The organism is Pantoea hericii (genome assembly GCF_014155795.1).
Lineage (GTDB): Bacteria > Pseudomonadota > Gammaproteobacteria > Enterobacterales > Enterobacteriaceae > Pantoea > Pantoea eucalypti.
Map to the genome: position 1 here is coordinate 370170 of NZ_SCKV01000004.1, position 56264 is coordinate 426433.

Consider the following 56264-nt stretch of genomic DNA (forward strand, 5'->3'; position numbering starts at 1 on the left):
CGGTTTAAAAACCTCAATGCTCTGCGCGGTGAATGGTTTATCGACTTCCGCGCCGAGCCTTTTGCCAGTAATGGCCTGTTTGCCATAACCGGCGCGACCGGCGCGGGTAAAACCACCCTGCTGGACGCCATTTGTCTGGCGCTCTATCACCAGACGCCGCGCCTGGGCGCGATTTCCCAGAGCCAGAATGCGCTGATGACGCGCGACAGTGCCGAATGTCTGGCTGAAGTAGAGTTTGAGATCAAAGGCGAAGCCTGGCGCGCCTTCTGGAGCCAGAACCGTGCGCGCGGCACCGCTGACGGTAAGCTGCAGGCCCCGCGCGTTGAGCTGGCGCGCTGCGCCGACAACACCATTGTTGCCGATAAAGTCGGTGACAAGCTGAAGATGATCGAAACCCTCTCCGGGCTTGATTTCGAACGTTTTACCCGCTCAATGATGCTGTCGCAGGGCCAGTTTGCCGCCTTCCTCAACGCTAAAGCCAGTGAGCGTGCCGAACTGCTGGAGGAGCTGACCGGCACCGAAATTTACGGCCTGATCTCCGCCGCTATCTACGAGCGTCACAAAGAGGCGAAAACGCAGCTGGATATGCTGCGCAGTCAGGCGGGTGCGATGGCACTGCTGGATAGTGACGCGCGTGACGCCCTGCAACTGCAGCTCACCGATCTGACCGACGCGGAACAGCGGCTCAGCGCGCACTATCAACAGGCGCAGCAGCAGCAGCAGTGGCAGCAGCAGGCGCAGCAGTTACAGCAGGAGAGTGAGCAGGCTGATGCCGCGTTGCAGCAGGCCCAGTCCGCATCCCAGGCGGCAGAGACGGACCGCCAGCGGCTGGCTCGCAGCGAACCGGCTGAAAAGCTGCGGATAAAACTGCAGCAGCGCGATGCATTACGCACCGAACAGCAGCAGGTCGAGAGCCACTGCCAGCAACTGACCGCATCGGCGCAGCAGGCGCATAATCAACAGCAGCAGCATCAGCAAAATTACACTGCTGCTCAGACGGCGCGCCAGCAGGCGCTTCAGGAACAGCAGCAGCAGGAGAACCTGCTGACGGAACAGGTATTACCGCTGGATCAGCGAATCACCACGCTGCAGCAGCACTTTGCAGAGCAACAGCAGGAAAATGCCCGCCAGCAACAGCAGGCTGACCAGACGCAGACCAGACTGGTGGAGCAGAAGCGTCAGGTCATGTCAGTGCAGCAGGCGATCACTGAACAGCATCAGTTACGTGAGCAGCTTGCCGATCTGGCGCATTGGGGCGCTTCACTGCCGGTATGGCAGGAGAACTTTGCCCTGCTGGCACAGCGTGAAGCGACGCTGGCCGAACTGCAGCAGCAGTGCGAACAGCAACAAAAACAGATTGACGCGCAGCAGGCGAAACAGCAACAGCAGGCACAGCAGGCCCTGCCGCGCCAGCAGGCGGAGCAACAGGCACACCAGGCGTTGTTGCAGGCGGAGCGGGCACTCACTTCGCTTCATGAACAGCATCCGCCCGCTGCACTGCGGCAGGCATTAAGCCAGTTGCAGACCAGCCGTCCGGCTCGTCAGCAACTGTTGCTGCTCTCCACGCAGTGGCAGCCACTGCATCAGCAGCTGAATCAGCGCCAGCAGCGGCTGACCGCGCTTGAAAAAGCGCATCAGCAGAGTGAAGCGGAACTTCAGACTCTGCGTGAAACGTGGAAACGCGAAAAACAGCAGCTGGATGACGTTGAAAAAATTTGTGCGCTGGAGCAGCAGATTATCGATCTCAGCGATTACCGCGCCCGGCTCACCCCCGATCAGCCGTGCCCGCTGTGCGGCTCCTGCACCCATCCGGCTGTTGAAACCTACAGCACGCTGGAAGTGAGTGCTAACCAGCAGCGCCGGGCTGCGCTGCAGCAGCAAACTGAGGCATTGCGTGAAGCAGGAACGGCAAAAAGCGAACAGCTAAAACAATCTGCCGTTCAGCAGCAGACCCTGCGTGACGAAATCGCGGAAATGCAGCGTCAGCTTGACCAGCTTGAGCAGCAATGGCAGGCACTAAGCGGTGAGCTGGCACTTACCTTCACCCTTGCCGACCGCGAAGCGTTAGCCGCGTGGCAGCAGCAGCAAAGCGAACACGAAAACCAGCTTGAGCAACAGCGACTGGCACAGGAAGCCGCAGAACAGGCACGTCAGGCCGCGAAAGATCACCATCTTCAGCAGTTGCAGGCCTGGCAGCAACATCTGCAGGCAGAGCAACTGGCGCAGCAGTCGCTGATCAGCCTGCAGCAGGCGCTGGATGCGCTGCAACAGCGGAAGCAGCAGGAACAGCAGGCCATGGCGCAGTTGCAATCCCGTTTAACCCAACAGTTCAGCGCCCACAACCTTGCCCTTCCCGATGCCGTGAATCGCGACACATGGCTGGCGGAACAGCAGAGGCGCTGGCAGCGCTGGCAGGAGAGTGAGCAGTTGCTCGCTAACCTGCAGCCGCAACTGTTAAAAGGCGAAACCCAGCTCACCGCCCTGCAACAGCAGGCAGAGCAGGAACAGCAGCAACTGGCCATCCGTCAACAGCAACAACAGCAGAGCCAGAGACAGTTAGGTGAAATGCGTCAGCAGCGTCAGGCGCTGTTTGGCGATCGCGAGGTCACCCTCGCCCGTCAGCAGATGCAGGCCCGTATTCAGCAGTCTGATGAACAGCTGACGCAGCAGCTCGCTGCCCTGCAGCAGGCGCAGGCTGAGGTCAGTCGACTGCAGGGTGAGCTGTCGGGACTGGAAAATCAGCGTCAGACGCTCAGCGGCAAACTGACAGAAGCGGAAAGTGCATTGCAGCAGTCACTGGAGAGCGCCGGATTCGCGGATGAAGCCAGCCTGCGCGCGGCGCTATTGGATGAGCAGACCGCGCTGCAACTGCGCCAGCAGCTGCAGCAGCTCGATCAGCAATGCCAGCAGCAGCAGGCGCGACGGGCAGATCTGCGCCAGCGGCTCAGCGTCCATCAGCAGGCGAAGCCTGACGCGATGCCGGAATCCGCCGAAGCGCTGGCACAGCAGCTCGAGCAGTTACGGCTGGCACTGCGCGACAACGCCAGCCTGCAGGGCCAGGTTCAGCAGCAGCTGCACAGCGATGCCAGCCTTCGCGCCCGTCAGCAGAGCCTGATGACGCAGATTGAACAGGATGGTGTGGTGCTGGCGCAGTGGAGCCGGCTCAACGATCTGATCGGTTCCGCGACCGGCGACAAGTTCCGGCGCTTCGCCCAGGGCCTAACGCTGGATCATCTGGTGTCGCTCGCTAACAGGCAGCTTGATCGGCTGCATGGCCGCTATCTGCTGCAACGCCGGGCGCAGGATTTGCTGGAGCTGGATGTGGTCGATACCTGGCAGGCTGATGCGGCACGCGACACCCGCACGCTGTCGGGAGGCGAGAGCTTTCTGGTGAGTCTGGCACTGGCGCTGGCGTTATCGGATCTGGTCAGTCATAAAACGCGTATCGAATCGCTGTTTCTGGATGAGGGATTCGGCACGCTGGATGCTCAGACGCTGGATACCGCGCTGGATGCGCTGGACGCGCTTAACGCCAGCGGTAAAACCATTGGGGTGATCAGCCACGTGGAAGCGATGAAAGAGCGTATTCCGGTGCAGATTAAAGTGCGTAAGATGAATGGGTTAGGCTACAGCCAGTTGGAACTTCCGCAGGGATAACGGGCGCCAGCGCGCCCGTCTGAGTCTGATCAGCGGGCGCTAACCAGCGTGTAGCGTGGGCCGGTAAGTAACCCGCCCTGCTCGTTCTGGGACAGCAGTCGATTGCTGGTCAGTCCGGCCACGGTGTGCGCTTTATCAGTGACGTTGCTGGCAATCTGTTTGATCGCCGCGTTCACCAGCATCCCCACCAGTCCGCCATTGTTATTGTTGTTATCTTCACTGTCGCTGGCAGTGGCCTTACCCTGCCAGATCTCTTTGCCGCTGCGCAGATCCACCAGCCGTGCCTGGGCCGTCACGGTCGTCACGCTATCAATGACCCGATAGCTACTGCCATATTCGCTGATCGAGACATAGAGCGCGCTGTCGGCATGGAAAATCTCATTCAGACGCTTCGCGCTGACCGCCTGGGCATCAGTGGCGCTGGTCACGCCATTCTGCTGAAAGGTCTCTTCAACAACCGCCACCGGGAAGACGTAGTAACCGGCTTCGGCCAGCGGACGCGTCACCAGCGAGTTCAGGCTGTGAGCAGCGTTGATATCCGGTGATTTATTATCCGCAGGCAACACCAGAATTGAGGCGGGCTTGCTGGCACGAAACGCGCTGTAATCATAAGGTTTTTTCGGGTGCGCACAGCCGGTCAGCAACAACACCATCAGCGCGCCGCTCAGGGCAATCAGTTTTTTCACTGAACCACTCCTTGTTTTTTACTCATCAGAAAATCCATGTAAGGTGCCGATTCGGGAAACAGCTGCTTCTCGATGGCAAACTGCTCAAAGGCTTTATTGGTGTCGCCGGTTTTGGCAAAGAGCAGACCCAGCTGGGCATGCAGGCCAGGCGCAACCGGCTGGTTAACAGCACGGGCTTTTTCGATATCCAGATTCAGCGCATCAATCTGCTTCAGCGGATCGCTGCCCGGCTGATAGTAGCTGTAGACCTGCTGCTGATAATCGCCCCAGTAGTAGATCGTCTTCGGCGCTTTTGGCGCACAGCCGGCCAGCAGCGCTGCGGCAATCAGCAGGCTGCTCAGTGTCATCATCTTCATTTACTGCTTCCTTATTTAGCCGGACGCCATGCGCCGTTGTTGATTCCATCCACTAAATGATCGACCGCTTCACGAATCGCCAGATCCATAACTTTGCCGTTCAGCGTTGAGTCATAGCTGCTGGTGCCGCCAAAGCCGATGACTTCACGCGCCGAAAGCTGGTACTCGCCTGCGCCCTGGGAGCTGTAGACCACTTCAGAAGTGGTGACATCCACCACGTTCAGATTCACTTTGGCATAGGCGACCTGCGTTTTGCCGCGGCCCAGAATGCCCCACAGCTGCTGATCGCCCACTTCTTTGCGGCCAAATTCGGTGATATCACCGGTGATGATGTAGTTCGCGCCTTTGATATTCTGCTGGCTGCGTTTGAAATCCGACTCCTGCTGCAGCTCTTTCAGGTTACTGCGATCCAGCACGCTGAAACGGTTGGTCTGCTGCAGATGGGTAATCAGAATAGTTTTCGACTGATTGCCCAGCCTGTCGACGCCATCAGAAAAGATGCCGTTCATGTAGGAGGAGCGATTATCAAACTGGCCTACCGCAATCGGGCTGCGCACGCCCTGGTAAACCGGCTGACTGGCTGCGCGAACCTGCGGGGCCTGAATAGCGCGGGAAGATTCGGTGGCACAGCCGCTGATCAGTGAGGCCATTAACAGGGAGAGTGCCGCAAAGGCATAATTTTTCTGCATTTCTAATCCATGAAGTAAAAGAGACGTAATCCGCGCCAGGGCGGTAAATTCTGGTTCTGTCGACAGTCGGAGTAATGCCATAGCATTCATGATGCCGGTCTGTAGACTGTCGGCAGCAGACAGGAAGATCTTTAAGGAAAATTGGCCAGTTAAATGAATTTAATTAATATGAAGATGAGAATATTGCTGGGGATGATTATTGCAGTGTCGCTCAGCGCCTGTCAGCAACCTGTGACAAAGCAACAGGATAGTGTGGCAAATCTTTGTCAGCCTGCGAAAGATCCGGACAGCAAATCCTGTCACTGGACTAATCAAATGCAGCCGGTGCTCAACAGGCAGTTCACGGATGCGGCGCGTTATGCCGGTCAGCAATGTCTGGTACGGATGGAGTGGCAGGCGCACAGCAGACATTATGCGGTGACCCAGACTCAGGGTGATGAAGCGCTCTGCCTGCGTGCCTGGCAGCTGGTGGCGCAGACCCGCGATCTGCCGCCGCCACCGGAGCCCGGGCAACCGGCGTGGTTCGGCTTTGCGCCGCGCGGTTAGCTGGCCAGACCTTCCTGACGCCACTGGCGCGGACTGATGCCAAACCAGCGGCGAAACGCGCGTGAGAACGCACTGACTTCCGAATAGCCCAGCAGCAGCGCCATCTCTGAGATCGGCAGCTGCTTTTGCTGCAGATAATATGTCGCCATTTCGCAGCGCACCTGATCCACCAGCGCGGTAAAGCTACTGCCCTCTTCGCGCAGCCGCCGCTGCAGTGACCAGCTCGACAGCCCGAGTTTATCCGCCACCTCTTCCAGCACAGGCTCACCCTGCATCAGCGATAAATTAACCTGCGATCGCGCCTGTTCAATCATGCTTTGCTGTGACGTACCACGATTAAGCCGCCGGATCGCATCCTGCATCACCATTAACAGGATCGGATCGCTCTCTGGCATTGCGCGTAGCAGATCGCGCTTCGGGATCACCAGCGAATTAAACGGCTGATCGAACCAGACCGGCGCATCAAACACTTTACAGTGATCGTGCCACTGGCCGGGACGCGGATGTTCAAAGTGAACTTCACGAGGTGCCCAGTGCCTGCCTGCCACGTGACGGATCAGATTCATAAACATGCCAAGTGTAAGCTCGGCATCCTGACGGCGCGACAGGATTGCGCCGTGTCGCACCTGGTAGTCGAGCCGCCAGCACTCCCCCTTATCCACCAGCCGGGTTAAGGTGTCGTGCTGATGCCAGGGAAACGCATTGACCACATTGTGCAGCGCCTGCTCCAGCGTGTCGGAGCACAAGCCGATGTAGCCAATCAGGCCTAATGACTGCGGTTTAAACTGCCTGCCGTAGTGCAAACCGAAGTTATCAAAACCAGAGTGACGCGCCGCCTCTTCCAGTACCCGACAGTAGTTAACCAGTCCCAGACTCAGCGTCGGGCTGGCCAGGCGCTCGGGATCAATGCCGCTGATGCCGAAGATGCGATCAACATCGCCGCCCTGGGTATGAATAAAGTCGCTTAAGCCGGTCGCCGCCGCTGCCAGCACGCCGTGATTGCCTGCGCCCGCCGCTGCAGAACAGGCCGCAAAGGCATCAGGCTTTATCAGTGTCGGATTCATGGTCGCCTCTGTCAGAATTCAGGTGGATCACCCGTCACATGATCAGAGCAAATTCCATACCAGGTCCCCGATGCCTGCCACGCCGCCTGTGGGGGCGTCAGGCTGCGCGTGAGCATAGCATCGGGCACTGCGGCGGCGCAGTCACGCCCGCCGCTGGTGCATCAGACGCCAACCGGCAGCTGCTGACCGTCCAGATAGCGGCGGCAAAGACGAACCGAATGGCTGGCCCACTCCGGACCCAGACTGTGCGCCATTTCAGTCTCGGCATGGGATCCCACCCATGCAGTGAGCTGGATGCGACGCTGGATCAGCAGCGCAGGTAACATGGCCATCTCCGCGTCGCTGATATGCGCCACCTGCTCGTAACCGCGAATCCAGTGATCGATCCACTCTGGCGCGCGCGGATGATGCTCAACAAAACTGATCGCCGCCGCCAGATCGTGCAGATACCAGCCAAGTCCGCAGTCATCGAAGTCGATCACCCGCGTTTCACCCTTGTGCAGCAACAGATTGGTGAGTCGCAGATCGGCGTGGATCAGGCCATAACGATCAGATCCTTTGCCAAACTGCGCCATCGACGCACCCACCTGACTTATCGCCTGCTCGACCACGCCGTGATCGGCGGGATTCAGATTAGGCGCATCCTGCCAGCGTCCCCAGTGACTCTCGCTACTCGTCATGGTGTGGTGATCCCAGATAATCCGCTGGAAACCCGCAGGCGGCTGCCACTGTTTACTGTGCTGATGCAGCCGCGCGGTAATCGTGCCCAGCTGCTGAAAAGCGCGGGGATCGACGTCGGTGGTTGGCATCTCGCCATCAATCCAGTGAAACAACACTACGTACCGCTCACCGCCATCCGGCAGTCGCAGCGTCAGTACGGTTTCACCCTCTTTGTCCGGCACCGCTTCCGGCACCATAATGCCGGTTTCACGCAGCGCATCGAGCCACAGCAGCTCACTGACAATGTCCGCTTTTTGATGGTAATCGCCGCGATGCAGCCGCAGTGCATAACGCCGGCCTGCTGCCTGCAAGAGGAATGTGGCATTCTCTGAGCGGCACAGCAGGCTGAGATCTCCCTGTAGCGCGGCGGGATAGCAGGCCAGCGCCTGCTGCGCCATCAGGGTGAGTTGGGAATCAGTCAGGTTGTCATATTGTTTAGCGCTCATCAGTCCGGCTCCTTTTCACTTGCGTTATCTCAGCATGCGTTGCCAGAAGGTGAGCTGCTTGACCTCAGAAGAGACAAAGTTGACCGCAGCGTGCATCCGGCCCGGTTGTTGCCTGTGAGTTGACCGTGGAGGACAGAAGTCACTGCGCCCGCGTCAAGTCGTGGTGAGTAATGCAACGGCATTATCACCTTACTTTAGTCGTAATGGCGGTGTAACGCCGCGTGCGACCAACAACGACGGGGATAACAGTATGACAAACAGACTCAAGCCCACGCTGGGCACCCTGCACCTGTGGGGGATTGCGGTTGGCCTGGTGATCTCAGGCGAATATTTCGGCTGGAGTTACGGCTGGGCTGTGGCAGGCACGCTGGGATTTCTGGTCACTACCGCGCTGATCGCCACACTCTATACCTGCTTTATCTTTAGCTTCACCGAACTGACCACTGCGATCCCTCATGCGGGCGGGCCGTTTGCCTACAGTCGTCGCGCCTTTGGCGAAACCGGCGGACTGATTGCCGGTCTGGCGACGCTGATTGAGTTTGTCTTTGCGCCACCGGCGATCGCCATGGCGATTGGGGCTTATCTCAATGTGCAGTATCCCCAGCTCAACCCAAAAACCGCAGCGGTCGGGGCTTACCTGGTGTTCATGACGCTGAATATTCTGGGTGTAAAACTGGCGGCGATGTTCGAACTGGTTGTCACCGTGCTGGCTGTCATTGAGCTGCTGGTGTTTATGGGCGTGGTCTCACCCGGCTTTAGCCTGGCGAATTTTGCCGCGCACGGCTGGGCAGGCAGCGACACCTTCGGCATGCCCGCCTTCTCCGGTATTTTCGCCGCCATTCCCTTCGCCATCTGGTTCTTCCTTGCCATTGAAGGTGCAGCGATGGCCGCCGAAGAGGCAAAAGATCCCACCCGAACCATTCCCCGCGCCTACATTAGCGGGATTCTGACGCTGGTGGTGCTGGCGATTGGCGTGATGCTGATGGCAGGCGGCGCGGGCGACTGGCGCAAACTCTCGGACATAAACGATCCGCTGCCGCAGGCGATGAAAATGATTGTCGGCGAACACTCTAACTGGATGCATATGCTGGTGTGGATTGGCCTGTTTGGTCTGATTGCCAGCTTCCACGGCATTATTCTCGGCTATTCACGGCAGTTTTTTGCTCTGGCACGCGCGGGCTATCTGCCGCCTTCTCTGGCAAAACTGTCACGTTTCCAGACCCCGCATCGGGCGATTATTCTCGGTGGCGTACTGGGCATCGCGGCGATTTACAGCGATGGCGTGATTAATCTGCAGGGAATGACGCTGACGGCGGCGATGATCACCATGGCGGTGTTTGGCGCGATTGTGATGTACATCATGAGCATGCTGAGCCTGTTTAAACTCCGCCGCAGCGCGCCGGAAATGCCCCGCAGTTTCCGCGCACCGGGCTATCCGATTGTTCCGGGCATCGCCCTGCTGCTGTCGGTGGTCTGTCTGCTGGCGATGCTGTGGTTTAACCCGGTGATTGGCGCGCTGTTCTTTGCCATCATGCTGGTCGGCTATATTTACTTCCTCGCCACCAAAGCGCAGCGCGACCGGGCGCCACAGGACACGATGCTGGTGGGCGAATAAACGCGGCGCGGCAAGGTGCCGCGCTGTGGGTTACGTTCAGCGCCTGCAATCCAGGCGCTGAACGTCAGCGGATGTGCGGGACACTCAGCCGTTAAGCGGCCAGAGCCACGCCGCACCGCGTACGCCGCTGGAGTCGCCATGCTGCGCCTTCAGCACGGGCGTTTCACACTCTCCGCCAAACACCCACTGCTTCATCAGCACCGGCACGGTCTGATAGAGCCGATCCACATTACTCATCCCGCCGCCCAGCACGATCACGTCAGGATCGATCAGGTTCACCACCTGCGCCAGCGATTTTGCCAGACGCAGTTCATAGCGGCTCATTGCCAGTTCGGCGATCGGATCCTGCTGTGCCAGCAGTGAGACGATCTCCGCGCCCTTGCGATGTACGCCGCTCAGCCGCTGATAGTCGATACCAAAACCGGTGCCTGAAACAAAGGTTTCGATACAGCCCTGCTGCCCGCAATAACAGGGCACTTCCTGACGATAATGCAGCTCATCCTCATCCATCCACGGCAGCGGATTGTGGCCCCACTCACCGGCATTACCGTTACCACCGATGCGCGATTCACCGTTAATCGCGACACCTGCACCCGATCCGGTACCGATAATCACGGCAAACACCAGCGACTGTCCGGCACCGGCACCGTCGACCGCTTCCGATACGGCCAGGCAATTCGCGTCGTTGGCGATGCGCACTTCCCGGTTCAGCGCCTGAGCCAGATCTTTATCCAGCGGCTGGCCGTTAAGCCAGGTGGAGTTCGCATTCTTCACCCGCTTACTGAAAGGCGAAAGCGAGCCGGGAATGCCCAGGCCGACCGTGCCGGTCTCGCCAGTTTTCTGCTCCGCCAGCGTGACCAGATCAACAATTGCCTGCACCGTTGCCTGATAGTCGTCACGCGGGGTATTCACGCGGTGACGGAACAGCTCCTGTCCCTTATCTGACAATGCAATCACTTCTGTCTTGGTGCCACCCAGATCTATGCCTATGCGCAAGGTTACTTCCTCGTTATTCGTTCAGGTGAGAGATACAGTAAAAGGCGGCTGCCTTAAAGGCAATGAAACCACTCCGATGTTTCGCTATCATGCGCGCTGACTCTCGCAGACTTGTGCGCCCGATCGCGCCACGGTAAGGAATCCCGATGTTGTGGTTTAAAAATATGATGGTTTATCGTCTGAATCGTGACATTCCGCTGTCCGCAGATGAGATGGAAAAACAGCTCGACGCCTTCACTTTTTCACCGTGTGGCAGTCAGGATATGAGCAAGACCGGCTGGGTCTCGCCGATGGGTAACCGCAGCGACGCGCTGACCCACGAGAATAAAGGCCAGATTGTGATTTGCGCCCGCAAAGAAGAGAAAATCCTGCCTTCGCCGGTCGTCAAACAGGCGCTGGAAGCAAAAATCGACAAGCTGGAATCTGAGCAGAGCCGCAAGCTCAAAAAGACCGAAAAAGATTCGCTGAAAGATGAAGTGCTGCATAGCCTGCTGCCGCGCGCCTTCAGCCGTTTCAGCCAGACCTATTTGTGGATCGACACGGTCAATAACCTGATTATGGTGGACTGTGCCAGCGCGAAAAAAGCGGAAGATACCCTGGCGCTGCTGCGCAAAAGCCTGGGTTCACTGCCGGTGGTGCCACTGACGCTGGAAAATCCGATTGAACTGACGCTGACCCAATGGGTGCGTTCAGGCGACCTGCCAGCCGGGTTTGCGCTGATGGATGAAGCGGAGCTGAAAGCCCTGCTGGAAGATGGCGGCGTCATCCGCTGCAAGAAGCAGGATCTGGTGTGCGATGAGATCGCCAACCATATCGAAGCCGGCAAGGTCGTGACCAAACTGGCACTCGACTGGCAGGAGCGTATTCAGTTCGTGCTGGCCGATGATGGTTCAGTGAAGCGTCTGAAGTTCAGCGACACGTTGCGCGACCAGAACGACGATATCGACCGTGAAGATTTCGCGCAGCGCTTTGATGCGGACTTTATTCTGATGACCAGCGAACTGGCGGCACTCACCAGTAATCTGGTGGAAGCGTTAGGCGGCGAAGCCCAGCGTTAAGCATTATCAGGGCGGCGCCGTTCCGCCCTGAAGTTTTGGCATACTTTGTCGATAACCGGGTCTTTGGCAAAGGAATTCCACTTATGTCCCGCTTATTTCGGCACCTGTTTTTATTTTGCACACTGTCGCTTCTTTCACTCTCTGCACGCAGTCAGCCCGCCTCGGATGATCCGCCCAGCGTCAGCCGTTTCGATGCGGTGCGCATCAACGATCGCCTGAATGTGATGGTGGCTATTCCCGGTAAAAACGGGGGCGCAATGCAGGTCTGGCAGGCTTATGATTGCCAAAAACCTTATGCCGAAGCGCTTTACCGCCACATGGTCGATGCAGAAGGCAGCCCACAAGGCCGGTTTTACGGCAATGAATATGGCCGCTACAGCGCACCTCAGCCTGGCTCAAATCAGGATCCGGCTGTTCTGAAAAAAATCTGCGGATTACCCGAAAGGTCAGTGCTATGGGAAAAAATTGAATCTGCTGATAAGTATGGTGCCACGACACTGATTGACGTTGCCAGCCTGAAGCGTGAGGCAGAGATATTGCGGGTCCGGGTCGGCACTGATTATGCGGCCAGCGATTTCGATCCACCCTATGATGCGCCCTACAGTCTAAAGGTCGAAAATTACCGTTTTAACTGCGAAACCGGTGTCAGTACACCGTTATCCGCATTTGATATTGATGACAACGGTTACGTAACCGATTCACTGGATGGAGGCCAGCTGGCGCGCCGTAAAACCGCTTTTGATCTGACGCCTCTGCTGCAAAAAACTTTTGCCCAGCTCTGTACGCTGCCAGATGTTAAGAGATTTCATGCACTGGGCCACTTCAGACCCGCTTCGCATAAATCGCCCGGTTCGATGGCACAACAGATGCTACCCGACCTGAATGGCAATCCGGCCTCGGTGCTGGCCGCCGTCCCGCTTGCCCCTGCCCTGCAGCAACAACTGAAAACCCTGGTCCATCCCTGGGCCACACCGCGTTTTCAGCAGCTCAGCTGGGTCGAAAATAGTCGGGAAGGTCGCGTCAGCGTGCATATGGTGGCGGATGACGCTGGATTTATTCGCAAGCTGGAGGATTACGGTATCTGGAAAGTGCAGCGTCTGACGATTGCCAATGATATCCAGCTCGCCTATACCATGTCGATTTCCTATTCCCCTTCGCGGTTAAAACAACTTAGTTCGACGCTGCGTTATCCGCTAACCGCCGGACAGCACTATCAGAACGACGCGGTGAGTGAGAGTAGCGTGGGCAAGGATGAGGACAGTCATCAGCGGGAAACCTGTGCCGTCTCCAGCGGTGGCGACGCGCGAGAGATTAACCTGGCATTTAGCGGACGCTATCTGAAGGTAACCTGTACCATTGCGACAGACAAACAGCCTGTCACCGTCATAGAGAGTGCCTGGCTTGAAGACCTGCGGATTTTAGCGCCACTAAGGGCAAAAACAGGTGATAAACCGATGGGCGCTATCACCCTGAGTGATGTGAAGATTATTCGCTAGAAAAAAGGGCCGCTTAGCGGCCCTTTTTTTAATCTTTATCTTTCAGGTAACGGCAGAGATAGGAACTTGGCTCGCCAACCTGCAGATGAAACTCGCTGTGACCCGGCACATTAAACACCGAACCCGCTTCAAACCATTTCCACTCGGTCTCACCTGGCAGCAACACCTTAAGCGAGCCGCTAACAACGGTCATCTCTTCCGGCTGGCCGGTACCAAATGTGTATTCACCTTCAGACATCACGCCGACGCTGGCACGACCGGTGCTCGCACTGTCAAAACCAATAGATTTAACTTTTCCGTCAAAATACTCACTAACGTTGAGCATAATAGTTCTCCAGAGCACATGTTGTGTGTCTGGCAGTGTAGAAGGGAACCCGCTGATCTGTCACGCGAAATGATGGTCGTTTGTGATCTGTTCCGGCGGGAGAAATCAGACGCGCAGAGCGAAAAAGCGTTAAGCCAGTATTCCAGGCAGCTTTGTTGTGCGTCGGCAAGGGGATGTCGGGAATAAAGAGGCGATGGGCATAACTCAGGCAACGTACTGACAAACGGCGAAATGACGCTGAATATCAGGCTGGCCTCCCTGCCAGCCGCAATGCTTTACTCTTTTTCGACGTCTTCGTAGCGCGCTTTAGCATCGTGCGCTTCTTCTTCCGTCTCATGCTCACTGATTAATGAATTCGGTTTGGGATGATCAGCACGCAATTCATAAAAGGTTACCTTATTACCTTCAGGCCCCTTTTCAACAGTCACAATTTTCGCTTCACGCGGGTACGGCGGTCTGGTAGGCATACTGTGTCCCTCTTGTCTGAACAACATTCCACAGGACAGGCTGCTGCCTGTCATAGGATAAGTATAGACAATGCCATCTGAAGCGGGATCAAAGCGGGAAAAATCTGAGGGTTAGCTGGCGCGCGCCAGAGAAAGTGACAGCAGAATCTCTTCCACCACACACTCCGGTGCCTGCATGGCATTCACCTGATGATGGGCCGCCGCCTGGTAAAGGTGCGCGCGTTCACGCAGCACATCACTCATCTCGTCAGCGATCGGACGTCCGGTTAAGGTCGGACGCTGGGCCGCTTCAGGTTCGCTTTCCAGTCGCTCTGCCAGCACCTCAGGTGATGCACTCAGCCAGATCACCTGCCCCTGCTCCTGCATAAAGCGGCAGTTCTCTTCAGCCAGGATCATGCCACCGCCCGTGGCAATGACCGTCCTGGGGGCCGTGACTGCTTTCAGCGACTCCGTTTCACGGGCGCGGAAACCTTCCCAGCCTTCCGCCTCGACAATCTCCGTCACGCTGCGTTGCGTGCTGAGTTGCAGATGGTGATCGGTATCCGTAAAGGCGTAGCCCAGCGCCTGCGATAACGCCTCGCCGACCGTGGTTTTGCCGCAACCGCGAGCGCCAATCAAAAAGATGGGTAGTGACATCAGGGCCGTTCCTCCGCCTGACCGCGCGATGCGGCTGCATGGTTAGCTGATTAATGCGACGCATCATAACTGGAAATTATTATGGCCTCCACCTGTCAGGCATGATTTACGCTTTTTCCTCACATGAACAGCGATAATCTCTCTATTTTCAAGGGGAAATGCATGCACGTTTTGTGCATCAGGTGAGTAACCGGGCGCTAAAAAACGCATAAAACGGCGGCTAAAATGGGCTGGCAATATTTGCTTACCGCCCGGATTTTACTTTTCGTGTTGACGCCCCCATATACTGATAACAATCGCCACAGGAGAGTCATCATGCAACGCGAAGAACAACAACTGATTGATGGGCTGTTCAGCCGTCTGAAACAGGCCGAAAGCCAGGCCGTGGCACGCGATGCCGCTGCCGAACAATTGATTAACCAGCATCTTCAGGCGCAGCCAGGCGCGCCTTACTACATGACGCAGGCAATCCTGATTCAGGAAGCGGCGCTGAAAAAACTCAATGAGAAAGTGTCAGCGCTGGAAAGCCAGGTGGCACAGTTGCAGCAACAACAACAGCAGCAGCCTGCACAGAGCAGCGGCGGCTTCCTGTCGGGACTGTTTGGCAGCGGTTCGCGTCAGCAGCCTTCCGTTCAGCAGCCGCAGCAACAGTCGCCGTGGAACAGTGCGCCGCAGCAACCGGCACAGCAGCAGTATGCCCCTGCCCAGGCACCCGCGCCACGCGGCACCGGTTTCCTTGGCGGCGCTCTGCAAACTGCCGTGGGCGTCGCGGGTGGTGTCGTGATGGCCGACATGCTGACCAGCATGTTCCACCATTCACAGCCGGAAGAGATTGTGAATATCATCAATGAGCCGCCGCTGCCGGAGGTGAATGATAATCTCAACACCTTCAACGGTGGCGATGACAATGCCGATAACTTTAACGGTGGTAACGACAGCGCCTTCCTCGACCAGAACACGGGCTGGGACAGCAATTATGCCGACAACAGCGATCTCAACGATTTTGGCGGCAACGATTTCGACGACGACGACAGCTTCGTTTAAGTTGAGCGTTTCTGCTGGGTGAGCCAGCTATCCAGTTCATTCGCAAACTGCTGGCGGTCACGCGGACTCATCGTCGCGGGGCCGCCGGTCTGCACGCCGCTTGACCGCAGCGTATCCATAAAATCACGCATCGTCAGACGTTCGCGTATCGTCGCCGGTGAGTAACGCTCGCCGCGCGGATTCAGCGCCGCTGCCCCTTTCTCAATCACCTCAGCCGCCAGCGGAATATCGGCGGTGATCACCAGATCGCCGGGCTGACAACGTCTGACAATCTCATTGTCCGCCACATCAAAGCCAGCAGGCACCTGCAGCGTGCGCAGATACGGCGATGGCGGCACGCGCAAAAACTGGTTCGCCACAAAAGTGACCGTGGTCGCGGTACGATCCGCCGCACGGTAGAGCACCTCTTTGATCACATTCGGACAGGCATCGGCATCGACCCAGATAAACATCATGATTCCTTACAGTCAGAGAAGCCTGAGATCTTGCCGGGTTCCTCTTAAATGGCAAATTTAATTTGCGCCACGCTTTCCAGCGCGCTTGCAGCTGACTTGTTATTCGGGCTGGCTGAAGTAAGCTAGCTCACTGAGAAAAACGAATAATGTCCTAAGGAGATGGCGATGCTGGCAAAGAAAATCGGATTTATCGGCGGGGGAAACATGGCGAAAGCCATTATCGGCGGACTGGTCAACAGCGGCAAAATCGCCCCGTCTGATATCTTCGTTTACGATCGCAAAGCTGAGACCAACCAGGCGATGGCAGAGCAGTATGGCATCAACGCAGCAGAGAGCGCGGATGCGCTGGCGCGTGAAGTGGACATCCTGTTCGGCGCAGTAAAACCGAATGTCATTCTGAAAGTATTAAAAGAGCTGGCAGGCAGCCTGAAAAAAGAGGCGCTGGTGGTGTCGATTGCCGCTGGCGTGACGCTGGACTCGCTCTCATCCGTGCTGGGTTACGATCGCAAAATTGTCCGCGCAATGCCGAATACGCCCTCACTGGTGAGCGAAGGCATGACCTCGGTAACGCCTAACGTGCTGGTTGAGCAGGCGGAGATCGACGAAGTCGTGGCGATTTTTGAGAGCTTCGGCAAAGCGGCCGTAGTGGATGAATATCTGATTCACTCTGTGGTCGGCGTGAGCGGTTCTGCACCGGCCTACGTGTTTATGTTTATCGAGGCGATGGCGGATGCAGCCGTACTGGGTGGCATGCCGCGTGCTCAGGCCTATCAGTTTGCTGCGCAGGCGGTGAAAGGCGCGGCGCAGATGGTGCTGACCACCGGTAAACATCCGGCTGAACTCAAAGATATGGTCTGCTCTCCAGGCGGCACCACCATTGAAGCGGTGAAAGTGCTGGAAGAAAAAGGGATGCGCTCGGCAGTGATGGAAGCGATGCAGCAGTGCATGGCGAAGTCAGAGAAACTGAGTCGCAGCTAACCGGTGAGAAAGTACGCAGGGCGGCCCGTCAGCCTGGTCCGCCCTGCGTGCAGCTTAACTGATTTTCGCCTGACAGCGCGCCACCGCGTCAGAAAGCGTCATGGGGTGCTGCATCTGCTCCACCAGCTCAGCGGTCAGCGTATACATACCGCATGAGCAGATCGCCGCCAGTTGCCCCTGCTGACCATAAAACGCCATAAATTTTTTATCCTCCAGCGAACCGATTAGCTGGAATTCATCCCATTCTGCCGCGTGGCCAACATACTCATAACGAGTGCCATACTGGGTCGTCCAGAAGAACGGGACCCGATCAAAAGCGACGTTTTGATCCAGCATATTCCATGCGGCAGTCTGTCCCTGCTGATGTGCAACGCGATAGTGCTCAATACGCAGCGGCCCCTGTGCCGCCGGATAGGTGGCGATATCCCCCGCCACCCAGATATTATCAGCGACCCGCAACTGATCATCCGCCTGCAGGCTGCCATCCTCTGCCAGCGGCAGATCGTGAATAAAGTCGGTGGCCGGTTTAACCCCGGTCGCGAACAGCACAACGGTAGCATCCAGCTTGCGTCCGCCCTTCAGCTGCACGCCATTTACCTTCTGGTCACCCTGCAGCGCTTCGATCTCGCCCTGCACCCACTTCACGCCGTTTTGCTCATGAAGCTGGTAGAAATAGCGACCAATCTGCTCGCCAAACCGTTTAGCAAAAGGCAGTGCCTGGCGGGCAATGACTGTGACGTCAATATCGCGGTTACGCAGTGCCGACGCCAGTTCGGTACCGATAAAACTGTTGCCGATAATCACGATTTTATGGCTGGCATCCACCGCCTGAAGCAGCTCATCGGTCTGCGCTTTGCTGCGCAGCAGATGAACCCCGTCAAGATCGCTGCCCGGCAAATCGGGAAGAACAGGCGTCGCGCCGCTGGCGATCAACAGTTTGTCGAACGCAAGCGTACCGCCATCCTCGAAGATTAACCGCTGCTGCTGTGCATCCAGCCGGCTCACTGTAGCCTGGAGTCGTTCAACGTGCTCCATCACATCCGCTTTCAGCAGCTGCGGCACTTCGTTAATATCCATTTTTCCCGACGGCACAAATTTGGTCAGCGCGGTGCGGTCATAGGGTGCATCTGCTTCACGCTCGACCAGTATCAGGCGGCCTTTAAAACCTTCATGACGCAGACGCCATAGCGCTGCGCTACCCGCCGCGCCGCCACCCAATACCACATAGACCGGTGCATCTGCCCCGCTGCCAATGGGTGCTGCGGGTGACATCGCTTTGGGGTTTATCAGTACCCGGCCCTCTTCAATGCGAAGCGGGTACTGTTTGAGATCGGCTAACGCCAGCGGTTCACACATTTTGCCATCGGCGATATCAAACGCGGCTTTATGCCACGGGCAGACCAGCCGATCGCCGCAAATCGCGCCCTGTTCAAGCGGTGCGCCAGCGTGTGGACATTTCGCCTGAAAAGCACGGACGTTGTCACCGTCGCGAATCAATAATAGATCAACATCGCCGAGCGTCTTTTTAACCGGCTGTCGCTGCGGCAGATCGTTCAGGTCGACGGTAAATTGATAGTTCACGGCATGGCTCCTTTCACTGTTTCTGGTCTTATGCTGCACGGCAAAAAAGCCCGCTGCGCAATCCCCTACAAACAGTAAGTGTGGCAAAGGAACCGGGAAGCCTGATGAGGAATCTGTTTCAGAAAGATAACCTGCTGTTGTGGCAGGTAATTTAATCGGCGTTGAGGGGGAAGTGAATCCGCATCGGGCGGCAGATAGAAGCGGCCACCTGCGTGGCCGTGGGCATCATCAGCTCTTTTTCAGGCACTGACTCATAAAGGTTTTACGGGCATCGCCTGCCAGTTTTTTATCACCGGCTTCACCGTTACAGCTTTTCATTTTCATCTGCTGCGGTGACATCTGCGACATCTTGCTGTCCTTTTTCAGGCATTCACTCATAAAGGTTTTGCGCGCATCCCCTTTGAGATCCTGTGATTTCGCATGCTGGTTGCACATCGTCATTTTCTCCTGCTGCGGAGTTTTCTCCGCAGCACCTGCCAGCCCGCTGACCAGCAGGCCTGCCATCATCATCGCCATTAAACCGACTTTCATCTTGATAACTCCACAGTGGATTGTCCTCTATTATTCTGGCAGCGAATAAGCAAAGCAGAAAATGTTTGAGGTCAAAGTGATGGGAAGATCCCATTCCCGACCTGTTCCGGGATCAATACTGGCGGGGATGATGGAGCAGCTTTTCAATGTAATTGCGCAGCAGGCGTGCATCGTTATCATCAGCATCAGCCACGTTGTCCATAGCGCTTTCAATGCTGGTGGTGATTGCCAGATGTTGTTGCGGCTCCAGCTTGCGAACCAGCGCAGTGACAACGATCTCCAGTGCTTCAATCTGCGCCATTTGCTCTTTCGCTGTCGCCTCTTTTTCAGCCAGCTTTACCAGTAACTCAGCAATCAGGTTTTTCATGCTGTTGTCTCAGCGGTGGAGAAAAGCTGAAATTATCACCACGCTGGCTAAAAAAACAGAGGGCGACAGCCATTTTTTCAGTGGCTTAGCCCACATTTATCCCATCTGTTCAGCCATTTACGGTTATTTTGCTGGCGAAACGTTTTGCGGGGTTGCACTGCCGCGGTTAAATGTCGCTTGCCTGAAATGAAACAGAGAAGCTTAACGAGGATTTACGAATCCGTGACCCGGCCCGCCACCGTGTCCGCCCCAACCGCCGCCGGGAGGCGGGAAAATACATCCACTTAATGCAGTCACTAATCCCACAACAGCCACCAGCTTATTGATTCGTACCCTATCTACCTCAGAGTGAAAAAATCGGGCTGAGTGTATGAAGCCGCTGGCATGGCGACAAGTGAGATTCCTCTGCTTCAGGCGGCTATTCATCTTTGCTGACCAGACTTAACGTTTTACCGCCAGTATGTCGTCGTATTCTCAACATCCCGGTGAGTTTGTTAACAGGACTATTTGTGTAAATCGGGAGGGTGAACACTTTACAGACTGACGAATTTTGCGCATTGTGAGCGCATTACATTTACAGGATAAAATCATGACTCTCTCTCTGGCTACTTTCAGTGACATCCTCTCCCGGCGCGACTGGGAGAACCCGGTCGTGACCTCGCTGCATCGTCTGGATGCCCATCCGCCATTCGCCAGCTGGCGCGATGAAGCGGCGGCGCGCGATGATCATCCTTCGGCGTCACGGCAATGTCTCAACGGAGAGTGGGGATTTAGTTACTTTGCTCAGCCTGAAGCGGTGCCTGCCAGCTGGTTATTGCAGGATCTGCCGGATGCCAGCACGATTCCGGTCCCGGCTAACTGGCAGATGCACGGCTTCGATGCGCCCATTTACACCAACGTACAATATCCGATTCCCGTTAATCCTCCGCTGGTTCCCGCCGGGAATCCCACCGGATGTTACTCGCTCACATTCACGACTGACACAGCCTGGCTCGATTCGGGACAGACACGCATCATTTTTGACGGCGTAAATTCGGCTTTTCACCTGTGGTGCAATGGGCGCTGGATTGGCTACTCTCAGGACAGCCGCCTGCCCGCCGAATTTGACCTGAGTCCTCATCTGCGACCGGGCAAAAACCGGCTGGCGGTGATGGTGCTGCGCTGGAGCGACGGCAGCTATCTGGAAGATCAGGATATGTGGCGGATGAGCGGCATTTTCCGCGATGTCACATTACTGCATAAACCGCAGGTGCATCTGGCCGACGTTCAGCTGGAAACCCGGCTCAGCCCGGAGTTTACCCGTGCCGAGCTACGCGCCCAGGTCCGCGTCGCCTTACCGCCGGACGCCACCTCGCGCTATCAGCTGCGCCTGACGCTGTGGCAGGGTAAACAGCAGGTTGCGCAGTGTCAGCAGCCGCTGGGCAGCGCGATCATTGACGAACGGGGTCACTATCCTGAACGCGCCCTGCTCAGCCTGCCGGTTGAACAGCCCGCGCTGTGGAGCGCCGAAACGCCCCACCTCTATCGTGCGACGCTGGCGCTGCTGGATGGCGATCAGCAGCTGGTCGAAGTGGAAGCTTACGATGTTGGCTTCCGTCAGGTCACCATCGACAACGGCCTGCTCTGCCTCAACGGCAAACCGCTGCTGATCCGGGGCACCAACCGCCATGAGCACCATCCGGAGCACGGTCAGGTAGTGGATGAGGCGACGATGCGCCGTGACATCGAGCTGATGAAGCAGCACAATTTCAATGCGGTCCGCTGTTCGCACTACCCTAATCATCCGCTCTGGTACCGGTTGTGTGACCAGTACGGGCTTTATGTCGTGGATGAGGCCAATATCGAAACCCACGGCATGCAGCCGATGAACCGGCTCTCCGATGATCCCCGCTGGTTCGCGGCCTACAGCGAACGCGTCACGCGCATGGTGCAGCGCGATCGTAATCACTGCAGCATTATCATCTGGTCGCTGGGCAACGAGTCAGGACATGGCGCCACCCATGACGCGCTCTACCGCTGGGTGAAAAGCAGCGATCCAACCCGTCCGGTGCAGTATGAAGGCGGCGGTGCAGATACCGCCGCAACCGATATTATCTGCCCGATGTATGCCAGGGTTGATGAAGATCAGCCGTTCCCGGCAGTGCCGAAATGGTCGCTTAAGAAGTGGATCGGTCTGCCGGGCGAAACGCGTCCGTTGATCCTCTGTGAATACGCGCATGCCATGGGCAACAGTTTCGGCGGTTTTGCGAAGTACTGGGAGGCCTTCCGTCAGTTCCCGCGACTGCAGGGCGGCTTCGTCTGGGACTGGGTGGATCAGAGCCTGACCCGCTATGACGATCAGGGTAACCCCTGGCAGGCTTACGGCGGCGATTTTGGCGATAAGCCTAACGATCGTCAGTTCTGTATGAACGGGCTGGTGTTTGCCGATCGCACGCCACATCCAGCGCTTTATGAAGCGCAGCGCGCCCAGCAGTTTTATCAGTTTACCGTTGATCCCCGCGATCCGCTGAGCGTTACGATCAGCAGCGACTATCTGTTCCGCCACAGTGATAATGAAGTGCTGCGCTGGTCCATTGAGCAGGAAGGAGAGGTGGTGACAGAAGGCGAAATAGTGCTGGATATCACCGCGCAGAGTCAGCAGCGGATCACGCTGCCTACACCGCCCGCGTTATACGGCGAATGCTGGCTGAACGTCGCGATTCATCAGATCAACGCCACACCCTGGAGCGTTGCTGGCTGGCGCGTCGCCTGGCACCAGTGGGCGCTGCCCTCGGCGCTGGCGATGCCATTACAGCCAGAGGCTGCCGAAGCACCTGTGCTGCACAATGATGCCAGTGACATTGTTGTCACTCATCAGCAGCAACGCTGGCATTTTTCACGCCACAGCGGCGAACTGACGCAGTGGTTTGTCAATGAGGAGCCGACGCTGCTCTCCCCTCTTCAGGACTGCTTTATCCGCGCGCCGCTGGACAATGACATCGGCACCAGCGAAGCGGAACAGGTTGATCCTGATGCCTGGGTTGAACGCTGGAAAACGGCGGGTTATGACCAGATGAGCAGCAGTCTGGTATCGATCACGGCGAATACGTTGTCGCAGGCAGTGCAGATTGAGACGCTGCATGGCTGGCTCGCCAACGGTGAGCTCGCGTTCATCAGCCGTAAACGTTATGTGATCAACGCGCAGGGTGAGTTACAGCTGCAGCTGTCGGTTGAGCAGTCGCGCGGATTGCCACCGCCCGCACGCATCGGCTTGCGCTGTGAGCTGGCACACATCCCGCAGCAGGTTAGCTGGCTGGGCCTGGGTCCGCATGAAAACTATCCCGACCGCCAGCTGGCCGCGCAGTTTTCCCGCTGGCAGCTGCCGCTGGATCAGCTTTCAACGCCCTACGTTTTCCCCAGCGAGAATGGTCAGCGTGGCGGTACGCGTCAGCTCGACAGCGGCAGCTGGCAGGTCAGCGGCGACTTCGCTTTCTCGCTAAGCCGCTTCAGTCTGGAGCAGCTGCAGGAGACTTCACACCGCCACCTGCTGCGTCCTGAAACGGGCTGCTGGCTGCATCTGGATGCGTTTCACATGGGCGTTGGCGGCGATGACTCCTGGAGCCCCAGCGTCAGTCCTGAGTTTTTACTGACTCAGCAGCGCTGGCAGGCTGAGCTGACGATTTCTCAGCCAGGGGCAGCTCGGTCTTCGGACGCCGGTAAAAACGCTTCAGAAACAGCACATTAATCAGCACCACCACGGCGGTGGCAAAAAAGACCCAGCGGAAACCTGCCACCGCCGACACCGCAGCCCCCAGTAGCGGGCCTGCGACATTGCCGAGATACATAAACGACTGGTTATAGCCGAAGATTCGCCCGGTGATGTTGTCGCGCGAATGACGTACCAGAAGCGTCTGCACCGCAGGCATCATTGCGCCATCGGCGAAGCCCAGCAGAAACCGCAATATCCCCAGCTGTGTCGTGCTGGTCACAAACGACATCGCAACAAACAGCAGCAGCGAGATAACCATTGTCGCCAGCAGGATACGCTGCGTGCCGATGCGATCGCCGAGTCGCCCCAGCCGGGGTGCCGCCAGCAGCGCTGAGACGCCTGGCAGCGCGGCAATCACGCCACTCAGAAAAGCGATATTCTCCGCAGTCGGTGCCAGTTCACGCACAAACAACGTCAGAATCGGGTTCACCGACCCGTTGCACATCTGAATCACCATGGTGGTAAAAAAGAGGCAGAGCATCAGCTTTGGGTTATCCAGCGAGCGGAAAACCTCGCGTCCGCTGAGCTTATCTTTTTTACTGACCGGGATATAACCGGTCTCTTTAATCAGGAACAGCGTCACCAGAAAGCTGACCATCAACAGCACCGCAGTGACAATAAACACCGTACGCAAACCGACCCAGTCGGCCAGCAGCCCGCCCAGCATTGGCCCCAGAATTACCCCGCCAATCTGACCGGTTGAGACACAGCTCAGCGCCCAGCCGCTTCGTTCACGCGGAACCTGAGCCGCCACCAGCGCCATGGCGTTGGGGATATATCCGGAGGTTAGCCCCATCAGGGCACGCAGCAGCAGCAACTGCCAGGCCTCCGTGACAAAAGCCTGCAGCAGGATCACCACGCCCATGCCAAAAGCCGCACGCAGCAGCATCAGTTTACGACCTTTGCGATCGGCCAGGCTGCCCCATAGCGGCGCCACCGCCGCCGAGACCACAAAGGTGATACTGAAGGTAAGACCCGACCAGAGGCTCAGTGATTCGCCACCGGTTACGCCTAGCTGTTCAAGGTAGAGCGGCAGAAACGGGATAATCTGACTAATCGCCAGTCCGGTAAAAAAGCAGCCAAACCAGACCGAGATCAGGTTTATCTTCCAGGGTTCAATAGTGCGTGGCATGAGCAGACGATATAAAGAGAGGGTAGGCTCAGTCTAACGCGCGCATTCTCAGCGTGACCGACAAAACATGGCACAGAGAGTGAAAGAACGGATTCTGCTTTGATTCGGCTCAATTACCGGCACAAATTTCACCGACGCAGGAATTCAGAGTGCGAAGCGCGCGGATGACAGACGGCACTGAAACGCGCTTCTTAAACGCCCCCTCATCAATATGGAAAAATATGTCATTCTGTTACTGACAACCCCGCTCCCCGCTTCTATGTTTAAAAAACCGCCAGCCGTGGCGGTGTGGCGATCATTCTTATCGGTGCGACGTCCTCCGCAAAAAACGGTGCAGACCATCCGGCTACGCTGAGGCAAACCAGCTTATTTCATACAGATACGCCCTTACTCAGCAGTAAGGGGCAGTGGCGTGTTTCAGCGGAGGTGGGGAAATGAGAGTACAACCAAATAGCGCCAGCCGTGCAATCAGTGACTATTTTAAAAGCCCGGCCTGGCGGACACCGCCAGAGTCCGATCTGCTGGCGGTGATCCTGCGTGAAATAATGGAAGCGGGCGAGCCCGCCACCAGTAAAGTGCTGATTGCGCGGGTGATCGATAAACTGGAAGTAGAGGGCGACGAGATGCAGTTGCAACGTTATCGCACCTTGCTGGCTCAGTTGATCGACACGCAGCCGGAGCCGTAAATCAACCCGGCGGCTACTTCACCCAGCGTAACTTATCCGCTTCGCTGACGCTGGCACGTCCGCTGCTGCGCTGAAACAGGCAGAGCTCCCGTCCCCGCTTATTTTTCATGTGCTGCTGCGGGTAGCGTCCCTCCAGCAACAGTGCACTGTAACCTGTGTTGTCGTCATATTCGATCGGTTCGCCCAGCACCCTGACTTTGCTCAGGTGGCTGGCGTTGACGCACGCCTGAACCATCACCTCGCGGCTCTTTTTCCAGGCGTCTTCACTGGACGCATGCGCCAGTGTGCTGCTGAGTAACAACGTGGGCAGAAATGCCACTATGCGTTTCATCTTCTTCTTCGCTCCTGTTCCGGTCCGCGGACGCTAAAAAAATTCCCGCCGGGGCGGGAATAAACAAGACGAGAACTATCTATTGTGTGACGAGGAAGTTTCTCAAACGCGCAGCTATCCTCGCCTGCTGTTATGACAAGCCTATGACATTCTGGCCATTAGCCACAATAAACTGAGCTGATATTGCCATTTTTATCGGCCAGGAAATTAAGCCGGTTGAGATTAAAGTCCATGGTGACGGCTGAATTATAGGGGATCGGACGCACCTGCTGTTCGAAGTGCTGACCCTGCAGTGCGGTCAACGGTTTGCCGATATAGTGTTGAAACTGTGAGGCGCCGCAGCGGTCAGCGTCGGGATCCTGCGCCACACGGGCAGTGTCGGGTTGAGAGGCAGATTGACAGGCGGTTAATGCGAACAGACCGACTACCAGCAGCCCTTTTCCATAAAATCTCACGTTTATTCTCCTGTTGGACGTGTAACACCTTGCCCAAGAGTAGCAAAACGCGCCGGCAGACCTGAACCCTTAAAAGGTAAAGTTGTTACAGCAGGATTAAGCCAACTGCTGGGCAGGCGTCCTTTTGAGATTAATCGCATTTTCAGCCAAAAAAAGTCACCGTGAACCCCTACAATTTCTTAAGAATTTTCTTACCCAGCCCCGTGGAGGTCATAATGGAACTGATTATTTTTGTTGTCTGCGCAATGCTAATGACCGCCCTCGCGGTCAAAGTGCGTTAAGCCATCTCAGGCTGATTTTGCGCCGTTCTTTCCAGCAGCGTTCTGAATGCAGCCAGTGGCATCGGCCGGCCAAGGAAGTAACCTTGCCCTTCTTCGCATGAGAGCTGTTTTAGCTGGTTTAACTGCGCTTCTGTCTCAATGCCTTCTGCTGTGATCGTCAGGGCAAAGGCGCGAGCCAGCGCAATAATCCCCGCGACCACCGACTGTGCCTGCTGCGACTCCGGGAAATCTTTCATCCAGGAACGATCGATCTTCAGGCCATTAAACGGGAAGGTTTTCAGGTAGCCCAGCGCGGCATAGCCGGTGCCGAAATCATCAACAGTCAACCGGACACCCAGCGAACGTAATCCCTGCATGATTTCCAGCGCATGCTGTGGGTGTTCAAAGGTAACGTTCTCAGTAATTTCGAGCTCCAGCCGGGTTGCCGGCAGGCCACTTTTCTCGAGCGCGTTCGCGACTCGTTGCACCAGGTCGCTGGTGCGAAACTCCATTGGCGATATATTGACTGAAACATAGCGTTCGCCGCCCCACCCCAGAGCATCCTCACAGGCGCGCATCAGCACCCAGTCGCTGATGGTGGCGATCAGACCGCTCTCTTCCGCCAGTGGAATGAAGTGGTCGGGCGTTATCCATTGATCCGGGGCAATCTGCCAGCGAATCAGGGCCTCAGCGCCCGCCAGCTGCCCCGTCAGCAGTTGATAGCGTGGCTGATAGTGCAGGCGAAACTCATTGTTCTTCAGCGCTTTCTCAATCCGCCGCGCCATTTCACGTTTATCTTCCCGCTGGCTGGTCATCTCATTGGCATACCAGACCCACTGATTGCGTCCCGCGTCACGCGCTTCATTCAGCGCAATATCTGCCATTTCCAGCAGCGCTTCCGGGTGGCTGGCATCCTGAGGTGCACAGGCAATCCCCATGCTGATGGTAAGATAGTGGACATGCTGGCCGGTGCTGATCGGTTGCTGAACCTCATGCACCAGCTGAGCACAACGCTGAGCGACCCGCTCACGGTTCGCTTCACGTAATACCAGCACAAACTCATCGCCACTCAGCCGCGCCACCAGCTCCTGCGGACCAATACAGCGCTTCAGTCGCTGTGCTATCTGGCTCAGAACCTCGTCGCCTGCTGCATGACCCCAGGTTTCGTTAATCGGCCGGAACTGATCAAGATCGAGTGTGACCAGCGTCAGCGGCGCGGAGCCATCCGTTATTGCAAGGTGTAGCGTCAGAAACTCCAGCAGCTGCATGCGGTTCGACAGGCCGGTTAAGACGTCGTGACGCGACAGGAACTGAATGCGCGCCTCAGCTTCCATACCCTGAGTGATATCCGATACCGTACCGCGAAACCCGATGCGTTTCGCGTCGTGCCAGATGGTTTTTGCCACCAGCTGGCCGATGCGACGATTGCCGTGCGCAGACATGAACTGACAGCGCAGCGGCATCTGCTGTCCGTCCTCCTCCTGACGTCGCAGCCAGGCAACCAGCGAATGGCTGGGATGCGTCAGCAGATGATCGATGTGACGCCCCAGCCAGTGCGTAATGTCATGGCCGGTAACGGTATGAAAGCGCGCTGACAGATAGATTAGCCGGCCCTCTGCATCCGTCTCCCAGATCCAGTCTGACGCCGCCTCAGCGAGATCGCGAAACCGCGCTTCGCTGTTGGCAAGCTCCTGCTGACTGATCGCCAGCATAGCGAAACGCCGATCAGAGATAATTGCATTTGAGAGCGCATGGCGACTGACGCGACGGGTAATTATGGCGATGATGATCGCCATCAACATCAGCAGTGGCAGCAAAAACCAGATCAGGCCCATGCCAGGCATCTTTGAGGTCCAGCGCAGCACAATCGGGTCGCCCATCGGCAACGTTAACATCATCCGGGGTTCACGCAGGGCATCCTCCTCACTGGCTGGCGCGCGCAGTTCGCGTACATCCAGCGATGTTCCCAGCGCCTTTAATTTTTCAGGCGTAAACAGACTCACAAATATCATGATGGACGGAGGCCCCGCCACTGGCGTCACCGCCCTCACTTTGCCACTGGTGATAGGGGCAGCAACCACGATGGCGGGCAGATGATTGATCAGCACATCACGATGCATCGCTTTGTTGTTAAGCTGACGTGCCGCCGCAATAAATGCAGAGGTCTCTTTGCCCAGCCAGGCCTCCAGCGGCGTATCCACCAGTTTGCCGTTAATGACTGAATAACGGGTGTGGCCTTTACCATCGACCACGAAAACACCCTCGTAGTGATACTCCTCATACAGGCCTGGACCAAAGTTCTCTTCGTCAAACGCCCAGACTTTGTCCACACTGACATGGAGATTTTGCCAGGCTTCGCCCCAGAACGCATAATCCCGGATATCCGTTACCATCGCCTCCTGACGACTTTTCCACGCCTGCTGCATCAGCAGCCGGTCATGCTCAACCGATACGCTGTTTTGCCGCTGCGCAATCGTCAGCACCATCAGCATCGAGAGCGCCAGCACGCCAAACAGCAGCAGCGAAAGGACACGGAGGCTGCGCCGCGTAAAGCGGACAGTGCGATCTTCAGCAACATGTCTGAATGGCAACGCGGGTGGCGCCGGAGGATTAAAAGTCATTAAGAGTGCCCACTACACAACCAGGGGTTGAGATGAAAGGCCGGCAATACCACACAGGGTGCTGACCCGATTAGTTTCCTCAGTTATCGGCTCGGGCACTCGGGTGTTTAGTCTGCGATAAACATTTTGCGCTTAAATATTGTGTTACAGGCTGACTCGACAGCGATCGGGGGCATTGCTACTATGCGCTTACCTTCGCTGGCTGAGTCGCCTATGAACATCAATTCCGACAGAGTGACCCTGACGCTGTTCTACGTCGGCAGCTTTGTGGTCTATTACCTGGTTACCATGCTGATCACCCTGTTCCCTAATTACGGCGTGCTGCGTAATGACGGCCTGCTGGTGCCCGTGCTCTGTCTGTTTGAATTTGCTGTGATCTACCCGCTTTATCGCTTCTACTGCCAGCGCCGTACCGATTTACCGCTGGGTGAACTTTATACCCTGCAAACCCTGCTCTTTACCGGCGCGTTGTTTGTCCTGATGGCAGCACAGATGCAATTTATGCAGCCGGAAGGCTGGCTGGTGATGCAGGCGCAGCAGGGACGTAATTCGCTGCTTATCCTGCTGTTGACCGCCGTGTTGCTGGCGCCGGTTTTTGAAGAAGTGCTGTTCCGCGGTTTTCTCTTACAGGGTTTTCTGCTGTGGGCGCCACGTAGCCGCTTTGCCTGTATGCTGCTCACCTCGCTGCTGTTTGCGGTAATGCATACGCAGTATGTGCACTGGCAGACGCTTATCGCCCTGACGCTGTTTTCACTGCTGCTCTGCTATGCCCGGCTGCGGAGCAACAGTCTGGCGCTGCCCATCTTCCTCCACACCCTGAATAACCTGATTGCGCTGCTGCCCGCCTGGTATTTCGCGGGTTAATGCAGGCATCACTCCTCTTCTTACACGCTGACAGACGCCGGCATGACCCTGCGGGCGGACCATAGCTCACACTGACAATGCCGCACCGTCACGTTTGTCTATACTGGATGTTAAAAAGGGATAAAAAGCACCGCAGTCCGTACCACCAGACCGTGCAAAGGAGAGGAACTATGTTGATAGGATTTGTGTTGTTAGTGAGCGCGTGCGGCTACGATGCCTGCGAAGCGCTGCCGGTCTCGGAGCGCATCTATCCGACAAAGGTCGACTGCGAAACGATGGCGAACCGCATTCATAAAGTCAGGCCGAATGTGGTCCTGCTTTGCGGAGAGGTCCATCGCTAATTCAGGACCAGGTTCAATAAAGCGGCGCTGTAACATTGCAAGCTGGCGCTTTAGCGTACAAAATATAAGCTGTTGTTAACCATTACCGTAGTGAATCCCATGAAAACATCACGCCCCCGTCGTCCTGGTGGACGCTGGGTATACTATCTTTTGTATGATGGCATTCTGTGGCCCTGCCCCGTCCGATGGGAGTGGGAGAGCAGCTATGGCGGCTGGTTGCCATTTTACTACACGCCAACCTTTGAATTTGTGGTGGGCGATCCCCGCAAAGCGTATCGCATTGCGCGCAGTGACGTGCGGGCAAAACAACGGCGTGAAGATGCCTTTGTCTGAATAACACGATTATCCCGGCAGACATGAGGCTGTGAGCCGGCAGAGCTCCCCTTCCAGCGCAATCATCACCATCAAAACGTTGCACGGCGTGTGACGCCCGGTCCCCTTCATCGACTCATGCCCAGATCATGGCGGCCCAGCGAATCAACAGCAGACCACCGCAAATGCATAAAAGAACCAGCACCATCTTCCAGTACTTTTTGGCCGCCCGGTATCTTGTCACCTCGGTTTCCTCTCATCAGAAAGCGAAGATGCGCCAGAAGGCGCATCAGTTTCGGTCAGTAACAGGACCGAGGGGATAGCATAACGTCCGGGCCACCAAAAGGCGACCCGTCGCCGGCATCAGTTGTTCAGGGTGTAATCCAGCGTAATTTCCGCATTCAGAACCTGAGAAACCGGGCAGCCTGCTTTGGCTTTATTGATAATCTCGTCGAAAGTTGACGCATCAATGCCTGGCAGAGAGATGGTGCTGGTCAGCGCCACTTTGGTGATGGCAAAGCCGTCGCCTTTTTTGTCCAGCGACACGTCGGCCGTGGTATCAATGCTTTCCGGCGGATGACCCGCGTTACCCAGCATCAGCGACAGCGCCATAGAGAAACAGGCTGCATGCGCTGCACCAATCAGTTCTTCCGGGTTGGTGCCTTTACCGCCTTCAAAACGGGTATTGAAGCCATAAGGCTGCTGGCTCAGCACGCCGCTCTCGGTGCTGACGGTGCCTTTACCTTTGATATCGCCTTCCCAGTGCGCCGAACCTTTCTTGTGAATGGTCATGTCATTCCTCCTGTTGGTAAAGAAGCTAAGTATAGACAATGCATTCATTTTCGCAGGCTAATTCACCGCACGCGGACGTGGCGTTGTGCTTGCTGGGGCCAGCAACGCCTCCGCCTGGACCAGTGAATCGCGGGTGATTTCACTAATGGATTTTGCGCCGGTCAGTGTCATGGCAACGCGCATCTCCTTCTCAATCAGGTTCAGCAGGTTTTCAACACCGCGCTGACCGTGGGTCGCCAGAGCATAAATAAAGGCCCTTCCCAGCAGCACGCTGTCTGCGCCCAGCGCGATCATTCTCACCACATCCAGCCCGTTACGAATGCCACTGTCCGCCAGAATCGTGATGTCACCTTTGACGGCATCGGCAATCGCGGGCAGCGCCCGCGCCGAAGAGAGCACACCATCCAGCTGACGTCCGCCATGATTCGAGACCACGATGCCGTCTGCGCCAAAGCGCACCGCATCCCGCGCATCTTCCGGATCGAGAATACCTTTGATCACCATCGGTCCGTCCCAGAACTCGCGGATCCACTCCAGATCTTTCCAGCTGATCGAGGGATCAAAGTTGTTCGCCAGCCAGCCGATATAATCTTCCAGCCCGGTCGGCTTACCCAGATAGGCGGAGATATTCCCCAGATCGTGTGGACGCCCCTGCAGGCCCACATCCAGTGCCCATTGTGGATGAGTAACCGCCTGCCAGTATCGACGCAGCGCCGCATGATTACCGCTCATCCCGGAGTGCGCATCGCGATAGCGTGCACCCGGCGTCGGCATATCCACGGTAAACACCAGCGTTGAGCAACCGGCGGCTTTGGCGCGTTCCAGCGCATTGCGCATAAACCCGCGATCACGCAGCACATAGAGCTGGAACCACATTGGGCGGTTGATCTGCGGGGCCACCTCTTCAATCGGGCAAACCGAGACCGTCGACAGCGTAAACGGAATGCCTTTCAGAGCGGCGGCGCGCGCGGCCTGTACTTCGCCCCGACGGGCATACATGCCGCACAGACCGACCGGTGCGAGCGCAACCGGCATCGACAACGTTTCATTAAATAATGTTGTCTCAAGGCTCAGTTCCGACATGTTCTTCAGGATGCGCTGACGCAACGCCACGTCAGACAGGTCCTCCACGTTACGTCGCAGGGTATGCTCGGCGTAGGCACCGCCATCAAGATAGTGAAACAGGAACGGCGGCAGGATACGTTGCGCGGCGGCGCGATAATCACTGGCAGCTGAGATAATCATCAGTCAGATTCCTTAGGGTTGCGTATGTCGTTATCCGGTAAACGGGTGATGCGCGCCTGACGCGCTTCATCTTCATGCAGGCTTTTCATGGTGGTGTGCACAAAACCCAGATGGTGCATCGCCGACTGACGGGCCGCTTCGGCGTCGCCCGCAAGGATTGCATCAAGCAGCGCCTGATGCTGTTCCGTCAGGCGGCCGAAAATCGCAGGCTGGGTGTACATGCGCTGACGGGTCTGCATCACCGATGACTGCAGCAGCTCAAAAAAACCACGCATGGTCTGCAGCAGCACCACATTGTGCGACGCCTCGGCAATCGCCAGGTGGAAGCGCACATCCGCCTGCGCGGCGAGATCGGGATCGTCACTCTCCTTGAGTTTCAGGGTGGCGTCGAAAGCGAACTGCAGTTTCTCTTTGTCGCTGTCGGTGGCGCGCAGTGCGGCATGCCAGGCGGTGCTGGCCTCGATGGCATGGCGCGCCTCCAGAATGTCGTAACGGTAGTCGGGATCGTCGCGCAGTAACTGACGAATCGGCTCGACGATGCGTTGCTCCGACCAGGGTGCCAGCTGCTGACGGAGCCAGGTGCCGCCCCCACGTCGGCTGATCAGCATTCCGCTGCTGATCAACTGCTGTATCGCTTCCCGCAGCGAGGAGCGGGAGACGCCAAGCTCCGCAGAGAGCTGACGTTCGGCGGGCAGTCGCATACCCGGTTCAAGCTGATGTTCGGTGATATACGCCCGGAGGCGCATCACCAGCGGATCGACATGGCTGTTCATGGGATCATCCACGGGAAGACATAGGCCTGAAGTGTGGTAATCACACCGACCATACAGGTGAAAATCAGGCTGTGTTTAACGGTAAACCGGAACAGGTCGGACTCTTTCCCCACCAGCCCGACCGCTGCACAGGCGATGGCGATCGACTGCGGCGAGATCATCTTACCGGTCACGCCGCCGGTGGTATTCGCCGCCACCAGCAAAATATCGGAGACGCCAATCTGCTGGGCAGTGGTGGCCTGTAACGCGGCAAAAAGTGCATTCGATGAGGTATCTGATCCGGTCAGGAAGACACCCAGCCAGCCGAGGAACGGCGAGAAGAAGGTAAATGCGTGGCCGGTGTGTGCCAGCGCCAGTGCCAGCGTCGCAGAGAGGCCGGAATAGTTGGAGATAAACGCAAACGCCAGCACCATTCCGATGGAGTAGATTGGCAACGCCAGCTCTTTCAGCGTTTCACCAAAGGTCTGCAACGCCGCCTTTGGTTTCATGCGCAGGAACAGCATAGCGATGATGGCTGCGATTAAAATGGCGGTACCCGTGGCGGAAACCAGATCCAGTTTATAGATTGCCGGATAAGGCGTCGCACTGCTGACGACCGGTGGCATCCGCGCCACCAGCTCATTCAGCATCGGAACCGGCACAGCCAGCACCCAGTCATAGAGCGCACCGCCTTTGGCAAACAGCGCTTTAAACGGCGGAAGGCTCCAGAGCGTGACGGTGGCAGTAAGAAACAGGAACGGCATCCAGGCACGGATCACCTGGCCCAGCCGATACTTCTGCGGAGGCAGCAGCGGATCGCCCTGCTTCGCCTCTGCATCGGCAAACCGAAAGATACGCACCGGTTTCCAGACCCGCAGGAATAGCGTCAGCGAAACCAGCGAGGCGAGTGACGAGATAATATCGGGCAGTTCAGGCCCCAGGAAGTTGGAGCTGAGGAACTGGGCAATGGCAAAGGATCCGCCCGCGACAACCACCGCTGGCCAGGTCTCTTTCACGCCTCGCCAGCCATCCATGATCGCCATGATCCAGAACAGCACAATCAGGGTCAGCAGCGGCAGCTGGCGTCCAGCCATCTGACCGATGGCAAAACTGTCCAGCCCGGTCACCTGGCCCGCCACGATAATCGGAATGCCCATCGCACCAAAGGCGACCGGCGCGGTGTTTACAATCAGGCAGAGGCCGGCGGCGTAGAGTGGATTAAAGCCGAGTCCCACCAGCAGCGCGGCAGTAATCGCCACTGGCGCACCAAAGCCTGCAGCACCCTCCAGGAAAGCCCCGAATGAGAAGCCGACAATCAGCATCTGCAGACGCTGATCGGGCGTAATCGAGAGGATAGAGGCGCGGATAATATCGAACTGACCGGTTTTGACTGAGATCTTGTAGACAAATACCGCCGCGACAATAATCCAGGCAATCGGCCACAATCCATAGAGAAAGCCATAACCCACGGCAGCCAGCGCCTGTGCAACCGGCATCTGATAGAGAAACAACGCCACCAACAGCGCCAGCACCACTGTAGTGGTAGCCGCCAGATAGCCTTTCATCTTCAGCTTAATCAGCGCAAAGAAGAAAAAGAGAATCGGGATCAGAGCAACAAGGCTTGAGAGCCAGATATTACCCAGCGGATCGTAGTTTTGTTGCCAGATCTGCATGCCAGTATCTCCAGAGGAAGAGGTGACGAAGCATGTAGCCGCAGCGCTGCATGCCCTGCGCCCCGAATTGGTCAGACCAAAATGCTTTATCGGGGCTTGTGGCAAGAGATAGTTAATGTATTGTTAATCCGTGGCAATAGAAGTTGCGCGAATATTTCTGGAGTGTGAACCAGAGAAAATTATTGCTTTGATTGGTCCGACCAAAATCAGCTACTCACGCCGGGAAAGGCCCGCTGATAGCTGCGTGGATGGAAACGCAGAGTCAGGACGACCAGCAGCAGCGTAACCGCCGCCTGCAGAATCCAGATGCTGGCGAACTGGCCGGTGAACGCATGCAGCTGACCGGCGATAAACGGCATGCTGCCCGCAATAATAAAGCCGACGCCCTGCATAAAGGCCACCAGCCGTGCGCCAGTCTGGGGTTTATCAAGATGATCCAGCGCCAGCACCAGTGCCAGCGGAAACGCCCCGCCCAGTCCGACGCCCGCAATCCCCGCCCAGAGCCACGGCGCCCCTTGTGGCGCAAGCAGAAAGCCGAGCATGCCGCTGAGCTGCATCGCCAGCGTGAACAGCAACAGCGGACGACGATCGCGGCCCCGAGCCAGCAACGGCAACAGCAGCGCACCCGAGACCTGACAGGCGATCATCATACCAAGCAGTGAACCGCCCGCCTGTGTGCTCCAGCCGAGCTGATGATAAAAGTCAGGCAGCCAGGCAACACAGATGGCATATCCTCCGTTCACCAGTCCAAAGCTCAGCGCCAGCGTCCAGGCACGGGTTTTTCGCCACAGCGAAGGCATCTCTGCTGCCTCTGTCCGGGCTGTGGGCGGCGCGGTGGTGATAAACAGCCAGACCAGAATAGCCAGCACCACCGGCAGCGCCCAGCTACTCAGCGCGCCCTGCCAGCCAAAATGTGCGCTCAGCCACGGCGAGATAGCCGCGCCAATTCCGCCGCCACCCATCAGCGCGGCGGCCCAGAGTCCGGTCACGCCGGCGCTCCGGCTGCCAAAACGCTGACGGATCAATCCCGGCATCGCCATCTGTACAATGCCAATGCCTGCCCCACCCGGCACGGCAGTCAGCACCAGCCAGCGGCCATCAGTAACCAACAGCCGACTCACCAGCGCCAGCAACAGCAGCACCAGACCGCCGAGCAGCAGTCTGCGCACCGCAAAACGCTGCATCAGCGGGGCGCTGATTAACGCAATCGCGCCCATCATCATCATCGGCACCGCAGGTAGCAGCGATGCCGCCAGTGACGACAGACCAATGCTCTGCCGCAACTGGCCGAGTAACGGACTGACCGAAGTCATCAGTGGCCGCATATTGAGTCCTGCCAGCACCAGCGCCGCCAGCAGCAGATTGTTCTCTCTCTTCATCTGAGATCCAAGCAGTTAAAGGTTGCCAGCCTGGCAGCAGTCGCTACTATCTGGAAATGAAATATTACTCTGCCAGGTAGTGGAAAAATGAATCGTCAGCCCATGTTTACCCCGCAGCAGTTGCTTAGCTTTGTGGCGGTGTGTGAAACCTTCAGCTTTACCCGCGCCGCCGACAGAGTGCACCTGTCGCAATCCACTGTCAGCCAGCAGGTGCGACGTCTTGAAGAGATGTTAGGAAAGGAACTGCTGGTTCGCACCTCGCATCAGGTGCAGATCACCGAAGAGGGCGAAAAACTTTTAGGCTACGCCCGCCGGATTATTGCTCTGAATGGCGAAGCGCACGATGTGCTGAGTGACCAGTGGCGCGACGGCGTGTTGCGCCTTGGCGTGCCGGAGGATTTCGCTGCACCCACTGCCGGCCTGCTGGCGCACTTCAGCCGCGACCATCCGCAGTTGCGGCTGGATGTGATGAGTGGCATGCAGGTGGAGTTGCGTCGCGCCTGGCAGCGTGAAGAGCTCGACATCATGCTGATCAAGCAGCCTTACGGCGAGCGTCCGATGGCGTCGCGTCCCGAACCCCTGCTGTGGCTCGACAGCGCGGAGTGGCCCTGCTTTGAACAGACGCCGGTGCCGCTGGTGCTGTTTCCCCAGCAGGGGCTCTATCGTGATGAGGTGTGCCAGACGCTGGATGCGCTGGGTCGAAGCTGGCGCATTAGCTACAGCAGCGCCAGCCTGGTCGCGCTGGCCGCCGCCAGTGCTCAGGGACTGGGACTCACGTTACTGCCCGCCAGCTGCCGCCTGCCGCAACATCGGGTGCTGGGTCCTGAGCAGGGACTGCCGTTGATTGATACCTTTGAACTGGCACTGTTCTGCCGCCAGCCGCAGGATCCGTTGCAGCGCGAACTGGCAGAGTCACTGGCGGCCTTTGGTCAGCTGCGCTGGCAGTGAGATATCGAATAGTCGTCAGTGGAAAATAACGCAGCAGGGTGAAGCGTCGTTTGTCAGATTAATGTCTTGTTCACTTTGCAGGAGCCTCTGATGCCTATTTCCTCTTCACCGAGCCGCCGCGATTTCCTTGGACAAGGTGTTCGCTGGACCGCCGCAGGCGGCTTACTGGCCGCCGGTCTCGGGCAGGCCAGTGCCGCCACGTCCTCACCTTCACCCGCTATCAATCCCGACCAATCCACCGCCCTGCCACAGCAGGATCACTACCTGCTGCGCAATGTGAGGCTGGAAGAAGGGTTTATTCGCGAGGATGACGAAATCGTCGCGACCCGGACCGGGCGTTACGACATCAGCGTACGCGACGGTAAAATTGACCAGCTGGTGCCCGCAGGCCAGGGCGACAGCACGCTGCCGTCCTGGGACGCACAGGATGCCCTGCTGCTGCCCGCCACGCAGGATATGCACATTCACCTGGATAAAACCTTCTACGGCGGCCCGTGGCAGGCTCCGCGTCCCCGTCAGGGCAAAACCATCATGGATATGATTGCGCGCGAACAAGTCCTGATTCCGCAACTGCTGCCGCACTCTCAGGCGCGCGCTGAAGCCTTGATCGCTCTGCTCCACGCCAAAGGCACCACCAGCGCCCGCAGCCATTGCAACATTGATCCGGTCAGCGGCCTTAGGAGCCTGGAACATCTGCAGGCGGCATTAGCCCGGCACCCCGATTTTCCCTGCGAGATCGTTGCCTTCCCGCAGCACGGCCTGCTGCACTCGCAGGTTGACGGGCTGATGCGCGAAGCAATGCAGCACGGCGTTGAGTATGTCGGCGGGCTGGATCCCACCAATGTCGATGGTGCGATGGAGAGGTCGCTGGATGCGATGTTCCAGATTGCGCTCGATTACCAGCGCGGCGTGGATATTCATCTGCATGAAACCTCCCCTGCTGGCGTGGCGGCGATTCAGTACATGATTGACACCGTGGCGAAGAATCCGGTGCTAAAAGGCAAAGTGACGCTGAGCCACGGTTTCGCGCTGGCGACCCTGACCGGCAGTGCGCTGGACAGGATGATCGAAGGGCTGGCGGAGCAGCAGTTCAGCGTCGCCTCCACGCTGCCGATCGGCAAGCTCACCATGCCAGTTCCGCAGCTACAGAAAGCGGGTGTGAAAGTGATGACCGGCACAGACAGCGTCATCGATCACTGGTCACCCTTTGGCACGGGCAGCATGCTGGAAAAAGCGAATCTTTACGCACAACTCTATCGCGGCTCGGATGAATTCTCGCTGTCGCGGGCGCTGGCGATTGCCACAGGCGACCGGCTGCCACTCTCTGCTCAGGGTCAACGCCAGTGGCCCGTGACGGGCGATGACGCGAGTATGATGCTGGTGGCGGCAAGCTGTTCCGCCGAAGCCGTAGCCCGAATTTCGCCCGTCGTCGCGACCTTCTCGCGCGGTAAACCGGTGTTTGCGCTGGCCTCCGCCTGACACAGCAAAACCGCATTGGGTTAACAGACGACCACCTGACGTGAAGTGATGGGAGCCTGCGCCTGAAGCAAAGCATCGCGGGCCACCACCCGTTTCACTGAGCCAGACTCAATCGGCCGCGAGCCAGCCCTCCCCCAAAAACAACAGAGCCTCCACAAGGGAGGCTCTGCATTTACCTGAGCGAAGTGCGGGTTACGCGCTTTTGGCCCATTGATTATTCGACATTAGTTCCATTGCCAGCGCGTATAAGCGACGATCTTCCTGATCACAGGGCTCATCTTCCGCATAACACGCAATCATCGAAGCGATCTTATCAGCCGATAAGCCCTCTCCATGAATATGCAGTGTCAGTACGGCGCGGCCTACTATTTTAAGCACATTTTCATGTGGTCCCTGGATGCGTTTACTCAATGCAAATACCCTCTACCGGTCGTTGTACCAGGAATATGGCGCGCTAAATATAAAGCAATTAGCTCAGGATTTTTATCGGCACGGAGAGTGATATTTTTTAATGATTAATTCTATTACTGGAGTGATTATTAAGGAATCATCTGATTAACAATGAAATAAATATTTAAAAACGGAGGGTTATAAAACAATGCATGGTCCTGGTAAATTATCACTTTGAAATGAAAAGCTTTACATTCAGCGAATCGATTAAAAAAAACCGTCTTTTCCAGGCAAACTTCAGTCTATTCCTAAGCGTACCGGCAGAGATAGTTTCATACCGTTAACCATCGAGGTTCCCGTTGCTGTCAGGCGTGCTTTCTGCCAGACTTGCCCCGCAATAATGCCCTACACTTTCAGCCTCAGAGGCCGCGCCCGTGACCGCTTTTTCTACCCTCAATTCGCTTCCCGACAGCCAGCTCGATAACCTGCGCGAGATGGGCTACACCAGCATGACGCCCGTGCAGGCTGCTACGCTGCCCGCCATTCTGCAGGGACGCGACGTGCGTGCGCAGGCGAAAACCGGCAGCGGTAAAACGGCTGCCTTTGGTATTGGTTTACTGCACCATATTGACAGCACCCGCTTTCAGACTCAGGCACTCATCCTGTGTCCAACCCGGGAACTGGCCGATCAGGTGGGCAACGTGCTGCGCCAGCTGGCCCGCTTCACCCGAAATATCAAAGTCCTCACCTTGTGTGGCGGACAACCGATGAGTGCACAGCGTGACTCGCTGGTGCATCCACCGCATATCGTGGTCGGCACGCCGGGTCGTATCCTCGACCACATCAACCGCGAAAACCTCAAACTGGACCAGCTCAACACGCTGGTACTGGATGAGGCAGATCGGATGCTGGAGATGGGTTTCCTCAATGATATGGAAACTATCATTGAGGCGACGCCCGCCTCGCGGCAGACGCTGCTCTTTTCCGCTACGTGGCCCGACGGCATCACCGCCATCAGTACCCGCTTCCAGCGTGATGCGCTGAGCGTGGTAACTGAAGAAGTCAGCGAACTGCCTTCAATTGACCAGCAGTTCTTTGAAGCCAGCCACAATGAAAAACTGGGTCTGCTCATCGCGCTGCTTAGCGACCGTCAGCCCTCATCCTGTGTGGTCTTCTGCAACACCAAACGTGAATGTGACGATGTCGCTGCGGCGCTTAACGCGCGTGATATCAGCGCCCTGCCATTGCATGGTGACCTGGAACAGCGCGATCGCGAACGTGTGCTGATCCGTTTTGCTAACGGCAGTGGACGCGTACTGGTTGCCACTGATGTCGCGGCACGCGGACTCGACATTAAATCACTGGCGATGGTGGTCAACTACCAGCTTGCCTGGGATCCTGAAATCCACCTGCACCGCATCGGTCGTACAGCACGTGCAGGCGAACATGGCGTTGCCGTCAGCCTGGTTGCTGCCGATGAAATGGCGCGCGCACATGCACTGGAGGATTTCCTGCAGCAAAAACTGCCGTGGGTTTCTGCCAGCACGCTGAAAAAAGGCAGCAGCAAGCCTCTGCCTGCCGCAATGATGACATTGTGTATTGATGGTGGTCGTAAAGCCAAGATGCGTCCGGGAGACATTCTGGGTGCGCTGACCGGTGAAGCGGGTTATCGCGCCGATCAGATCGGTAAAATCGTTCTGACCCCAACCCATGCCTACGTGGCGATTGAAGCGAACCACGCTAAAGCGGCACTGGTGAAACTCAAGCAGGGCAAAATCAAAGGCAAAACCTGCCGGGCGATTCTGCTGAAGGACTGAATAAAATCGGGCGAGGTTATTACCTCGCCCGATTTCTTATGGCTCTTCGATTTGTGTCACATGCAGCGTGGTTTTATCCCCTTTGCCCTGTACCTTACCACTGACACGTACTTTGTCTTCCGCGGAGTAGGTTTTACCATCAAAGGTCTTCTTCGGTGCGATAATCGGTAACGTACCGGTGTTGTCGCGGAACTGATAGCGCTCGCCCTGCTCTTTCTTTACGATGTAACCTTCCAGCGTCACATACCCGCCCTGACGGAAGTCGCGGATCTGATCAATATGTGTCTGACCGGTATCTTCTGAGCCTTTATAGCCCGCATCCTGCTTGTGCTGCGGCGGTGGCGCATCACCCGCTTTGTATCCGCCCTCTTCAGCCGACACACCCGCGCTCATCATCACCAGCAACGACGCTAAAATCACTTTTTTCATTTCACACTCCTTTATTGGAAAGGTGTCCATGTTGAACCTTCAGGGTTAAGCCTGGCACAATAATTGGCGTCCGTTTTATTTCACCTTTCTCTTCTCACCTTTTTCCGTTTGCTGCCGATAACCTGTTCACACCCTATTTCACCAGCTGCGTTAATGCAGAGGCAACCATGGATAATTTTCAGAAAGAGATCGATGAGAGAGCGAACCTCGCATTATCGAACAAGTTTGAGCTGCTGCTGTTTCGCTTAGGTTCTGATCAGCTGAAAGGCAAGTCTGAGCTGTTTGGCATTAACGTCTTCAAGCTGCGTGAAATTGTACCAATGCAGACCATCACCAAAGCCGCGGGAATGAGTTCGCCGCTGCTGGGTATGGCCAGTATTCGCGGTCAGTTCATTCCGGTCATCGACCTGCCTGCTGTGGCAGGTTGCGTACCTGAAACGGGCCTTAACCTGCTACTGGTCACCGAGTATGCCCGTAACACCCAGGCATTTGCCGTGGAATCCGTGGATAACATCGTGCGTCTCGACTGGAGCCAGGTCCATACCGCTGAAGCCGGTATCGGCGGTCGCAACATTACCAGCATCGCCTGCCTGGACACCGATAAGCAGGGCAGCGAGCTGGCGATGGTGCTGGACGTTGAGCAAATCCTGTATGACATCATCCCGTCGTCACGCGGCGTCGAGCCTGAAGCGGCCAAACCGCGTGCCTTCAACTATCGCCCGGGTGCGGTTGCAATTGTGGCAGAAGATTCCAAAGTCGCGCGTCAGCTGCTGGAGCAGGGACTGAAGAGCATGGGCATTCCGGCGCTGATGTTTAACACCGGCCTTGATGCCTGGGAAAAAATTAAGCAGCTAAGCCAGGAAGTGCAGGCTTCAGGCGAGTCGATTCACGACAAAATTGCCCTGGTACTGACCGATCTGGAGATGCCTGAGATGGATGGCTTTACGCTGACCCGCAACATCAAGCGTGACCCGATTCTGAAAACGCTGCCGGTCGTGATCCACTCCTCACTCTCTGGAAGCGCCAACGAAGACCACGTGCGTAAAGTGGGAGCCGACGGCTATGTGGCAAAGTTTGAGCTGAATGAACTTTCAGACGTGATTTTCAACGTTCTCGATACCGCCCGTTAAGTGAACACGGGCCGCAAAGAATGCCCGGCACACTTTTACTTTTTTGATCAGCGGAATCGCTGACCTGACCAGGAAACGACTATGCACATTGAAACTTTACCTGTTACGCCCGCACCTGCGACGCCTTCTCCTCAAAAGGTATTGCGTGGCCGTTTACGTCAGCTGGCCTGGATTAGCGCCGTCAGTTTAAGCGTCGCGTTCTGGGTAGGCCTCTACTTTTTAGTTTTCTGAATCCATTCATGTTTGTCTGGATCGGGCTGTCAGCACCACTGCTGACAGCCCTTTTTTTTGCCTGAATTCCGCCTCCGCTCGTTTGTTAACCTTTTCTGATGCTTTTCACTGATTATTTATTCACGCTGCGTGATTACTTAAAAATTATTAAAGATACAACTCCGCACTCCGATAACTGTATGCGCGAGATCACATTTTGCCTGCGGCTGTGACCACAGACTTCAGCACGGCTTTGCGTACAACAGCAGGGAATCTGAGTGTTGCTAATAAATTGATTAATACAATAACGGGGAAAAGAACATGTTCAGCATCAGGAATATGAAGGTCGGAATGCGGCTTGCAGCAGCCTTCGGCATTATTGTGACGTTACTGATAGTGATTGGTGTGACATCTATTACCAGAATTAACAATATCAATACGGCGATCTCGTCGATCGTTGATGATCGCTATGTGAAAGTACGACTGGCATTTGATGTGCGCGATGGCGTCAACGATCAGATCAAATACCTGCGCGGCATGGTGATCGACACGACACATCCGGAAAATAATGTGAAACGTTATGGTCAGCTGGATGAAGCCACGCAACGTACCAACCGCGCCATGAAAAGGATTGAAGACATTCAGGTCACGCCAATCGGTAAGAAAAAGATCGCCGGTCTGCTGGCCTCTTCTCAGGCATTTGAAAAGGTTAAAGCCGAATTAATTACCCTGGTAAAAGCGGGCAACTTTGATGCAGCAAGCATCTATGTGTTGAAATCAATGACGGCTACCCAGAATAAATTCCTGCAGGATGCCGTGGATTTTGCCAACTCTCAGGATGCACAGCTGCGGACTGAAGGTCAGGGTATTGTGGAAAACGGCCAGTCTGCTATCTCCATCACGCTGATTTTCTCCGCACTGGCCATTCTTGCTTCTATCATGCTGGGCTACTTCCTGACCCGTTCAATCGTACGCCCGCTGGTTGCAGCTGTTGATGTCGCTGAACGTGTGGCGGCCGGCGATCTGAGTACCCAGATGCAGGTGACCTCACGCGATGAAACAGGTGTTCTGATGCAGGCATTGCAGCGGATGAACGATAACCTGCTATCAATTGTGACGGAAGTGCGTACCGGCTCCGACACTATCGCGGTTGCATCAACGCAGATTTCCAGCGGCAACCTTGATCTCTCAACCCGAACTGAGCAGCAGGCCAGCTCCCTGGAAGAGACCGCCTCTGCGATGGAGCAGATGACGTCGACGGTGAAACACAATGCCGACAACGCGCGTGAAGCTAATCACCTGGTTTCCACCACCTCCAGCGTGGCACGTGAAGGTGGCGTGGTCATGGAGCAGGTCATCGAGAAGATGGAAGCCATCGCCCTCTCCTCACGCAAAATTGTCGATATTATCAGCGTTATCGACTCGATTGCCTTTCAGACCAATATCCTGTCCCTTAACGCCGCCGTAGAAGCCGCGCGCGCGGGTGAACAGGGTCGTGGCTTTGCCGTCGTGGCAAGTGAAGTGCGTAATCTGGCACAGCGCTCAGCTTCCGCAGCCAAAGAGATTAAGGTGCTGATTGAAGATTCTGTCGCTAAAGTCGATGAAGGCAGCAAACTGGTGACGCATGCAGGTTCAACCATCGGTGAAGTGGTGAACAGCGTGCAGAGCGTGGCAAACATTATGAGCGAAATCACGATCGCCAGCAGCGAACAGAGCAGCGGCATCCATGAAATCAATCAGGCAATTACTCAGATGGAAGCGGTAACGCAGCAGAACGCCGCGCTGGTACAGGAAGCATCAGCCGCCTCTCAGGCACTGCAGGATCAGGCCGAGCGCATGGCACAGGCGATGAGCGTGTTCAATACTGGCAAGCTTTCTCTGCAACCCGTACTGCGTTAATCCTTCTTAACGGCCCGCCCCGGCGGGTCTTTTTTTACGCGATGATGGAGAGCGGATAGATTTCAGGCGGTTAACACTGTTTCCGAGACAAAGAAAGCTGACGTCACCCGACGCGTGCAGGAAGGGTTTGAGGTTTGAGGTTTGAGGTTTGAGGTTTGAGGACAGGAATAGCGGACACAAAAAAGGCCGCCAGAGGCGACCTTTTATTACTATAAATGCAACAACGCTATAAAGCTCACTAGCCTTTATCAGAGCGCGCGAAGCTGGCTCTGAGTTGCAATCCTTGCCATGTTCACCTGAACGACGACAGATTTGCAGAAAATGCATTTCGCTCCATGCGGATTGGCTCTTGTAACATCAAAATGTGATGTACGAAACTGTGAGCCATTACAGTGAGGACACTTAAAAGTAATTTTCAGTCCTTAGAGACCAACAACGTTCGCAGCAGCTGGGCCTTTGGCGCCATTTTCTACTGTGAATTCAACTTGCTGACCTTCATCTAATGAACGGAAATCGGTGCCCTGGATTGCAGAGAAATGTACGAATACATCTTTGCTGCCGTCTGCAGGAGAAATGAAACCGAAGCCTTTCTCTGCGTTAAACCATTTAACGGTACCGCGAATTTTGTTAGACATGCTTAAATCCTTAATATATCGAGCCTTCCGGCATAATGGCCTGAGAACAGATTTTAATCAGAACGTAAGAGAAGACTCAAAAAGAAGGGATGTCTCGCGACAAACTTAGAGATGAGAACTGCTTTGGTTACTTACTTTGATAGTGTCTGTTAATCAAACCGACGATTCATTAGGCCACACTTCTCACAGTGACGCAACTCCTAATTCAAATTAATCGTAATCCGTCGACTGGAGAACATGAAAGCGCGAGACTCTCTCAGGGAAGCAGCCTGGCAGGGCTCTGCAGCGATGCGTTCCTGCCGACATAAAGAGAAGTGGAGATACCCACAGAGCAAAAAAGGGCGAGGCTCACACCTCGCCCAAAATATGCCGATCATCAGTCGTAGTAAGGAACCTTACGATCCACGCCGTTGATATTGATCAGCACAAAACCGGTCGGCGCGGTCTTGTTAGTCGGTGTACCCGCCGCAGTCGCCAGCGTCACCACCCCTTTCTCGTTGGCACCGATACCCGCCAGCCCATTGTGCATGCCGAAACGTGCAGCGGGTTTCAGGTTGCTGATTTTGGTGATGTCATCAACCATCGTCATATCTGACTGGAACAGCGAGCAGGAACCGGTATCAAACCGGGTGGGACCCGTGGTCTTCAGATTGAACATGGTCTCGCCGCTATTGGCTTTCAGCTTGACCCAGATTACGGCATAGGTGGTCCCTACCCGGCCATAACGAATGTCCAGCACAGAAGGTTGTCCCATATGGTAAGCATCGGCCCAGACCGTCTCCAGTCGCTGCAGGTTGATCAGGGTTTTACCTGTGGCCGGCATATTTACCGGTGAACCGGCGGTGCCGGACGGCGTGGTGGCATCCGCTTTACCGATCAGCTCCATCACCCATTGCTGGTTAGGCGCCGGGAAATAGAGCTGCCCCAGCCGATACCAGTTATCGGTAGCGGTGTTGTTCACCACTTTATAGCCACTGTAATAGCCGGCACGCAGTGAACCGGTCATGAACGTGCCGTAGTTCTCATCCCGACGGTAGCCATATTCAAAAGTCGATAGCCATTTGTTTCCGGCTATATCATTGGTGATTTTCGCCCCCGCCTGCAGGTTGATATGACGCATCACCACGCGGGCATTGTTGAGATTGAGCGGCGTGGCGCAATCTTCAATGTTAAGCGTTTCGATGTTCCAGCCCCCGTCCGACAGATCACCCGGGTTAGTCGTGTGCTCAATCCAGACGTTACGCATGACTCCCTGCGTGACGCGCGGCATGTAGAGCGTGGCGTCCCCATAGCCCGACTGGAAGTTAGCATTACACAGCTCAATCGCTGTTGAGTGGTCCCAGTTTCCCTTTGGTGTATTTGACCAGCCGACATCAAACACACGGGAATAGGTACTGGAGCTGTAGATCTGATCGAATTTACTGTCGAGCGTATCCTGCAGTTTAAAGACAGTTCCCCCGGTGCTTTGAGCCTTGAAGCAGAAGATATTGACGATCTGGCCTCCAACAATCGTATTTTCAAAGAATGGCTGAATGTTGCTGCACTGTTCAGGCGTGACGGTGACTTTGAGAGAGGTGTCGACAGTTCCGGCGTTAGCCTGTCCGTGCCAGCAAATGCCTTTAATGACGATTTTGCGCGCATTCACCTTGAATACCGTATTCGCGCTTTTGTCAGAGACAATGGTGGTGCGGGGTGACGATCCGAGTTCGGTATCATCACCGCTGATACCAAAGAACGGCAACTCCGTATCGGTGAGATCGATGGGTGAAATCAGGAAGCGGCCACCCGGAAATCGCACCGGCATCGCTTTCACGTAGGTGTTGTAGGTCTGGGTCCATGCCAGCATCCGCTTGAAAGCATCAGTATCATCGGTGACGCCATCTCCTTTCGCACCGAAGTGCAGAATGTTCACTTCCGTAGGATCGTTGATGGTGCGTTTCCAGTAGAAACCGTTGCCTATCGCCACCGTACCGCCATCATCTTTTAGCGGTGTCGTACTCAGGAAACCGACAAAGTCTGCGCCACCCCGGAAGCTGGAGTCCTTATCGTAATAGCGTTTAAGGCTGGCGACTTCACCTGATTTTGGTGGAACAGTGGTACGCAGTTCAGCAAAAGAGTTAACTTCGATCATAGAATCCTCCTCAGGATCACAGAGATATCGCGCTGAAATCAGCGCACTACTTAGCCGCAGCCGGATGGCCGCAAAGGGAGTCCCACATGTCGTTGTGGGTGTTGATGGCGCGCACCGTACGAACGTCCATTTTTTGCGCGTCATCGCCGTAGGTATAAAGAGGGGAAAAAAGTACGCAGGCAGAGTCGGTAATCGCTACCGGCTCAGGGTTTGTGGTATTTCGACTGCTGCAGCTTGTCACGAGCAGTAGCGTCATCAAGGCTATGGTTGTCGGTCGCCACACGGTTAGCCTCCTCGCGGTTGTGTTGTTGCTGTTGCGCCACCGCGCTAACGCGAGACGCCTCCTGTTGCGCGTTATCGACGTCAGAACGTGCTTTTTGCTGCACTTTGCCGATTTTTTTGCCGCCGAAATAACTGGCGCCCAGCGCCGCAATCACGCCAGCGAGTGCGGCCAGCCAGTGCCAGCTGCCGCCCAGTAAGGTGGTAATGAGAGTCATGGTTTCGCTCCTCCCGCCTGCTCCTTCGCGGTGAGCAGGTTTTTCTGACGAACAAACTGGGCAATCACCCCCATCGCCACCATGAACGCGCCCACGAGCCCCAGGTAGTTGTGTGGCAGAATCGATTTCACGTCTTCCGGCAGCACGTTCCAGGCATCAACGGCGGCAGAGGGGAATGACTGCGCCCAGGCGCTGAGCATGGAGCCCAACGACGCAAGCCAGACAGACCAGGTTTTGAAGAGCAGGCGGGCATGAGAGACAAACTGCAGGGTGGTAAAGCGCTGCAGCAGCAGCAGAATGATGATTGCCGTCAGCACGGCAATGAGAAACATGAGCCATCTCATAGCAGCCCCCTGTAAATCGCATAGGTGCCGGTGCGCATCATCTCCGCATGACGCCGGGCCCGGCCCGGCGTCTGACGCGCCCAGAGGCTGTTCATCATCGCGTCAGCCGCATCACTAAACTGTTCAGCGATGATGGAGGTGAGCATGTTTTTGAACTGCAGGACGCCCTCCACGCCCAGTTGATACGTCATGCTCAGCAACACATCGGTGCGAGCGTCATTGCACTTTGTCAGCGCATCGCGCAGCAGCTCCCTGCCCTGCATCTCCTGAACTTTGTTTTCCAGAATGCACTGCTTCCAGACATCACCGACGCGCCGTGGCACGCGGAAAGTGTAATTACTGAGCGACGCCCCTTTTGGCCCAATGCGTATGCCGCCCGCCACCGTGGGGAAACCCAGCGTGTCGAGATAAGGTGTGTCGACATATCCCTCTTCAAAATTCAGTACTGCGATGATCTGGCTCATACGGACTCCTCAATGACGAATTAAGGCCTTCAGCCTTGTGAAAATAAATACATAACGCCCGCTGATCATTAACAAGCCCGGCACAGCAAAAGGCCTTGCTGAAGCTGCAGCAAAACTAAACAGTAATTCAGCAGATTGCGCCCAATGAGAGCTGGAGATAACAAAGCCTTAGCCGGAACGAAAAACGGCGCGCGCTTCGTGCTTCAGCTCACGGCGTAGAGATGAACATGCGGAAGACAGCAATTGTCGAAACTGGGTGTTTCCTGACTGGTCACGCGGGGTGTTGTGATTGCGCGATCAACGCGCGGGGCGACCTGACGCTGGCAGATTTGCTCTGCACGCCTCAGGGTTGGTGGTTCAGCTGGAAAGTTCAGTGCCTGATCGATGCTCTGTTGCAGGCTGCTGAGAGGCTGGCGCCGCCGATGGCGACGCGTACGTGCGTTGCCAGTGAAAACGCTTTTGCCATAGTGAATAATCGCCATAACTCCTCCTGTGAATGAGTATTTGGCGATGGGGTGGCAGGCGCGAGCTTTCGGGAAACCGAAGGGACCCGAATGTCGTATATCGCGGTCGCACGCTCACCGCCCGGCTGCGTAAGCAGCCAGGTGGAAAGTAAGCGAGGGGAAATAAACGGCATCTGACGACGCTGCATTTGCGCATCCACCCCATCCCAAAGTTCACTGACTTTTGGGTGGTATGATTCGCGCTTGTGCAGCGCCTGAATTGTTTAAGAGCGGGTCATCCCTGAAAAGAACGTCTTCGTTCATCCATGTCCAAATTATTAACAGGTTCTTATGCTTTATCAAACACTGTTGGTTAATTTTTTATTTACCGCTGGTTAAATTTATGAATTTATGCCGATTATTTTTTTGCAGCTCTCCGGAGAAAAGCGGCAGAAACGGCTTTAGCCGAGAATTTGATAGTGTCGCGCCTGGCTCATAATCACTTTTGCGAGCACCTTCAGGCTGGTGACCTCATCACGATTGAGATACCACGTTTCATAGCGTTTATTATCTGATATCACTGCAATTTTTTTATGCTGCAGCTGCAGGCGTTTGAGGTAGAGCTGCTCGTCGAGGGTAAAAATATAGATACCATCGCCGTCAAACATCCGCACGCTGATATCCACAAACAGCTGATCGCGCGGTGCAAAGGTGTCAGCCATAGAATCACTGTTGATAGCGATCAACCGAATGTTTTCCGCCGGACGGCCGTTGAACAGAACCCGTGCCTCATCCAGACCATATTCAATCGCCTGGATAGTCTCGACAAACTCATCGCGCGCGGGCAGGCCCGCAGCACTGCGCTGACCAATGTCGAGGCTATCAATACGAAACACACTCTTTTGGCCAGTGAGTGTACTCATCGCTACAGGTTCAGTGGATTGCTCCATGCCGTACTGGAGCCACTCTACCCTGACGCCCAGCAATTGACTGAGTGCCAGTAAATTGCCGCCATCAGGCACTGACTGCGCGTTAAACCACTTCCACACGCCTGGCGTTGAAATTTTACAGCCTTGCTGCTGCAGAGCTCTGGCAACCTGTTTGTTTCGTCCATGTCCGACAATGCCGGCACTCTCACAGGCCGCTATCAGCCTGGCGGTGAAAGCTTGTCTTGTACTTTCTTTTTTAACCATTAGTTAATAATCAGCCATAGAAGAGATACTGGATGTTATTTTCGTTATTGCTACCAGTTCATTTTATATTACCGCTCGTTTACTACCTAACCGCTTTATCAAGCATTGCTAACTATCATTATCCGCTTCAGCCTGCGGCTAAACAAAAAATATTGCCTCAGGCCGCTTGCAGCCCCGGCTTTCAGGAATGTTCCGTAAGAAATTGCGTGAATATCAGGCAGCATAATTGCCAGGGATGACGAGAACAGAACAGAAAATGATCTGATGCGCAGAAAATCCTATCTTTCACTGGTCCGAAAAATCGGGATAAAAAAAACGGGAGCCTTTGAAAGACTCCCGCTTTGTTAAAAATTATCGTCGTTATGGGCGGAGCGTATCGTCTCCCCACGCTATCCATTTATAGGTGGTCAGCGCCTCTAACCCCATGGGGCCACGGGCATGCAATTTCTGTGTACTGACCGCCACTTCCGCGCCCAGGCCAAATTGACCCCCATCGGTGAAGCGGGTGCTGGCGTTGACATAAACCGCTGACGAGTCGACCTGACGAACAAAACGCGCGGCATTACGCGTATTACGGGTGAGGATAGCATCTGAGTGCTGTGTGCCGTGCGTACGAATGTGATCGATCGCCTCATCCATATCCGCCACCAATTTAACGTTAAGATCCAGCGACAGCCACTCGTCATTGTATTGCTGAGGATTCACGGGTTTCACCGGGGCGGGGCCATGCTGAAGTTGTGCCAGCACGTTGCTGTCAGCATGCAGCGCGATTCCTTCCTGCGCCATTCGCGCGCTGAAAGCTGGCAGAAAACGTTCGGCCATCGCCTGGTCCACCAGCAGCGTTTCCAGTGAGTTACAGGCGCTGGGACGCTGTTTCTTGGCGTTGACGATCACATCAAGTGCCGGTTCAATCTCCATCGTCTCATCAATGTAGATATGGCAGACGCCAATGCCGCCTGTAATCACCGGAATGGTGGAGTTCTCGCGACACAGTTTATGCAGCCCGGCTCCGCCGCGCGGGATCAGCATGTCGACGTAGCGATCCAGCTTCAGCAGCTGATTCACCAGCTCGCGGTCAGGATTTTCAATCGCCTGGACAATGGCTACCGGTAAACCGTGCTGCTTCAGCGCGTTCTGAATGACCCGAACGGTGGCCGCATTGGTGCGCCAGGTCTCTTTGCCGCCACGCAGAATAGCGGCGTTGCCGGTTTTCAGGCACAGACTGGCGACGTCAACCGTCACATTAGGGCGCGCCTCATAAATCACCGCAACGACGCCCAGCGGCACGCGACGGCGTTCAATGCGCAGCCCGCTGTCGAGCTGACCACCGTCGATTAACTGCCCTACCGGATCGGCAAGCTGACAAACCTGGCGCACATCGCTGGCGATGCTGCTGAGGCGTTGCGGATTAAGCGTCAGTCGATCTAATAACGCGGCACTCATGCCGTTCTGACGCGCATCGGCTAAATCCAGCTCGTTAGCCGCCAGAATGTCAGCGCTCTCGGTTTCCAGCCGGTCAGCAATCGTCATCAGAACATCGTTCTTTTCTGCCGTTGACAGATCGGCCACGGTATACGCTGCGGCACGCGCCGCTTTTCCCATCTCTTCAAGCATTGTCCGCTCCTTAACTGACGATCATGTCGTCGCGGTGAACCGCCACCGGGCCATATTCATATCCCAGGATCTCGCTGATCTGCTGACTATGATGACCGGCGATCATTCGCATCGCGTCGCTGTTGTAGCGTGAAACGCCGTGAGCGATATCCCGGCCCTGCAGGCTGCGAATGCGGATCACTTCACCGCGCGAGAAATTTCCCTGGATCGCCCGGATCCCTTTCGGCAGCAGCGAACTGCCACGTTCGATAATGGCTGCCAGTGCACCGTCATCGACGGTGATCTCACCCGCCGGAGGCGCACCGAAAATCCAGCGTTTACGGTTTTCCAGTGGCGATTGCTGCGCATGGAAGCGCGTACCGACCGGCTTACCATCAATCACATCGCTGATCACGCCGCTGCGGCTGCCCGAGGCGATGATCACATCGATACCGGCACGACAGGCAACATCCGCCGCCTGAAGCTTAGTCGACATGCCGCCAGTGCCGAGCCCGGAAACACTGTCGCCTGCCAGGGCGCGCAACGCATCATCAATGATATGCACATCACTGATCAGCTCAGCCTCAGGATTGTTACGGGGATCGGCGGTGAACAGTCCCTGCTGATCGGTCAGCAGCAGCAGCTTGTCGGCGCCGCCGAGCATGGCCGCCAGCGCCGAGAGATTGTCGTTGTCGCCCACTTTGATTTCAGCGGTGGCGACAGCATCGTTCTCATTGATCACCGGCACAATATGGTTATCCAGCAGCGCACGCAGCGTGTCGCGGGCGTTCAGAAAGCGTTCGCGATCTTCCATGTCGGCACGGGTCAGCAGCATCTGACCAATATGAATACCGTAGATAGAAAATAACTGTTCCCACAGCTGAATCAGACGACTCTGCCCCACCGCAGCCAGCAGCTGCTTTGAGGCGATGGTCGGTGGCAGTTCGGGGTAGCCCAGGTGCTCGCGTCCGGCGGCCATTGCGCCAGAAGTCACGATCACAATGCGGTGGCCTGCGGCGTGCTGCTGCGCGCACTGACGAACCAGTTCCACCATGTGCGCCCTGTTCAACCGGCGAGATCCGCCGGTAAGAACGCTGGTACCCAACTTGACCACTAAGGTCTGACTGCCACTCATATTTCCTGCCGTAGAGAAAAATTTTTACGAAAGGACGTTTTAACAGGAGTCGATAAGGAAGCCAACAGCCAGCGGGGGAAAAGCACGAAATTACGCGGACAAGGAGGTAGACCAAAAGTTCATGGTTAACAAGAAATCATGAAAAGTGTCATAAAAAGTTCATCACTGACGGGTAAAAAGTCCGTGTTTTACAAAAACTTTCATTTTTTTACGGTGTTCACATTGGGATTGATAGCAAATGAAGAAAAGCACACTGGCCATGCTCCTCTCCACGCTGACGCTGGCTTCTGCCGCGCAGGCTGCCGAAATCTATAACAAAGATGGCAACAAACTGGATTTGTACGGCAAAGTTAAAGCTGAGCACTACATCAGCGATAATGCCAGCCAGGATGGAGACAAGTCCTATACCCGTATCGGCTTTAAGGGTCAGACACAGATTAACGACCTGATGACCGGTTATGGTCAGTGGGAATATCAGTACAACGTTAACAACTCCGAAGGCAGTGACGCCAACAATGGCAACAAAACCCGCCTCGGGTTTGCTGGTCTGAAATTCTCTCAGTACGGTTCGGTAGATTATGGCCGTAACTACGGTGTGCTGTATGACGTTGAAGCCTGGACTGACGTGTTCCCGGAATTCGGCGGTGACGGTACAGCCCGCTCTGATAACTTTATGACACAGCGCGCCACCGGTGTTGCGACTTATCGTAACAATAACTTCTTTGGTCTGGTCGATGGCCTGAAATTTGCGCTGCAGTACCAGGGCAAAAATGACGCGTCCAGCACCAACACACGTACTGATATTAACCGTCAGAATGGCGACGGCTACGGTGCGTCTCTCGGCTATGCTCTGGGTGATTCTGGTGTGAGCCTGATGAGTGCCATCACCTCATCTGACCGCACCAACCAGCAACAGGCGCGCGCTTATGGCGGCGGTGACCGTGCGGATTCCTGGGGCGCAGGCGTGAAGTATGATGCTAATAGTGTCTACCTGGCTGCAATCTACACCGATACCCGTAATATGACGCCAATCAGCGGTACCAACCGTGCCACCGGCGCAGCCGTTGCGGGCGCAGCCAACAAAGCGCAGAACATCGAACTGGTGGCGCAGTATCAGTTTGATTTCGGCCTGCGTCCGTCAATCGGTTATGTACAGACCAAAGGCAAAGATATCGAAAACGGTATCGGCGATGCGGATCTGGTGAAATATATCGATGTGGGCGCGACCTATTACTTCAACAAAAATATGTCCGCCTTCGTTGATTACAAAATTAACCAGCTGGATGACGACAATGCGCTTTCGCTTAACAACGACGACATTGTGGCGATGGGTGTAACTTACCAGTTCTGATTTCAGGCTCGCAAACCGGGCAGATTTGGAGCTGGCAGCAACGCATAAATTCAACACGCAGGGAACACGGTCAGAAGAGGAAAGCGTCCCGCGCCAGGACGGCGCGGGCCGAGCGTGCCATGGATGGCGGCTTTTGCGTCTTTCCGATCTGACCGTGTTCTCTGAGAAGGCTCGATCCAACAGCGGGTCAGACTTCAACAAAAATGGCGAGTTTTTAAACTCGCCATTTTTTTCGTCTTTATTTCACTACACTACCCTATCAGGCGCTCAGCTTTACCGGTTTCTCATCGAAATCGCTGGCTGGGATCAGATCCAGCTCGAACTCTTTCAGCATCGCTTTCAGGCGGGTATGGAAATTCCGTAAGGTCTCTTCCACGCGCGCCGTGTTCTCTTTCCCCTTAATGGTTGCCACCGACCAGTCACCCTCTTTATCGAACAGACCGATATGGTAGACATAGGTAAAGTGGTCAGCCTGTGCTTCCAGCTCCATCCACCAGCCCCAGAACTCTCGCAATTCCGGTGCCGGTTTCACATTGACGCAGGCAGCCAGGCAGTCGAAGAAGAAACGGGTTTCGCCACATTTCCCATCGCGAATATAAGGCCCAAGCTCCGTAAAGCGCTTAAGCAGGCGACTGCGGGGATGACCACTTGGTAACGTCATGCTGATTCTCCATAGGTTTTGACAGCTATACAGCCTTGATTTCCGGACGGCCAGCACGACGCTACACCGCATGGGCCCGATGACGTCATATTTCACTTAGCGGCAGCCCGGAAGAATTCCGCTACTAGTTGTAGCAAATACTGTAAATTTTGCCAGTCACCTTTTTAAACGCTTCTCCAGCCAGTCACAAATTTCATTCAGCGCCTTATCAAAACTGGCCATCACCGGCTTCACCGGAATTCGCAACGCTTTGCCGTCTGAGGAAGAGTTTGCGATAAGCCTGCTCTCCTCTTCCGGGCTGAAGAGATCGTTTTGCCAGTAGCCCGACAGCATCGGCGTGGGCGTCCGGCGGCCCAGTAATCCCTGGGTTTTAAGCGAATAGCGGTTGAGTTCAGTGCGCAGCGCACTGTCGGAGGCGGTGGCCATACCCAGCCGGCTCGCCAGCATATCCATATACATATCCGGGATCGCATCCTGCAACGCCGTCTGGGTCAGCAGAGCATGCACAATCGGGCCCAGACAGGCGACCCCACGCAACCGCTGCGATTCCAGATAGGCCAGCCGCACGGCCACGTTAGCGCCAAAGCGATAACCGAATGCCGCCACGCGGGTATGGTCGACCCAGGGCACATTGACTAGATCGCGCAGCACCTGCTGATGCAGAAAACTGGTGTCCTGATTCAGCGTCCATTTCACCGAGTTGCCCACTGACGGCACATCAATTGTCAGCATAGCAATGCCACGCGGGGCAAGGTAATCATGGAACAGGCGATAGTGATCGCTCTGTAACGAGTCGAGTGCGCCGCAAAACAGTACGGTGGGATAAGGCGCTTCAACATCCGGCGGCATATGCAGTAAGCCGCTGACCGGACTGCCGCCCGGAATAGCAAACGTCAGGATTTTCAGTTCGCCAGGCAACCGCTGAGTCGCCTCTTCATAGGCACGATTGGCCAGCGTCTGTGCCTGGTCAGCCAGTTCATCGCCTTTTATATAGGGATAAGCCGCAACGCTATAAAGATGGGCCGCATGTAGCCAGTCGTCGCCCGCCTCGCTGTCGTCGGATGCCTCCAGCGCTTTCTGCTGCCAGATGCCCGCCTGCTTAGACCATTCGAAATGCCAGTTGCCGCCGCGAAAACCAATCACGGTGTCGAGCAGCGTCTCATCAGTATGTTCAGCGTTGCTGCTGGCAATACGTGCCAGCACTTCACTGA

Annotated in this window: 57 protein-coding genes (2 of these 57 cut by a window edge); 20 read left to right on the forward strand and 37 right to left on the reverse strand. The window is 56.0% G+C overall.

Annotated elements, in window-relative coordinates:
* A protein-coding gene (locus H7K52_RS11365; protein ID WP_182630056.1) for an SbcC/MukB-like Walker B domain-containing protein crosses the window boundary here: on the forward strand, nucleotides 1-3657 show its 3' portion. 18 nt of this gene lie to the left of the window's left edge; only the last 3657 of its 3675 coding nucleotides appear in the window; its start codon lies beyond the left edge, outside the window; the stop codon is at nucleotides 3655-3657.
* 29 nt (nucleotides 3658-3686) lie between these two features.
* Here H7K52_RS11365 and H7K52_RS11370 read toward each other — a convergent pair whose 3' ends face one another.
* Genes H7K52_RS11370 through H7K52_RS11380 form a run of 3 tightly spaced genes read right to left on the reverse strand, consistent with a single transcriptional unit; the run spans nucleotide 3687 to nucleotide 5388 of the window.
* A complete protein-coding gene (locus H7K52_RS11370; RefSeq protein ID WP_003852482.1) occupies nucleotides 3687-4343 on the reverse strand; it encodes a DUF799 domain-containing protein in 657 nt (218 codons plus the stop codon).
* Nucleotides 4340-4699 carry a DUF4810 domain-containing protein gene (locus H7K52_RS11375; protein ID WP_008924868.1) on the reverse strand — a complete coding sequence of 120 codons (360 nt, stop codon included), beginning with the start codon at nucleotides 4697-4699 and terminating at the stop codon, nucleotides 4340-4342. Before H7K52_RS11375 ends, H7K52_RS11370 begins: the two co-directional genes overlap by 4 nt.
* 11 nt (nucleotides 4700-4710) lie before the next feature.
* The gene (locus tag H7K52_RS11380; RefSeq protein ID WP_008924867.1) at nucleotides 4711-5388 is read right to left on the reverse strand and encodes a CsgG/HfaB family protein; all 678 of its coding nucleotides are present in this window, start codon (nucleotides 5386-5388) and stop codon (nucleotides 4711-4713) included.
* A 168-nt stretch (nucleotides 5389-5556) separates the two neighbouring features.
* Here H7K52_RS11380 and H7K52_RS11385 point away from each other — a divergent pair, with 168 nt between their 5' ends.
* On the forward strand, nucleotides 5557-5934 hold the full coding sequence (locus H7K52_RS11385; RefSeq protein ID WP_225613881.1) for a cell envelope integrity TolA C-terminal domain-containing protein: 378 nt from the start codon (nucleotides 5557-5559) through the stop codon (nucleotides 5932-5934).
* On the opposite strand, the gene qhpR is transcribed toward H7K52_RS11385, so the two are convergent.
* Nucleotides 5931-6998 carry an AraC-like transcriptional regulator QhpR gene (gene qhpR, locus H7K52_RS11390; RefSeq protein WP_003852478.1) on the reverse strand — a complete coding sequence of 356 codons (1068 nt, stop codon included), beginning with the start codon at nucleotides 6996-6998 and terminating at the stop codon, nucleotides 5931-5933. The genes H7K52_RS11385 and qhpR overlap by 4 nt on opposite strands.
* A 161-nt stretch (nucleotides 6999-7159) precedes the next feature.
* The gene (locus H7K52_RS11395; RefSeq protein WP_105099445.1) at nucleotides 7160-8164 is read right to left on the reverse strand and encodes a phosphotransferase enzyme family protein; all 1005 of its coding nucleotides are present in this window, start codon (nucleotides 8162-8164) and stop codon (nucleotides 7160-7162) included.
* Nucleotides 8165-8414: 250 nt separating this feature from the next.
* Here H7K52_RS11395 and eat point away from each other — a divergent pair, with 250 nt between their 5' ends.
* Nucleotides 8415-9779, forward strand: a complete 1365-nt coding sequence (gene eat, locus H7K52_RS11400; RefSeq protein ID WP_008924864.1) for an ethanolamine permease — start codon at nucleotides 8415-8417, stop codon at nucleotides 9777-9779.
* A gap of 84 nt (nucleotides 9780-9863) precedes the next feature.
* On the opposite strand, the gene mak is transcribed toward eat, so the two are convergent.
* Nucleotides 9864-10775 (reverse strand): fructokinase, encoded by a 912-nt coding sequence (mak, locus tag H7K52_RS11405; protein WP_182630057.1) that lies wholly within the window; start codon nucleotides 10773-10775, stop codon nucleotides 9864-9866.
* Nucleotides 10776-10921: 146 nt separating this feature from the next.
* On the opposite strand from mak, the gene rdgC reads away from it, so the two are divergent.
* Nucleotides 10922-11833: a recombination-associated protein RdgC gene (rdgC, locus tag H7K52_RS11410; protein WP_003850053.1), complete on the forward strand. Its 912-nt coding sequence runs from the start codon at nucleotides 10922-10924 to the stop codon at nucleotides 11831-11833.
* 83 nt (nucleotides 11834-11916) lie between these two features.
* On the forward strand, nucleotides 11917-13329 hold the full coding sequence (locus H7K52_RS11415) for a hypothetical protein (protein ID WP_182630058.1): 1413 nt from the start codon (nucleotides 11917-11919) through the stop codon (nucleotides 13327-13329).
* Nucleotides 13330-13357: 28 nt separating this feature from the next.
* On the opposite strand, the gene ppnP is transcribed toward H7K52_RS11415, so the two are convergent.
* From ppnP to aroL, 3 genes are all read right to left on the reverse strand, one after another.
* On the reverse strand, nucleotides 13358-13654 hold the full coding sequence (gene ppnP / locus H7K52_RS11420; protein WP_003850060.1) for a pyrimidine/purine nucleoside phosphorylase: 297 nt from the start codon (nucleotides 13652-13654) through the stop codon (nucleotides 13358-13360).
* 275 nt (nucleotides 13655-13929) lie between these two features.
* Nucleotides 13930-14121, reverse strand: coding sequence for a YaiA family protein (locus tag H7K52_RS11425; protein ID WP_003850063.1), 192 nt, complete (start codon nucleotides 14119-14121; stop codon nucleotides 13930-13932).
* A 111-nt stretch (nucleotides 14122-14232) separates the two neighbouring features.
* Nucleotides 14233-14757, reverse strand: coding sequence for a shikimate kinase AroL (gene aroL / locus H7K52_RS11430; protein ID WP_003850067.1), 525 nt, complete (start codon nucleotides 14755-14757; stop codon nucleotides 14233-14235).
* Nucleotides 14758-15072: 315 nt separating this feature from the next.
* On the opposite strand from aroL, the gene H7K52_RS11435 reads away from it, so the two are divergent.
* Nucleotides 15073-15801, forward strand: a complete 729-nt coding sequence (locus tag H7K52_RS11435) for a DUF2076 domain-containing protein (protein ID WP_182630059.1) — start codon at nucleotides 15073-15075, stop codon at nucleotides 15799-15801.
* On the opposite strand, the gene H7K52_RS11440 is transcribed toward H7K52_RS11435, so the two are convergent.
* Complete coding sequence (locus H7K52_RS11440; RefSeq protein WP_003850071.1) at nucleotides 15798-16253, reverse strand: YaiI/YqxD family protein; 456 nt, start codon at nucleotides 16251-16253, stop codon at nucleotides 15798-15800. The genes H7K52_RS11435 and H7K52_RS11440 overlap by 4 nt on opposite strands.
* A gap of 168 nt (nucleotides 16254-16421) precedes the next feature.
* Here H7K52_RS11440 and proC point away from each other — a divergent pair, with 168 nt between their 5' ends.
* Nucleotides 16422-17234: a pyrroline-5-carboxylate reductase gene (gene proC / locus H7K52_RS11445; RefSeq protein ID WP_003850072.1), complete on the forward strand. Its 813-nt coding sequence runs from the start codon at nucleotides 16422-16424 to the stop codon at nucleotides 17232-17234.
* A gap of 54 nt (nucleotides 17235-17288) precedes the next feature.
* On the opposite strand, the gene H7K52_RS11450 is transcribed toward proC, so the two are convergent.
* From H7K52_RS11450 to iraP, 3 genes are all read right to left on the reverse strand, one after another.
* Nucleotides 17289-18815, reverse strand: coding sequence for an FAD-dependent oxidoreductase (locus H7K52_RS11450; protein ID WP_182630060.1), 1527 nt, complete (start codon nucleotides 18813-18815; stop codon nucleotides 17289-17291).
* A gap of 228 nt (nucleotides 18816-19043) precedes the next feature.
* Nucleotides 19044-19346, reverse strand: coding sequence for a PsiF family protein (locus tag H7K52_RS11455; protein WP_003850074.1), 303 nt, complete (start codon nucleotides 19344-19346; stop codon nucleotides 19044-19046).
* A 112-nt stretch (nucleotides 19347-19458) separates the two neighbouring features.
* Nucleotides 19459-19713 carry an anti-adapter protein IraP gene (iraP, locus tag H7K52_RS11460; RefSeq protein ID WP_003850075.1) on the reverse strand — a complete coding sequence of 85 codons (255 nt, stop codon included), beginning with the start codon at nucleotides 19711-19713 and terminating at the stop codon, nucleotides 19459-19461.
* Between iraP and H7K52_RS11465 the strand changes: the two genes are divergently transcribed.
* Nucleotides 19712-19903, forward strand: a complete 192-nt coding sequence (locus H7K52_RS11465; protein WP_003850076.1) for a hypothetical protein — start codon at nucleotides 19712-19714, stop codon at nucleotides 19901-19903. The genes iraP and H7K52_RS11465 overlap by 2 nt on opposite strands.
* Before the next feature lie 399 nt (nucleotides 19904-20302).
* Nucleotides 20303-23437 carry a beta-galactosidase gene (locus H7K52_RS11470; RefSeq protein WP_182630061.1) on the forward strand — a complete coding sequence of 1045 codons (3135 nt, stop codon included), beginning with the start codon at nucleotides 20303-20305 and terminating at the stop codon, nucleotides 23435-23437.
* Here H7K52_RS11470 and H7K52_RS11475 read toward each other — a convergent pair.
* A complete protein-coding gene (locus H7K52_RS11475; protein WP_071591687.1) occupies nucleotides 23322-24593 on the reverse strand; it encodes a multidrug efflux MFS transporter in 1272 nt (423 codons plus the stop codon). The genes H7K52_RS11470 and H7K52_RS11475 overlap by 116 nt on opposite strands.
* A 434-nt stretch (nucleotides 24594-25027) precedes the next feature.
* Between H7K52_RS11475 and H7K52_RS11480 the strand changes: the two genes are divergently transcribed.
* Entirely contained in the window at nucleotides 25028-25279 is a 252-nt protein-coding gene (locus H7K52_RS11480) for a biofilm development regulator YmgB/AriR family protein (RefSeq protein ID WP_003850078.1), read from the forward strand.
* A gap of 13 nt (nucleotides 25280-25292) precedes the next feature.
* Here the strand turns inward: H7K52_RS11480 and H7K52_RS11485 are convergent, their stop codons facing one another.
* From H7K52_RS11485 to H7K52_RS11495, 3 genes are all read right to left on the reverse strand, one after another.
* Nucleotides 25293-25610: a hypothetical protein gene (locus H7K52_RS11485; protein ID WP_003850079.1), complete on the reverse strand. Its 318-nt coding sequence runs from the start codon at nucleotides 25608-25610 to the stop codon at nucleotides 25293-25295.
* A 158-nt stretch (nucleotides 25611-25768) separates the two neighbouring features.
* The gene (locus H7K52_RS11490; RefSeq protein ID WP_003850080.1) at nucleotides 25769-26065 is read right to left on the reverse strand and encodes an I78 family peptidase inhibitor; all 297 of its coding nucleotides are present in this window, start codon (nucleotides 26063-26065) and stop codon (nucleotides 25769-25771) included.
* Nucleotides 26066-26342: 277 nt separating this feature from the next.
* On the reverse strand, nucleotides 26343-28946 hold the full coding sequence (locus tag H7K52_RS11495; RefSeq protein WP_008924858.1) for a bifunctional diguanylate cyclase/phosphodiesterase: 2604 nt from the start codon (nucleotides 28944-28946) through the stop codon (nucleotides 26343-26345).
* Nucleotides 28947-29159: 213 nt separating this feature from the next.
* On the opposite strand from H7K52_RS11495, the gene H7K52_RS11500 reads away from it, so the two are divergent.
* From H7K52_RS11500 to H7K52_RS11510, 3 genes are all read left to right on the forward strand, one after another.
* A complete protein-coding gene (locus H7K52_RS11500; protein WP_003850082.1) occupies nucleotides 29160-29810 on the forward strand; it encodes a CPBP family intramembrane glutamic endopeptidase in 651 nt (216 codons plus the stop codon).
* Between the two features lie 170 nt (nucleotides 29811-29980).
* Complete coding sequence (locus tag H7K52_RS11505; RefSeq protein ID WP_003850083.1) at nucleotides 29981-30151, forward strand: hypothetical protein; 171 nt, start codon at nucleotides 29981-29983, stop codon at nucleotides 30149-30151.
* 99 nt (nucleotides 30152-30250) lie between these two features.
* Nucleotides 30251-30484: a hypothetical protein gene (locus H7K52_RS11510; RefSeq protein ID WP_008924857.1), complete on the forward strand. Its 234-nt coding sequence runs from the start codon at nucleotides 30251-30253 to the stop codon at nucleotides 30482-30484.
* Nucleotides 30485-30599: 115 nt separating this feature from the next.
* Here H7K52_RS11510 and yniD read toward each other — a convergent pair whose 3' ends face one another.
* From yniD to H7K52_RS11535, 6 genes are all read right to left on the reverse strand, one after another.
* Nucleotides 30600-30707, reverse strand: coding sequence for a small membrane protein YniD (yniD, locus tag H7K52_RS18955; RefSeq protein WP_085980552.1), 108 nt, complete (start codon nucleotides 30705-30707; stop codon nucleotides 30600-30602).
* 119 nt (nucleotides 30708-30826) lie between these two features.
* On the reverse strand, nucleotides 30827-31255 hold the full coding sequence (locus H7K52_RS11515; protein WP_003850085.1) for an OsmC family protein: 429 nt from the start codon (nucleotides 31253-31255) through the stop codon (nucleotides 30827-30829).
* A 57-nt stretch (nucleotides 31256-31312) separates the two neighbouring features.
* On the reverse strand, nucleotides 31313-32500 hold the full coding sequence (gene lldD / locus H7K52_RS11520; RefSeq protein WP_003850086.1) for an FMN-dependent L-lactate dehydrogenase LldD: 1188 nt from the start codon (nucleotides 32498-32500) through the stop codon (nucleotides 31313-31315).
* On the reverse strand, nucleotides 32500-33273 hold the full coding sequence (gene lldR / locus H7K52_RS11525) for a transcriptional regulator LldR (RefSeq protein WP_003850087.1): 774 nt from the start codon (nucleotides 33271-33273) through the stop codon (nucleotides 32500-32502). The genes lldD and lldR overlap by 1 nt, the downstream gene beginning before the upstream one ends.
* Nucleotides 33270-34925, reverse strand: a complete 1656-nt coding sequence (lldP, locus tag H7K52_RS11530; protein WP_140033656.1) for an L-lactate permease — start codon at nucleotides 34923-34925, stop codon at nucleotides 33270-33272. The genes lldR and lldP overlap by 4 nt, the downstream gene beginning before the upstream one ends.
* Nucleotides 34926-35131: 206 nt before the next feature.
* Entirely contained in the window at nucleotides 35132-36304 is a 1173-nt protein-coding gene (locus H7K52_RS11535; protein WP_008924855.1) for a cyanate transporter, read from the reverse strand.
* Nucleotides 36305-36391: 87 nt separating this feature from the next.
* Between H7K52_RS11535 and H7K52_RS11540 the strand changes: the two genes are divergently transcribed.
* Together H7K52_RS11540 and H7K52_RS11545 are read left to right on the forward strand one after the other, a co-directional pair.
* The gene (locus H7K52_RS11540) at nucleotides 36392-37252 is read left to right on the forward strand and encodes a LysR family transcriptional regulator (RefSeq protein ID WP_003850092.1); all 861 of its coding nucleotides are present in this window, start codon (nucleotides 36392-36394) and stop codon (nucleotides 37250-37252) included.
* A gap of 90 nt (nucleotides 37253-37342) precedes the next feature.
* Nucleotides 37343-38731, forward strand: coding sequence for an amidohydrolase family protein (locus H7K52_RS11545; RefSeq protein ID WP_182630062.1), 1389 nt, complete (start codon nucleotides 37343-37345; stop codon nucleotides 38729-38731).
* Between the two features lie 192 nt (nucleotides 38732-38923).
* On the opposite strand, the gene H7K52_RS11550 is transcribed toward H7K52_RS11545, so the two are convergent.
* Entirely contained in the window at nucleotides 38924-39142 is a 219-nt protein-coding gene (locus H7K52_RS11550) for a hypothetical protein (RefSeq protein WP_008924853.1), read from the reverse strand.
* 413 nt (nucleotides 39143-39555) lie between these two features.
* On the opposite strand from H7K52_RS11550, the gene dbpA reads away from it, so the two are divergent.
* A complete protein-coding gene (gene dbpA / locus H7K52_RS11555) occupies nucleotides 39556-40938 on the forward strand; it encodes an ATP-dependent RNA helicase DbpA (protein WP_008924852.1) in 1383 nt (460 codons plus the stop codon).
* 36 nt (nucleotides 40939-40974) lie between these two features.
* Here the strand turns inward: dbpA and H7K52_RS11560 are convergent, their stop codons facing one another.
* Nucleotides 40975-41367, reverse strand: coding sequence for a YgiW/YdeI family stress tolerance OB fold protein (locus H7K52_RS11560; RefSeq protein ID WP_003850101.1), 393 nt, complete (start codon nucleotides 41365-41367; stop codon nucleotides 40975-40977).
* Nucleotides 41368-41534: 167 nt separating this feature from the next.
* Between H7K52_RS11560 and H7K52_RS11565 the strand changes: the two genes are divergently transcribed.
* From H7K52_RS11565 to H7K52_RS11575, 3 genes are all read left to right on the forward strand, one after another.
* Entirely contained in the window at nucleotides 41535-42497 is a 963-nt protein-coding gene (locus H7K52_RS11565) for a chemotaxis protein (RefSeq protein ID WP_003850102.1), read from the forward strand.
* An 81-nt stretch (nucleotides 42498-42578) separates the two neighbouring features.
* Nucleotides 42579-42728, forward strand: a complete 150-nt coding sequence (locus tag H7K52_RS11570) for a hypothetical protein (protein WP_003850104.1) — start codon at nucleotides 42579-42581, stop codon at nucleotides 42726-42728.
* A 300-nt stretch (nucleotides 42729-43028) separates the two neighbouring features.
* The gene (locus H7K52_RS11575; RefSeq protein WP_033761898.1) at nucleotides 43029-44606 is read left to right on the forward strand and encodes a methyl-accepting chemotaxis protein; all 1578 of its coding nucleotides are present in this window, start codon (nucleotides 43029-43031) and stop codon (nucleotides 44604-44606) included.
* 248 nt (nucleotides 44607-44854) lie between these two features.
* Here H7K52_RS11575 and ymcF read toward each other — a convergent pair whose 3' ends face one another.
* The 10 genes from ymcF to proB form a co-directional block, all read right to left on the reverse strand.
* A complete protein-coding gene (ymcF, locus tag H7K52_RS18960) occupies nucleotides 44855-45025 on the reverse strand; it encodes a cold shock small protein YmcF (protein WP_085980553.1) in 171 nt (56 codons plus the stop codon).
* Nucleotides 45026-45028: 3 nt separating this feature from the next.
* Entirely contained in the window at nucleotides 45029-45241 is a 213-nt protein-coding gene (gene cspE / locus H7K52_RS11580; protein ID WP_003854408.1) for a transcription antiterminator/RNA stability regulator CspE, read from the reverse strand.
* A gap of 376 nt (nucleotides 45242-45617) precedes the next feature.
* A complete protein-coding gene (locus H7K52_RS11585) occupies nucleotides 45618-47372 on the reverse strand; it encodes a glycosyl hydrolase family 28-related protein (RefSeq protein ID WP_182630063.1) in 1755 nt (584 codons plus the stop codon).
* A gap of 203 nt (nucleotides 47373-47575) precedes the next feature.
* Nucleotides 47576-47869, reverse strand: coding sequence for a hypothetical protein (locus H7K52_RS11590; protein WP_105099457.1), 294 nt, complete (start codon nucleotides 47867-47869; stop codon nucleotides 47576-47578).
* A complete protein-coding gene (locus H7K52_RS11595) occupies nucleotides 47866-48213 on the reverse strand; it encodes a DUF7940 domain-containing protein (RefSeq protein WP_008924848.1) in 348 nt (115 codons plus the stop codon). Before H7K52_RS11595 ends, H7K52_RS11590 begins: the two co-directional genes overlap by 4 nt.
* Nucleotides 48210-48677, reverse strand: coding sequence for a lysozyme family protein (locus H7K52_RS11600; RefSeq protein ID WP_003854415.1), 468 nt, complete (start codon nucleotides 48675-48677; stop codon nucleotides 48210-48212). The genes H7K52_RS11595 and H7K52_RS11600 overlap by 4 nt, the downstream gene beginning before the upstream one ends.
* 203 nt (nucleotides 48678-48880) lie before the next feature.
* Entirely contained in the window at nucleotides 48881-49159 is a 279-nt protein-coding gene (locus tag H7K52_RS11605) for a transcriptional antitermination N peptide (RefSeq protein ID WP_003854417.1), read from the reverse strand.
* Between the two features lie 422 nt (nucleotides 49160-49581).
* Nucleotides 49582-50313, reverse strand: coding sequence for a S24 family peptidase (locus tag H7K52_RS11610; protein ID WP_008924846.1), 732 nt, complete (start codon nucleotides 50311-50313; stop codon nucleotides 49582-49584).
* A 360-nt stretch (nucleotides 50314-50673) separates the two neighbouring features.
* Complete coding sequence (gene proA, locus H7K52_RS11615) at nucleotides 50674-51927, reverse strand: glutamate-5-semialdehyde dehydrogenase (protein ID WP_039659021.1); 1254 nt, start codon at nucleotides 51925-51927, stop codon at nucleotides 50674-50676.
* A 10-nt stretch (nucleotides 51928-51937) separates the two neighbouring features.
* A complete protein-coding gene (gene proB / locus H7K52_RS11620; RefSeq protein ID WP_008924844.1) occupies nucleotides 51938-53041 on the reverse strand; it encodes a glutamate 5-kinase in 1104 nt (367 codons plus the stop codon).
* 238 nt (nucleotides 53042-53279) lie between these two features.
* On the opposite strand from proB, the gene ompC reads away from it, so the two are divergent.
* The gene (gene ompC, locus H7K52_RS11625; protein WP_003854421.1) at nucleotides 53280-54392 is read left to right on the forward strand and encodes a porin OmpC; all 1113 of its coding nucleotides are present in this window, start codon (nucleotides 53280-53282) and stop codon (nucleotides 54390-54392) included.
* A gap of 259 nt (nucleotides 54393-54651) precedes the next feature.
* Here ompC and crl read toward each other — a convergent pair whose 3' ends face one another.
* Together crl and frsA are read right to left on the reverse strand one after the other, a co-directional pair.
* Nucleotides 54652-55053 carry a sigma factor-binding protein Crl gene (gene crl, locus H7K52_RS11630; protein ID WP_003851176.1) on the reverse strand — a complete coding sequence of 134 codons (402 nt, stop codon included), beginning with the start codon at nucleotides 55051-55053 and terminating at the stop codon, nucleotides 54652-54654.
* A 156-nt stretch (nucleotides 55054-55209) separates the two neighbouring features.
* A protein-coding gene (frsA, locus tag H7K52_RS11635; RefSeq protein ID WP_182630064.1) for an esterase FrsA crosses the window boundary here: on the reverse strand, nucleotides 55210-56264 show its 3' portion. Its footprint extends 193 nt past the window's final position; the window shows 1055 of its 1248 coding nt (coding positions 194-1248); the start codon falls outside the window, past its right edge; it ends in the stop codon at nucleotides 55210-55212.

What these genes read in the sequence shown, in the direction of transcription:
- lldR (WP_003850087.1), bottom strand. Translation starts at nt 33,273, where the DNA reads ATGAACAGCCATGTCGATCCGCTGGTGATGCGCCTCCGGGCGTATATC.
- H7K52_RS11590 (WP_105099457.1), bottom strand. Translation starts at nt 47,869, where the DNA reads ATGACTCTCATTACCACCTTACTGGGCGGCAGCTGGCACTGGCTGGCC.
- cspE (WP_003854408.1), bottom strand. Translation starts at nt 45,241, where the DNA reads ATGTCTAACAAAATTCGCGGTACCGTTAAATGGTTTAACGCAGAGAAA.
- H7K52_RS11575 (WP_033761898.1), top strand. Translation starts at nt 43,029, where the DNA reads ATGTTCAGCATCAGGAATATGAAGGTCGGAATGCGGCTTGCAGCAGCC.
- iraP (WP_003850075.1), bottom strand. Translation starts at nt 19,713, where the DNA reads ATGAAAAACCTGATTGCTGAGTTACTGGTAAAGCTGGCTGAAAAAGAG.
- H7K52_RS11505 (WP_003850083.1), top strand. Translation starts at nt 29,981, where the DNA reads ATGTTGATAGGATTTGTGTTGTTAGTGAGCGCGTGCGGCTACGATGCC.
- H7K52_RS11565 (WP_003850102.1), top strand. Translation starts at nt 41,535, where the DNA reads ATGGATAATTTTCAGAAAGAGATCGATGAGAGAGCGAACCTCGCATTA.
- H7K52_RS11395 (WP_105099445.1), bottom strand. Translation starts at nt 8,164, where the DNA reads ATGAGCGCTAAACAATATGACAACCTGACTGATTCCCAACTCACCCTG.
- H7K52_RS11595 (WP_008924848.1), bottom strand. Translation starts at nt 48,213, where the DNA reads ATGAGATGGCTCATGTTTCTCATTGCCGTGCTGACGGCAATCATCATT.
- H7K52_RS11560 (WP_003850101.1), bottom strand. Translation starts at nt 41,367, where the DNA reads ATGAAAAAAGTGATTTTAGCGTCGTTGCTGGTGATGATGAGCGCGGGT.
- H7K52_RS11500 (WP_003850082.1), top strand. Translation starts at nt 29,160, where the DNA reads ATGAACATCAATTCCGACAGAGTGACCCTGACGCTGTTCTACGTCGGC.
- H7K52_RS11380 (WP_008924867.1), bottom strand. Translation starts at nt 5,388, where the DNA reads ATGCAGAAAAATTATGCCTTTGCGGCACTCTCCCTGTTAATGGCCTCA.
- H7K52_RS11515 (WP_003850085.1), bottom strand. Translation starts at nt 31,255, where the DNA reads ATGACCATTCACAAGAAAGGTTCGGCGCACTGGGAAGGCGATATCAAA.
- ompC (WP_003854421.1), top strand. Translation starts at nt 53,280, where the DNA reads ATGAAGAAAAGCACACTGGCCATGCTCCTCTCCACGCTGACGCTGGCT.
- lldP (WP_140033656.1), bottom strand. Translation starts at nt 34,925, where the DNA reads ATGCAGATCTGGCAACAAAACTACGATCCGCTGGGTAATATCTGGCTC.
- H7K52_RS11510 (WP_008924857.1), top strand. Translation starts at nt 30,251, where the DNA reads ATGAAAACATCACGCCCCCGTCGTCCTGGTGGACGCTGGGTATACTAT.
- H7K52_RS11570 (WP_003850104.1), top strand. Translation starts at nt 42,579, where the DNA reads ATGCACATTGAAACTTTACCTGTTACGCCCGCACCTGCGACGCCTTCT.
- H7K52_RS11455 (WP_003850074.1), bottom strand. Translation starts at nt 19,346, where the DNA reads ATGAAAGTCGGTTTAATGGCGATGATGATGGCAGGCCTGCTGGTCAGC.
- H7K52_RS11585 (WP_182630063.1), bottom strand. Translation starts at nt 47,372, where the DNA reads ATGATCGAAGTTAACTCTTTTGCTGAACTGCGTACCACTGTTCCACCA.
- proA (WP_039659021.1), bottom strand. Translation starts at nt 51,927, where the DNA reads ATGCTTGAAGAGATGGGAAAAGCGGCGCGTGCCGCAGCGTATACCGTG.
- H7K52_RS11480 (WP_003850078.1), top strand. Translation starts at nt 25,028, where the DNA reads ATGAGAGTACAACCAAATAGCGCCAGCCGTGCAATCAGTGACTATTTT.
- proB (WP_008924844.1), bottom strand. Translation starts at nt 53,041, where the DNA reads ATGAGTGGCAGTCAGACCTTAGTGGTCAAGTTGGGTACCAGCGTTCTT.
- H7K52_RS11605 (WP_003854417.1), bottom strand. Translation starts at nt 49,159, where the DNA reads ATGGCGATTATTCACTATGGCAAAAGCGTTTTCACTGGCAACGCACGT.
- ppnP (WP_003850060.1), bottom strand. Translation starts at nt 13,654, where the DNA reads ATGCTCAACGTTAGTGAGTATTTTGACGGAAAAGTTAAATCTATTGGT.
- H7K52_RS11435 (WP_182630059.1), top strand. Translation starts at nt 15,073, where the DNA reads ATGCAACGCGAAGAACAACAACTGATTGATGGGCTGTTCAGCCGTCTG.
- H7K52_RS11535 (WP_008924855.1), bottom strand. Translation starts at nt 36,304, where the DNA reads ATGAAGAGAGAGAACAATCTGCTGCTGGCGGCGCTGGTGCTGGCAGGA.
- lldD (WP_003850086.1), bottom strand. Translation starts at nt 32,500, where the DNA reads ATGATTATCTCAGCTGCCAGTGATTATCGCGCCGCCGCGCAACGTATC.
- H7K52_RS11540 (WP_003850092.1), top strand. Translation starts at nt 36,392, where the DNA reads ATGAATCGTCAGCCCATGTTTACCCCGCAGCAGTTGCTTAGCTTTGTG.
- H7K52_RS11470 (WP_182630061.1), top strand. Translation starts at nt 20,303, where the DNA reads ATGACTCTCTCTCTGGCTACTTTCAGTGACATCCTCTCCCGGCGCGAC.
- H7K52_RS11600 (WP_003854415.1), bottom strand. Translation starts at nt 48,677, where the DNA reads ATGAGCCAGATCATCGCAGTACTGAATTTTGAAGAGGGATATGTCGAC.
- proC (WP_003850072.1), top strand. Translation starts at nt 16,422, where the DNA reads ATGCTGGCAAAGAAAATCGGATTTATCGGCGGGGGAAACATGGCGAAA.
- eat (WP_008924864.1), top strand. Translation starts at nt 8,415, where the DNA reads ATGACAAACAGACTCAAGCCCACGCTGGGCACCCTGCACCTGTGGGGG.
- H7K52_RS11375 (WP_008924868.1), bottom strand. Translation starts at nt 4,699, where the DNA reads ATGAAGATGATGACACTGAGCAGCCTGCTGATTGCCGCAGCGCTGCTG.
- H7K52_RS11385 (WP_225613881.1), top strand. Translation starts at nt 5,557, where the DNA reads ATGAAGATGAGAATATTGCTGGGGATGATTATTGCAGTGTCGCTCAGC.
- H7K52_RS11475 (WP_071591687.1), bottom strand. Translation starts at nt 24,593, where the DNA reads ATGCCACGCACTATTGAACCCTGGAAGATAAACCTGATCTCGGTCTGG.
- H7K52_RS11415 (WP_182630058.1), top strand. Translation starts at nt 11,917, where the DNA reads ATGTCCCGCTTATTTCGGCACCTGTTTTTATTTTGCACACTGTCGCTT.
- H7K52_RS11440 (WP_003850071.1), bottom strand. Translation starts at nt 16,253, where the DNA reads ATGTTTATCTGGGTCGATGCCGATGCCTGTCCGAATGTGATCAAAGAG.
- qhpR (WP_003852478.1), bottom strand. Translation starts at nt 6,998, where the DNA reads ATGAATCCGACACTGATAAAGCCTGATGCCTTTGCGGCCTGTTCTGCA.
- H7K52_RS11485 (WP_003850079.1), bottom strand. Translation starts at nt 25,610, where the DNA reads ATGAAACGCATAGTGGCATTTCTGCCCACGTTGTTACTCAGCAGCACA.
- rdgC (WP_003850053.1), top strand. Translation starts at nt 10,922, where the DNA reads ATGTTGTGGTTTAAAAATATGATGGTTTATCGTCTGAATCGTGACATT.
- H7K52_RS11610 (WP_008924846.1), bottom strand. Translation starts at nt 50,313, where the DNA reads ATGGTTAAAAAAGAAAGTACAAGACAAGCTTTCACCGCCAGGCTGATA.
- H7K52_RS11425 (WP_003850063.1), bottom strand. Translation starts at nt 14,121, where the DNA reads ATGCCTACCAGACCGCCGTACCCGCGTGAAGCGAAAATTGTGACTGTT.
- H7K52_RS11465 (WP_003850076.1), top strand. Translation starts at nt 19,712, where the DNA reads ATGCTGTTGTCTCAGCGGTGGAGAAAAGCTGAAATTATCACCACGCTG.
- crl (WP_003851176.1), bottom strand. Translation starts at nt 55,053, where the DNA reads ATGACGTTACCAAGTGGTCATCCCCGCAGTCGCCTGCTTAAGCGCTTT.
- H7K52_RS11495 (WP_008924858.1), bottom strand. Translation starts at nt 28,946, where the DNA reads ATGACTTTTAATCCTCCGGCGCCACCCGCGTTGCCATTCAGACATGTT.
- aroL (WP_003850067.1), bottom strand. Translation starts at nt 14,757, where the DNA reads ATGTCACTACCCATCTTTTTGATTGGCGCTCGCGGTTGCGGCAAAACC.
- H7K52_RS11545 (WP_182630062.1), top strand. Translation starts at nt 37,343, where the DNA reads ATGCCTATTTCCTCTTCACCGAGCCGCCGCGATTTCCTTGGACAAGGT.